Source organism: Mesorhizobium sp. Root102, assembly GCF_001425625.1.
GTDB lineage: Bacteria > Pseudomonadota > Alphaproteobacteria > Rhizobiales > Rhizobiaceae > Mesorhizobium.
Genome location: NZ_LMCP01000007.1, coordinates 57672 through 115342, shown reverse-complemented (window position 1 = coordinate 115342; position 57671 = coordinate 57672). Strand labels below are relative to the sequence as shown.

General features: G+C 59.4%; 51 protein-coding genes (2 of these 51 cut by a window edge). 31 read left to right on the top strand and 20 right to left on the bottom strand.

The features are described from left to right. From ASD12_RS08705 to ASD12_RS08685, 5 genes are all read right to left on the bottom strand, one after another. Window positions 1-161 carry the beginning of a GNAT family N-acetyltransferase gene (locus ASD12_RS08705; RefSeq protein ID WP_056584181.1) on the bottom strand. Its footprint begins 385 nt before the window's first position, so 161 of the gene's 546 nt are visible here — the first part of the coding sequence; its start codon is at window positions 159-161; its stop codon lies off the left edge, out of view. A 54-nt stretch (window positions 162-215) separates the two neighbouring features. Continuing rightward, window positions 216-1388: an MFS transporter gene (locus tag ASD12_RS08700; RefSeq protein WP_348271713.1), complete on the bottom strand. Its 1173-nt coding sequence runs from the start codon at window positions 1386-1388 to the stop codon at window positions 216-218. Between the two features lie 125 nt (window positions 1389-1513). Next, a complete protein-coding gene (locus ASD12_RS08695) occupies window positions 1514-2599 on the bottom strand; it encodes a pyridoxal-phosphate dependent enzyme (RefSeq protein WP_082525323.1) in 1086 nt (361 codons plus the stop codon). Window positions 2600-2625: 26 nt separating this feature from the next. Further along, window positions 2626-3507, bottom strand: a complete 882-nt coding sequence (locus tag ASD12_RS08690) for a GHMP kinase (RefSeq protein ID WP_056584176.1) — start codon at window positions 3505-3507, stop codon at window positions 2626-2628. A 253-nt stretch (window positions 3508-3760) separates the two neighbouring features. Then, window positions 3761-4450, bottom strand: a complete 690-nt coding sequence (locus ASD12_RS08685) for a response regulator transcription factor (RefSeq protein WP_056584172.1) — start codon at window positions 4448-4450, stop codon at window positions 3761-3763. A gap of 662 nt (window positions 4451-5112) precedes the next feature. On the opposite strand from ASD12_RS08685, the gene ASD12_RS08680 reads away from it, so the two are divergent. After that, a complete protein-coding gene (locus ASD12_RS08680) occupies window positions 5113-5706 on the top strand; it encodes an SOS response-associated peptidase (protein ID WP_056584169.1) in 594 nt (197 codons plus the stop codon). A 20-nt stretch (window positions 5707-5726) separates the two neighbouring features. Here the strand turns inward: ASD12_RS08680 and ASD12_RS08675 are convergent, their stop codons facing one another. Beyond that, window positions 5727-5990: a hypothetical protein gene (locus ASD12_RS08675; protein ID WP_056584278.1), complete on the bottom strand. Its 264-nt coding sequence runs from the start codon at window positions 5988-5990 to the stop codon at window positions 5727-5729. A 15-nt stretch (window positions 5991-6005) separates the two neighbouring features. Beyond that, complete coding sequence (locus tag ASD12_RS08670) at window positions 6006-6518, bottom strand: hypothetical protein (RefSeq protein ID WP_156398554.1); 513 nt, start codon at window positions 6516-6518, stop codon at window positions 6006-6008. Between the two features lie 191 nt (window positions 6519-6709). Here ASD12_RS08670 and ASD12_RS08665 point away from each other — a divergent pair, with 191 nt between their 5' ends. Beyond that, complete coding sequence (locus ASD12_RS08665; protein ID WP_056584163.1) at window positions 6710-6919, top strand: hypothetical protein; 210 nt, start codon at window positions 6710-6712, stop codon at window positions 6917-6919. Then, window positions 6920-7381, top strand: coding sequence for a hypothetical protein (locus ASD12_RS08660; RefSeq protein WP_056584160.1), 462 nt, complete (start codon window positions 6920-6922; stop codon window positions 7379-7381). Here the strand turns inward: ASD12_RS08660 and ASD12_RS08655 are convergent. Beyond that, complete coding sequence (locus ASD12_RS08655) at window positions 7360-7938, bottom strand: dihydrofolate reductase family protein (RefSeq protein WP_056584157.1); 579 nt, start codon at window positions 7936-7938, stop codon at window positions 7360-7362. The two genes, ASD12_RS08660 and ASD12_RS08655, sit on opposite strands and share 22 nt — an antisense overlap. A gap of 51 nt (window positions 7939-7989) precedes the next feature. On the opposite strand from ASD12_RS08655, the gene ASD12_RS08650 reads away from it, so the two are divergent. Continuing rightward, window positions 7990-8553, top strand: coding sequence for a lytic transglycosylase domain-containing protein (locus ASD12_RS08650; RefSeq protein WP_056584275.1), 564 nt, complete (start codon window positions 7990-7992; stop codon window positions 8551-8553). A gap of 139 nt (window positions 8554-8692) precedes the next feature. Here ASD12_RS08650 and ASD12_RS08645 read toward each other — a convergent pair whose 3' ends face one another. From ASD12_RS08645 to ASD12_RS08635, 3 genes are all read right to left on the bottom strand, one after another. Beyond that, on the bottom strand, window positions 8693-9283 hold the full coding sequence (locus ASD12_RS08645; protein ID WP_244482795.1) for a hypothetical protein: 591 nt from the start codon (window positions 9281-9283) through the stop codon (window positions 8693-8695). Beyond that, entirely contained in the window at window positions 9280-9834 is a 555-nt protein-coding gene (locus ASD12_RS08640) for an RNA polymerase sigma factor (RefSeq protein WP_244482794.1), read from the bottom strand. Before ASD12_RS08640 ends, ASD12_RS08645 begins: the two co-directional genes overlap by 4 nt. Window positions 9835-10278: 444 nt before the next feature. Further along, complete coding sequence (locus ASD12_RS08635; protein WP_082525322.1) at window positions 10279-10809, bottom strand: MucR family transcriptional regulator; 531 nt, start codon at window positions 10807-10809, stop codon at window positions 10279-10281. 455 nt (window positions 10810-11264) lie between these two features. On the opposite strand from ASD12_RS08635, the gene ASD12_RS35710 reads away from it, so the two are divergent. The 4 genes from ASD12_RS35710 to ASD12_RS08615 all read left to right on the top strand — a co-directional run bounded on the left by ASD12_RS35710 (window position 11265) and on the right by ASD12_RS08615 (window position 19052). Next, window positions 11265-14468, top strand: coding sequence for a TerB N-terminal domain-containing protein (locus ASD12_RS35710; RefSeq protein WP_082525321.1), 3204 nt, complete (start codon window positions 11265-11267; stop codon window positions 14466-14468). Beyond that, window positions 14465-15787 (top strand): ATP-binding protein, encoded by a 1323-nt coding sequence (locus tag ASD12_RS08625; protein WP_056584148.1) that lies wholly within the window; start codon window positions 14465-14467, stop codon window positions 15785-15787. The genes ASD12_RS35710 and ASD12_RS08625 overlap by 4 nt, the downstream gene beginning before the upstream one ends. Continuing rightward, the gene (locus ASD12_RS08620; RefSeq protein WP_244482793.1) at window positions 15717-18026 is read left to right on the top strand and encodes a DEAD/DEAH box helicase; all 2310 of its coding nucleotides are present in this window, start codon (window positions 15717-15719) and stop codon (window positions 18024-18026) included. The genes ASD12_RS08625 and ASD12_RS08620 overlap by 71 nt, the downstream gene beginning before the upstream one ends. 114 nt (window positions 18027-18140) lie before the next feature. Beyond that, a complete protein-coding gene (locus ASD12_RS08615) occupies window positions 18141-19052 on the top strand; it encodes a nucleotidyltransferase and HEPN domain-containing protein (protein ID WP_056584143.1) in 912 nt (303 codons plus the stop codon). A 36-nt stretch (window positions 19053-19088) separates the two neighbouring features. Here the strand turns inward: ASD12_RS08615 and ASD12_RS34020 are convergent, their stop codons facing one another. Both ASD12_RS34020 and ASD12_RS08600 read right to left on the bottom strand, forming a co-directional pair. Next, a complete protein-coding gene (locus ASD12_RS34020) occupies window positions 19089-19928 on the bottom strand; it encodes an HNH endonuclease signature motif containing protein (protein WP_156398553.1) in 840 nt (279 codons plus the stop codon). Between the two features lies 1 nt (window position 19929). Beyond that, window positions 19930-21540: an AAA family ATPase gene (locus tag ASD12_RS08600; protein WP_056584134.1), complete on the bottom strand. Its 1611-nt coding sequence runs from the start codon at window positions 21538-21540 to the stop codon at window positions 19930-19932. Between the two features lie 202 nt (window positions 21541-21742). On the opposite strand from ASD12_RS08600, the gene ASD12_RS08595 reads away from it, so the two are divergent. Further along, window positions 21743-22567 carry a hypothetical protein gene (locus tag ASD12_RS08595; protein WP_156398552.1) on the top strand — a complete coding sequence of 275 codons (825 nt, stop codon included), beginning with the start codon at window positions 21743-21745 and terminating at the stop codon, window positions 22565-22567. A gap of 198 nt (window positions 22568-22765) precedes the next feature. Here ASD12_RS08595 and ASD12_RS08590 read toward each other — a convergent pair whose 3' ends face one another. Further along, the gene (locus tag ASD12_RS08590; RefSeq protein ID WP_200953686.1) at window positions 22766-25588 is read right to left on the bottom strand and encodes a TrlF family AAA-like ATPase; all 2823 of its coding nucleotides are present in this window, start codon (window positions 25586-25588) and stop codon (window positions 22766-22768) included. Between the two features lie 430 nt (window positions 25589-26018). On the opposite strand from ASD12_RS08590, the gene ASD12_RS08585 reads away from it, so the two are divergent. Together ASD12_RS08585 and ASD12_RS08580 are read left to right on the top strand one after the other, a co-directional pair. Next, window positions 26019-27278: a DNA repair exonuclease gene (locus tag ASD12_RS08585; protein ID WP_056584127.1), complete on the top strand. Its 1260-nt coding sequence runs from the start codon at window positions 26019-26021 to the stop codon at window positions 27276-27278. Further along, the gene (locus ASD12_RS08580) at window positions 27275-30745 is read left to right on the top strand and encodes an AAA family ATPase (RefSeq protein ID WP_056584124.1); all 3471 of its coding nucleotides are present in this window, start codon (window positions 27275-27277) and stop codon (window positions 30743-30745) included. Before ASD12_RS08585 ends, ASD12_RS08580 begins: the two co-directional genes overlap by 4 nt. Window positions 30746-30806: 61 nt before the next feature. Here ASD12_RS08580 and ASD12_RS08575 read toward each other — a convergent pair whose 3' ends face one another. After that, entirely contained in the window at window positions 30807-31304 is a 498-nt protein-coding gene (locus tag ASD12_RS08575; RefSeq protein ID WP_244482792.1) for an ABC transporter permease, read from the bottom strand. A gap of 293 nt (window positions 31305-31597) precedes the next feature. Continuing rightward, on the bottom strand, window positions 31598-33130 hold the full coding sequence (locus ASD12_RS08570) for a Fic family protein (protein ID WP_056584121.1): 1533 nt from the start codon (window positions 33128-33130) through the stop codon (window positions 31598-31600). 571 nt (window positions 33131-33701) lie between these two features. Between ASD12_RS08570 and ASD12_RS08565 the strand changes: the two genes are divergently transcribed. Continuing rightward, window positions 33702-33935, top strand: a complete 234-nt coding sequence (locus ASD12_RS08565) for a hypothetical protein (RefSeq protein WP_056584118.1) — start codon at window positions 33702-33704, stop codon at window positions 33933-33935. 80 nt (window positions 33936-34015) lie between these two features. Here the strand turns inward: ASD12_RS08565 and ASD12_RS08560 are convergent, their stop codons facing one another. Further along, entirely contained in the window at window positions 34016-34489 is a 474-nt protein-coding gene (locus ASD12_RS08560; RefSeq protein WP_056584114.1) for an Lrp/AsnC family transcriptional regulator, read from the bottom strand. A gap of 195 nt (window positions 34490-34684) precedes the next feature. On the opposite strand from ASD12_RS08560, the gene ASD12_RS08555 reads away from it, so the two are divergent. Next, entirely contained in the window at window positions 34685-37009 is a 2325-nt protein-coding gene (locus ASD12_RS08555; RefSeq protein WP_082525336.1) for a transketolase, read from the top strand. Window positions 37010-37074: 65 nt separating this feature from the next. On the opposite strand, the gene ASD12_RS08550 is transcribed toward ASD12_RS08555, so the two are convergent. Continuing rightward, window positions 37075-37791, bottom strand: coding sequence for an autoinducer binding domain-containing protein (locus tag ASD12_RS08550; RefSeq protein ID WP_056584109.1), 717 nt, complete (start codon window positions 37789-37791; stop codon window positions 37075-37077). Between the two features lie 211 nt (window positions 37792-38002). On the opposite strand from ASD12_RS08550, the gene ASD12_RS08545 reads away from it, so the two are divergent. The 17 genes from ASD12_RS08545 to ASD12_RS08465 all read left to right on the top strand — a co-directional run bounded on the left by ASD12_RS08545 (window position 38003) and on the right by ASD12_RS08465 (window position 53623). Then, a complete protein-coding gene (locus ASD12_RS08545) occupies window positions 38003-38632 on the top strand; it encodes an acyl-homoserine-lactone synthase (RefSeq protein ID WP_056584106.1) in 630 nt (209 codons plus the stop codon). 39 nt (window positions 38633-38671) lie between these two features. Beyond that, window positions 38672-39646 carry a P-type conjugative transfer ATPase TrbB gene (gene trbB / locus ASD12_RS08540; RefSeq protein ID WP_056584103.1) on the top strand — a complete coding sequence of 325 codons (975 nt, stop codon included), beginning with the start codon at window positions 38672-38674 and terminating at the stop codon, window positions 39644-39646. Further along, window positions 39636-40019 (top strand): TrbC/VirB2 family protein, encoded by a 384-nt coding sequence (locus ASD12_RS08535; RefSeq protein ID WP_056584099.1) that lies wholly within the window; start codon window positions 39636-39638, stop codon window positions 40017-40019. The genes trbB and ASD12_RS08535 overlap by 11 nt, the downstream gene beginning before the upstream one ends. After that, entirely contained in the window at window positions 40012-40311 is a 300-nt protein-coding gene (locus ASD12_RS08530) for a conjugal transfer protein TrbD (RefSeq protein ID WP_056584097.1), read from the top strand. The genes ASD12_RS08535 and ASD12_RS08530 overlap by 8 nt, the downstream gene beginning before the upstream one ends. Before the next feature lie 14 nt (window positions 40312-40325). Further along, window positions 40326-42764, top strand: a complete 2439-nt coding sequence (locus ASD12_RS08525; RefSeq protein WP_056584266.1) for a conjugal transfer protein TrbE — start codon at window positions 40326-40328, stop codon at window positions 42762-42764. 31 nt (window positions 42765-42795) lie between these two features. Continuing rightward, window positions 42796-43575 carry a P-type conjugative transfer protein TrbJ gene (trbJ, locus tag ASD12_RS08520; RefSeq protein WP_244482791.1) on the top strand — a complete coding sequence of 260 codons (780 nt, stop codon included), beginning with the start codon at window positions 42796-42798 and terminating at the stop codon, window positions 43573-43575. 190 nt (window positions 43576-43765) lie between these two features. After that, complete coding sequence (gene trbL, locus ASD12_RS08510) at window positions 43766-44974, top strand: P-type conjugative transfer protein TrbL (RefSeq protein ID WP_056584088.1); 1209 nt, start codon at window positions 43766-43768, stop codon at window positions 44972-44974. A gap of 27 nt (window positions 44975-45001) precedes the next feature. After that, window positions 45002-45664 (top strand): conjugal transfer protein TrbF, encoded by a 663-nt coding sequence (locus ASD12_RS08505; protein ID WP_056584085.1) that lies wholly within the window; start codon window positions 45002-45004, stop codon window positions 45662-45664. Window positions 45665-45722: 58 nt separating this feature from the next. After that, window positions 45723-46517: a P-type conjugative transfer protein TrbG gene (gene trbG, locus ASD12_RS08500; RefSeq protein ID WP_244482802.1), complete on the top strand. Its 795-nt coding sequence runs from the start codon at window positions 45723-45725 to the stop codon at window positions 46515-46517. 17 nt (window positions 46518-46534) lie between these two features. Next, entirely contained in the window at window positions 46535-46993 is a 459-nt protein-coding gene (gene trbH / locus ASD12_RS08495) for a conjugal transfer protein TrbH (protein ID WP_056584080.1), read from the top strand. Between the two features lie 12 nt (window positions 46994-47005). After that, window positions 47006-48322 carry an IncP-type conjugal transfer protein TrbI gene (gene trbI / locus ASD12_RS08490; protein ID WP_056584077.1) on the top strand — a complete coding sequence of 439 codons (1317 nt, stop codon included), beginning with the start codon at window positions 47006-47008 and terminating at the stop codon, window positions 48320-48322. A 66-nt stretch (window positions 48323-48388) separates the two neighbouring features. After that, window positions 48389-48679, top strand: a complete 291-nt coding sequence (locus ASD12_RS34015; protein WP_156398551.1) for a hypothetical protein — start codon at window positions 48389-48391, stop codon at window positions 48677-48679. A 388-nt stretch (window positions 48680-49067) separates the two neighbouring features. Next, window positions 49068-50150 carry an MBL fold metallo-hydrolase gene (locus ASD12_RS08485; protein WP_056584074.1) on the top strand — a complete coding sequence of 361 codons (1083 nt, stop codon included), beginning with the start codon at window positions 49068-49070 and terminating at the stop codon, window positions 50148-50150. A 3-nt stretch (window positions 50151-50153) separates the two neighbouring features. Further along, window positions 50154-50993 (top strand): hypothetical protein, encoded by an 840-nt coding sequence (locus ASD12_RS08480; protein ID WP_156398549.1) that lies wholly within the window; start codon window positions 50154-50156, stop codon window positions 50991-50993. Between the two features lie 3 nt (window positions 50994-50996). Continuing rightward, entirely contained in the window at window positions 50997-51809 is an 813-nt protein-coding gene (locus tag ASD12_RS08475) for a hypothetical protein (protein WP_056584068.1), read from the top strand. Between the two features lie 174 nt (window positions 51810-51983). Further along, a complete protein-coding gene (locus ASD12_RS34575) occupies window positions 51984-52511 on the top strand; it encodes a hypothetical protein (protein ID WP_162252221.1) in 528 nt (175 codons plus the stop codon). Window positions 52512-52627: 116 nt separating this feature from the next. Beyond that, the gene (locus ASD12_RS08465) at window positions 52628-53623 is read left to right on the top strand and encodes a hypothetical protein (RefSeq protein ID WP_156398548.1); all 996 of its coding nucleotides are present in this window, start codon (window positions 52628-52630) and stop codon (window positions 53621-53623) included. A gap of 598 nt (window positions 53624-54221) precedes the next feature. Here the strand turns inward: ASD12_RS08465 and ASD12_RS08460 are convergent. Further along, entirely contained in the window at window positions 54222-55598 is a 1377-nt protein-coding gene (locus ASD12_RS08460) for an ISNCY family transposase (protein ID WP_056584060.1), read from the bottom strand. A 267-nt stretch (window positions 55599-55865) separates the two neighbouring features. Further along, on the bottom strand, window positions 55866-56789 hold the full coding sequence (locus ASD12_RS08455) for a LysR family transcriptional regulator (RefSeq protein WP_056584057.1): 924 nt from the start codon (window positions 56787-56789) through the stop codon (window positions 55866-55868). A gap of 214 nt (window positions 56790-57003) precedes the next feature. Here ASD12_RS08455 and ASD12_RS08450 point away from each other — a divergent pair, with 214 nt between their 5' ends. Further along, on the top strand, window positions 57004-57671 hold the 5' portion of the coding sequence (locus tag ASD12_RS08450) for an MBL fold metallo-hydrolase (RefSeq protein ID WP_056584054.1). 226 nt of this gene lie beyond the right edge of the window; the window shows 668 of its 894 coding nt (coding positions 1-668); the start codon lies at window positions 57004-57006; the stop codon falls past the right edge of the window.

Below are 57671 nucleotides of genomic sequence, written 5' to 3'. Positions count from 1 at the left end.
GCATCCACGAACCCGGCGAACTGCTCCTGTTCGGGGTCGAGCACCAACCGCCTGATAGCGGCCCGATCGGAGATCGATACCGGGCGCAGGTCGATGTCATCCAGGTTGGGCCTGGTGGGAGGTATCCCCAAAATCCTGTTATCCTTCGATCGCGTCTTCATGAATTGATCCCTCCTTCAAATCGACCGGTCGGCGATTGGGCAAATCGCGTCGACCTATTCATGCCGACACGGTGGGGGCATTGCCCTGCTCCATTGCATCCAAAGGATTGCGCAGCTTCCGCCGGCAAACAGGCAAGCGAGACCGACAAAGATGTGCCGTGCAGGAACACCGGGCAGAAGACTTGGCAGGACGTAGATTGCGACCGCGATTACCCCTATCCCGGCATCGACATTGGTCCGGACACGGCCAACCATCTGGCCTGATACGGTCTTCAGGATCGTCACATCGCTCCCGGTTCGAACCATCGTGAAGGACAAACCGATGAGACCTTGCCACAGCAAAGCCTGGACCACGTTTTGAGCAGAGGAAAAGCCGGCCGTCGCGTACGCGAGCAGCACCGTTCCGGCCGCGATCAGGAGCCTCTCGCCTGCCATGCCGGAAAGCCAGGCAAAGGCCACGCTTCCAATCAAGCCACCGCCCGAATACATCGCCGCGAGCCAGCCATATTGGTTGGGCGGCAGCTTCAGCTCGTATCGCGCGAAGCCGGCCAGAAGAGCATTCGACGCGTGCGCCGAGGCATAGGCAATGAGCAAAGCGCAGCCCGCCACTTTGAGACGCGGGTCGGTTACAGTCCGCGCCAGGCCTGCAAGCAGATCCTGCATATGAGGGGCGGATTGCGTTTGGAGAATGCGATCGTCGTTGCCGATAAGGTTCGCGAACACGGCAGCCACGAAGGACGACAGCGCGCAGATGGTCAGGCTGCCGGTCGCGCCCACCGACGCTAGACAGAACCCGCCGATTGCCGCACCGACGATGTTGCCGACCTGGCCGGAAAGAATGCCGAAGGACACGGTCCGCATCAGCGATCGAGCGCCCGCCAGCTGCAGCAGGGCCTGGCTGCTGGGATAGGACAGCAGGGAGCCGACGGAGACGAAGCATGCCGTGGCGTAGAGCACAGCGATCGGGGGCTGGTCTGGAGACCACATCCAGGCGGTGAGGGCCAGAAATCCCACACCTGAGCCGTGAATTGTCTCGCCGATTGCAAACACCGTGCGACGACGGGACCGATCTATCAGCGGTCCTATGAACGGGCCGACGGCGAAAGTCAGCAATTGCCAGCAGATCAGGACCTTGCCAACGGAAGCGATATCACCGGTGATCTGCAGCACAAACCAGGAGACCAGGACGATGTACATGCTTCGCGCGCACTGCATGGAAAACAGCATCGCGTAAACTGGCGGGACTGATTGGCTCTGGCAGCGCTTTCCCAGGTACCGACACATTGGCCACTCAACCCTTCGCAGAATGTCGATCGCGCCGTTCGACGGGGCCTGAAGGGACGCTGCCGCGCCTAGGCGCCCGACCTCGCAGAATCGGCCCTTGGGTCAGCGGCTGTGTCGTGCTGATCGCTGGCATGCGCCAACACGTCATCGAGAGATCTTCGATCCCACGCAAAGCGTGACCATCCCGACATCGGTGCCATTGGCGTGCTGACTGTGAACGGGCTTGCCCTTGGCGGATCGGACCACCCGGCAATTTTCTCAAGCCAGTCTTCGTCGTAGACCGTTTCGGCATATCGGTGCCCCTCATCGGGAAACAGCGCGACCACCGTCTTTCCAGGATTGTTGCGCGACCACCATTTGGCGACCCGGTAGGCGGCACCGCTGGTCGGGCCCATGAAGAGTCCGTGTTGGCGATGAAGATCATGCGTGGCGTGGAATGCCTCTGCCGGAACAAGCCAGTGAACCTCGTCGAACTGACTATGGTCGACATTGCTGGGGAGAATATTTCCACCAAGGCCGCTAAGGTTGAGTTTGCCGCTAGGCTGGCCGAACAGGACACTGTTCGGCGTATCGACGCCGATTGCATAGAGGTCGGGAAACAGAGTGCGCAGATAGCGGGATGTCCCGCTCATGGACCCGCCCGATCCGACCGGACCGATCAGGCAGTCCACCCTGCCAAGTCTGTCGACAAGTTGTTCGGCCACCTTGCCGTAAGACAGCGGATTGTCGGGGTTGTAATATTGTGACGGCCAGTAGCTGCCGGAAACGTCTTGCAGATACCCCTGTAGACGGTCGAGACGCGCTTGCTGAAGACCGCCCGACGGAGCAGGGCGATCGACTATGGTCACTTCGGCGCCGAGCTCGATCAGACGTCGATGAAGATTGCGGTCAAGCGCCCAGTCGCTGACGAGGATCAGCCTGTATCCGTGTTGGACAGCCAGCATCGCCAGGGCAAGGCCGAAGGTTCCCGACGAGGATTCACAGATGGTCGCCCCCGGCCTCAACAGGCCCTGATCAGCAGCTCGCTCAAGCATGAACCGGGCCGGCAGCAGCTTCATCAAAAAGAAGCTGGCGCCGTAGAGATTTCCGCCCAGCGGAACGACGCGAGGAGCTTCGAAATCTTCCAGCTTGCGCATCAAGGCACGCGTCGACATGGGCTTTCTCCTGAGGACCAAAACTGTCAGTGACGAAAGATTGCCGGCTCGAAGCCAGACTGTCTCAACGCAGCCGTTGCGCGCTCGATGTTCACGGGTGCTTTCAGGTCCGACGCATCGAACATCAGCCCGACCACCGTGCCGCTGTGAGCAACCTGGAAGCCGATGGCATCGAAACGGGCACCGATCGTTTCGATCTCAGCCAGCCGTGGTTTTGGCAGAAATCGTTCGTTGATCCGGGCGCTGGCCGTGGCAACCCTGCCCAGCATCCGCGCGTCAGCATTCTTGATGGCTGTTCGCAACAGGCCGCGCAGGGGGCGAAAGGTCTCTATCTCAAGCTGGTCATAACGCGCCGGCTCAAAGTCAAGCGTATCGACCGTTGCGCCAGGCGTTGTATCGATGCTGATAAAGTCGATTGGCGGCAGAGGCCGGCGAAAGGACTCCATGACGACACCGTCACGGTGTGCAAACAGCACCGCCTGCTGTCTGAACAAGGTAGAGTCACAAGCAGTTTCGGCGCTGACCGCAATCTGCATCACATCGTCCGACGCGGCCTCTATACCCAACCAATCCAGGACGGCCAAAATGCTCGCCAGGACGTCCGCGGTCGACGACCCCATGCCGCGGCTTAAGGGGATGTTGCTGTCTATCTGGAGATCGGCACCGATGCCCGAGCGGCCGAATGCGTTGACGGTCAACTCGGCCGCGCGTCGGGCCTTCTCCCGCGAGGCCGGTATGACACGCAGCTGGTCGCTGTTGTTGGCGGTGAACCTGGCTTTGGATCTCAGCTGACGGCAAGGCAGCGAAACCAGAGCACGCCTCATCTGGGCGCCGTCGTCTTCAAAGAGGCCTTGAACCAGTTCGCCGTGGTGGCCGATGGCCTCGGCGTACCCCGCACCAATAGGCATGCCCAAATCCTCCCGCTATATACTTTAGTATTCTCTTGTATAATCCAGACAATACTTTCGCAGGAGGCGATATCTTAAGCAACAATCAAAGTAATAATCTTTTGTCTCACGACAATTACGCAGGCAACACACGCAGCGCATATGCCCTACGCAATCGTCACAAATGTAACGGCTCAAAGGAACAGGTCCAAAAGCAGTCGAACGGCTGATATCGTCAAGACGCCAGGACTGCTCGATCCGTCTGCTGAAACATTCAGCCCGACCTATGTTCCAACGCATACCCCGCGAGCCTGACGGTGCGAATAGCGGCGCTGTGCGAGGATTGCTTGAGCAACTTGCGCAGCTGGCTGATGTGAACATCGACCATGCGCGCAACGACACCGGCGCTGTTTGGCCAGGCCACCTCGATCAGCTCATTGCGGCTGATGACCTTCTCGGGGTTTTCAAGCAAGTGACGCAGCAATTTGAACTCGATTGGTCCCAGCACAATTTCCCTGCCGGCGCAGCGCACACGATGCGTGTCGATCTGCATTTCGACATCGCTGTATGCAAGCGACTTGCCTCGCTGGGATCGCTGTCCTGCGCCGAGCCTGTCGCGCAGATACGCAAGCAACTTGGCCGGCGCAAATGGCCTGACAAAGAGCTCGTCGACGCCAGACCGCAACAGCTGGATGTGCTGGAGCTCCGCGCCGGGCGAAACCAGAGCGACACAGGGAAGGGCGGCTGTGCGGGCATCCTGCTTAAGTCTGGCGCTTCCCTCCGCCAACTGATTGTCCGCCCGACAGTCCAGCACGACGACCTCGACTGCCTTCTTCGCGGCAAGCATCAGCGTCTCGTCGATGGAGCTGGCTAGCGTGCTGGCGAAGCCGTCAACCTCCAGAATGTGACTGAGAAGCAGATAGAACTCCGCATCCTGCGAGCAGATGACGATCAATGGCTTCATATGCGCAGCTTAGGTCTTTCGGCTGCCATCAAGACGGACTGGCGGTAAGTCGAATCCCGCGCCAGCATGCCAGAACAACCCAGCCGTAACAACAAATCCCGGAATCGAGCTCACGTGTTGAGCGCGCCCGGTTCGAACGGCTTTCCGATCGACATGGCAACGAACAAATCACGCGCCGGGCGGCAGCCGGCGTTTCAAGGGATAAAGGGCGTATAAACCGGAATCCCGCGCGCGTCCGCAACGTCGGACAAGCCTCGCGTGCGGGATGGAGGAAATTCGCCCCCGTCGTGGCGGTAAACAGGACAGCCGAAGGAGCGTCAGCATAGCGACGGCCGAAGGCCGGGACGCGGGACCGACTGTCCCCGCCACGGCGGTCCGCATGCTGGATGATGGTCAAGGTGGACGCCCAGGCCACCGACACGATCGCGGTGGCGCGTGTTGCGCAGTCAAGTCTGTTGGCCGCCGTCAGGGCGGAGTAGTCACATGTCGAATTGCGCATTGTGAGACTCGAGTGCTGGAAAGCCAGACAGGATCTGCCCAAGTTGGCTCTCAAAGTGCCGAGATTCGATAGATAGGATGAGCCGACGGTGGGGCGTCTGGGGATTTTCATAGCGCATCCGTTTGCCGTTCTATGAACGGATAGTTGGATCTGGAGTCTCCATGTGTGCAACGACTATGAGCAGCATATCGCCTGGGCTGAATATTGCAGGATGATGGCGTCGCTTGCGCTCAAGATTCCATCGCACCAAACCGAACTCGATTTGCCCCAGGCGGATGACGTCCGTATCAACGACCCGGCGCCAATAATGCGCGCCGCCGGGGATGCGATCGAACTGGCATCGATGACGTTCGGATTTCCGCCGGCCGGACCGAAAGGCGGGCCGGTGTTCAACTTCCGCTCCGAAGGGCGGCAATTCGGCAGCAGCAATCGCTGTCTTATACCGGCGTCCGGGTTCTTCGAATTCACTGGCACGAAATATCCGAAGGCCAAACATCGCTTCACACTCAACGGCGCTTCATTCATGGCCATCGCAGGGCTTTGGCGCGAAGCCGTCGGCAACAAGCCGCCGACCTTCACCATGCTGACGACCGATCCTGGGCCGGATGTCGCGCCGTACCACAATCGGCAGGTCGTGGTGCTTCAGCCGCAGAATTGGGCCGCCTGGATCAACCTGACAAAGCCCGAGGCTGAGCTTTTGCGGCCGCTTCCGGCGGGATCGCTCGCGGTGGAGACGGTGCGTCCGGAAAGCGCGTAGCACGGCATGGAGCCCGACGATTATTCCATGTCGGGTACGTCACCGCTGACAAACAGCGTTGTAGGCGGACCGTAGTCACCAAGCGCCGGATCGGCATCACGGCTCCATGCGATGACGCCGACATGTCTGGAAGCCAACGCCTTGGCTGTACGAACTGCGCGTTCCTCGCTTTGCTGATCCGTCGGGCCGTAGGCGGCAAACAGATCGCCCTCGTCGCCGCGATCAAATGCAACGACGACAATCAGCTTTGGCTTCTTCTGGCCAGGCAGGACATGGTCGGACATCATCTCTCCTGGGCGTCAGTGCGATGTCGGCTTCTCCGTCGCCGCCTCAAGCGCGTTGATCGCGTCGTGCACAGCTTGGCGCTTCGGTTCGATCTGCTCATCGGGATAAAAGTGCGCAAGCTTCAGGGCCGTGAACGCCACCGTAATGCCGGTAACGAGATCACGCATTTCGGGCTTGTTCTCGAGATCGGCTGCAACTCTCCAGGCCAATATGCCGTCCGATCCGTCGAACTCGCGCTGTTTATCGTCCTCGGCACGTTCGCGCAGCATTGCCAATGCCTTGGGACGATCGGCAAGTTGGGTTTCGGGCTCGATCAGCAGCTCCAGGCTGACCGTGGTCGGCCTGCGGTCGTCGGGCCAGCCGGCACAACAGGCTTCCAGTGCCGCGATGTTGGCTTGTTCCCAAGCGTCGGAGGCGACGCAATCCCAGTCGTCCAATGCATCTTCCGGGGCACCATTCATGTCCCAACCTTCGACCGCGAACGCCGCGTCTGCTGCCTGTTCCGCGGTGAAGCCGGCGCGTTCCAATGCCTCTTGCGCCGCAGCGATGCCGCGTGAAATTTCCTCGGGCGACGCGCCCGGAACTGACAATAGCAGATCCATGTCTGTCTCCTGTGTTAGCTACAGTGAACGAAAAGAGAACAAACTGTCAAGAGTGCCCCTTGACGAGACAGGAATATGTTCCTTATTCCTGAATGCCATCTGAGCAGGAAAGGGCTATGGGAAAGCGCCAGAACGCGCCGGCCGGCGAAGCTATGTCGGAATTGGAAAAGGTTGCACATGAGGCCATCGCCGCAGCCGGCGGTGACGCCGTGGTTGCCTTGCTGGATGTCCTTGCCAGGAACATCGACCTTGAACGGGAACTGGCCTTGTCGCGGGCCGCAGTCTCGAACGGCTATTCTCGCGGCTGGCACAAGGCGCGCCTTTAGATGGTGGAGACGGCGGAGGACAATTTCCGGATCGAGGTTTGGGACCGCGAGGAAAAAACGCACCTCGAAACCATATGCCGATCTCCGGATGCGATGGTCAGCCAAGCGGCCTGGCAGGCCGCAATTCGACGCCGGCCGGGAATGCTGCTGATCCACTACAACAGCCGCCACATCATGGAAAAGATCATCACCCCGGGTGAGGTGAAGGTCCCGCCTCAGACGATCATCAACGGCAGCATTCATGCAGGACTGGACGTTTCCCTTGGAGATCTGCGCGAATGGCACACGTTGCGAGCCTGGTGCAAACACTGCTCGCATCATGCCGAGGTGAAACCGGCCGGGCTGATCCGGCGATATGGGAAAGGGGCGCTGTTCAGCTCCGTCGAGAGGGCGCTTTTTTGCACCAGCTGCGATCGAGGCGGGCCGGTAAGGCTGGAGATTCACAAGCTGCCGCGAAACTGAACGGACACGATATCTTCGCTTCGAGAGGAATGGTCGAAAGCGTAATGTAGGCGAACGCAACCTTGATCAAGGCTGCGGGCTTGAAGCAAACGAAGGCTCGTCCGAAAGCCTGCAGGGGGGAAAAGAGGTCTTCCGCCGCCTAGGAGCTCCGGCATCACATAGATCTCAATCTCGTCTAGCGCGCACCGCTCGATGAAGGCCATCTGCAATTTCCCTCCGCCAAGAACCCAGACATCTCCGTCGGAGAGGCCTCGCAACTCCGAAATGAGATCGTCGACGTCGCCGCGCGTCTCCAGGCGCCCCTTTGGTGTCGGAATTGACTTGGAGGTGACGACTAAAACGCGCTGTTCGTCGTAGGCCCAGGGAGAGTCCTCCCTTGCGAGAAAATCATAGGTGCCCCGCCCCATGACAACCGTCCTGATGCGCGTGATGAACTTGCGGTAATCGTGTTCGCCAAGGTCGAGATCGTTGTACTCGAACAACCACTCAAGGTTGTCCTCTTCGGTGGCGATAAAGCCGTCGAGGCTGGTTGCGATGTACCCGAGAATCTTGGCCACTAGCTGCGTCTCCGCTTGTTCATAAACGAATGGTTGTTTATAAATATCGCCATGGGCAGAATCAAGACCATTTCGGATAGCGTTGTGCTTGACAGGCTTTTGGCCGCCCTGGAGACGGCGGGACCGGATGGGCTGAGTTTTTCCAAGGCTTCGAAGGCGGTGGGGCTGTCCGCCGCAACGCTCGTGCAACGTTTTGCCACGCGCGAGGCGATGATCGAGGCCGTCTTGTTGCACGCTTGGGATCGTCTCGACGCGGTTACCGCCGCAGCCGATGCGGAGGCTGCTATCAGTCCGGCAGGTGCCATCTCGATGCTGATGCGGCTCATGCCCGGTCATGGGGCCGAGTACAACCTCACTGACGGACTGCTCCTATTGCGAGAAGATTTGCGAAATCCGACGCTTCGGGCCCGTGGTTCCGCGTGGGGCAAATATCTCGCCAAGTCCTTGGGCAGGCGGTTGACGAACCACACTGCGCTCGCCGAGCGGCTTGGATGGCAGATGGCTAGCGTTTGGCAGGGAGCCTTCATCTGGTGGGCGTTCAAGCCTGACGGTGATCCTGATGCCTCGGTTGCGACTGTACTTGAAGACTGGTGCCGGAGCGTCGGCGCCAAGTGATCGGGCAGCGTGAACCACGCGCTTCTGCGCTCCGCAAGGCGTCAACAAGGATCTCCTGACGACCGCGAACCTATGACTTTCTCGCCAGGACGACTCTCCTTGGACCTACGGCGAGCTGCGCGTGTTGGCCTTTCGCACGCTATTCCACATGTCGGCGCAAATCCCCGATTTCGTGTTCGAGTTTTGCAGCCGCGCGCCGATTGATGATGGCGACGAAGAGCAGGAAGGCGAATGTCAGTCCGCCCGCGGTGAACGCGAAGGACACGTTGCCCGCGAGGAAGATGCCGCCGTAGATAATGACGAAGCCAGGCAGCAGTGGCCCAACATACCAGAGCCAGGCCGACTGGTGCAGGACACGCTCATGCTCCAAGCGTCGCCTCAAATGGTCGACGCCGGTGGCGGCCACGTCGCTGTCGCCCTTGCTGCGACGACTTCGAGTGAAAAGCTGGAGACCTGCCAGCACCATGCCGATCACCAAAGCTGCAAAGCCCGAGGCAATCAGCATGTCGATGGCGGAATCGCCCTTGATGAAGGTAAACACGGCCATGAACAGGAGAAACAGCGCCGCCGTGCCTCCGGCCAGATATTCGAGCGTGTTTCGGCCAGTCGTCGTCCGGGTGAGCTGCCGCTCGCGTTCCCTTATCTCGTCGAGAGTGATGGTTGTCGTAGTCATGGACTGTTCCTTCCAGTGATATCGAGCGTCGCTGCCGGGAGCGGATTTGTCGTTCATCGGGCTGCTCCCATCTTGAAGCGATCAGCTATGAGGCGCTTGACGCGATGAATGCGGGTTGCGACAGCACCGGCCGAAAGCCCCGAGACTTCGGCGATGGTCGCCGCGCTTTCGTCTTCGAGGTAGAGGATCATCACCTGCCGATCGATCGGCCCTAGACGCTGGAGGATCGCATGTACCCGCGAAAGCGCCTGCCGTTCGGCCAGTTCCGTTTCGGGTGATGGCTTCGGATCAACGGGATCGTGATCCTCAAAATCATCGAGACCGACTGTATGAGTCCAGCGCCTGGCCCTCGCAACATGGTCGGCGGCGACATTGTGGGCGACGCGGTAGGCCCATGTTCGGAGCGAGCACCGTCCATCGAACGACGTCAGGCTGCGCCAGAGTTGGAGGTGGATGTTCTGCAGCAAATCCTGCCGTTCGGCACAATCTGCTTCGTAGCCAGCTGCCAGCCGCGCAAGCGCGCCACCGAGAAGTTCGACGGCCTGCATGTATCGCTGGTCGGCATCTTCGGACAGTTCCGGCTCAAGTGTGTTCGTCGGACAAGCCATGGGCATATTCAGATAGTCGCGCTTCCGTGCGATTTCTTACATCCGGCCCAACGGAAGCTTTCTGACCGCCTGAGATTCGAACTGCTCTGGCTACGCCTGCCTGGACACAAGCAGGCCTAGTTGTGAGCTTTCAGAAGGTTGTCGATTCGGACCGGACTGACGCGACTGGAGTGACCAGGCTTTAGCACTCATTGGGGGGCCGAATGAACATCCACAAGATTGCCCCGTCACACGCCGCTGCGTCGAGACGAGATGGCGTTGGCGATGATAGAGGGCGGTTTTCCAAAGCCTATGCGGCGCGGGTGTAAGGCCTGTCGGTCAAGATCGTGACGCGCTGGGTCGAGCGCAACAAGGCCGAGGGCAGTACAACCAAGCCCCGCCGCGCGGCGGGGCCTGGCCAAGTTCAGATCACCACAGCCCTGGCACCTCTGTCAGAGCACCGCGTCAGGCTTTAGCGGTTGTTTTGCGCGCCTTCTTCAGCGGCGACTTGATCGACGGTGCAGGTGTGCTTGCTGCTGCCGCGCGAGCAACTCGTTTTGGTTTTTCTGCTGCGGCGGGTGTGGGCACCGCCGGCTTACGCCCGAGCCCTATCGACTTCGCCAGGGCCGACCGAGTGGCCGCGTAGTTCGGCGCGACCATTGGGTAATCGGCCGGCAGGTTCCACTTCTGCCGATATTCGTCGGGGGTGAGGTTAAAATGCTGAAGATGCCGCTTCAGAGATTTGAATTTCTTTCCGTCTTCCAGGCAGATGATGAAGTCCGGCGTCACCGACTTCCTGATCGATACTGCCGGTTCCTGCTTGACCACAGGTTCGGTCACGGGCGTGCCGATTCCTCGCAGAGCGGCATGGATATCACCAATCAGCTTCGGCAACTCGCCGACCGGCAGTGGATTGTTCGACACATAGGCGGCGACGATGTCAGCCGCTATCGACACGGTATCAAGGTGGCCGTCTTGTTCGGGAGCAGTGGTCATATAGTTTTCCTCTAATAGTATCGGACGAATTGACCGAATTTGATTTCCCCATACCGCCAGCGAGACAAATAGTGCGTTTCTTTCTACAATCCACATCTCTTTCCGACATTACAAAGGCAAATTCGCCTTCATCGTTCTGATCGACTGCGGATAAACCCAGAAGTGCCGTCAATCCCATTTCAGCTCCGGCAGCCCGATCCGGATGCGACCCTCCCTTAGACGACATCACCCCTGGCCTGGACCATCCCCGACGGCGGCGGCGTTGGCGCGGGATCAATCGTCCGCAAAGGTCAGCCCCTGTGGAAGCTCAAGGGGCCACTTCGACGATCAGGCAAGTCGACGGCCACAATGTGCTGTTGAACAGCCGCTTCTGTTCGAAATGGAAATATAGCTGCGCGAGTTCTCAAAAGAACTCATCCCAGCTATGCTCAAAACCGGAGGGCGGGGCAAACGGGATGAGGTTGCCATTCTATTGGACGGTGGCTGTCGCCTTGGCGACAGTGCTAAGTGTTGCGGGCACCGCAACTGCCCAGGATTCCCGATATTCTGCGCGACAGGTTCAACAGGCCCTTGTCGAACATGGGTACGATCTCGGGACCGCGGACGGAATTTGGGGACGTCGGTCCATCAGTGCGCTCAAGGCTTTCCAGAAAGCGAGCAATCTTCCTCAGACCGGCACTTTGGACGAAGTGACGTCAGCCGCACTTTTCCCGCAACCACAGGTGACGCGTGGCCCGTTGACGCCCATAGCCACGGATGCGCACCCGTCGCCTTTGGAGCAGCCTGATGTTCCGACGAAGACAGCTCCACAGACAAGTAACGGGGTAGCCGGGCAAGCTGGTAGCGATGTCGACCAAGCGCCGCCTTTGCCGGCGCACACCGAGGGGGCGTCAGCCAAATCCGATCGTTTGGGTCCGGACCCCAACAAGGCCAGAGAGGTGCCAACCACCCCAACGCCGCGTTTAATCTTTTTGGGCCTGCTAGGGGTCGCAGCCGCGTTTTTCTTCCTGCGGAGACGCCGAAGAAGTTCAGCCGCGGAGTCGGTTCCAACGGCATCCGAAAGCAAGCGCAGCGAACCTGAGCGCACTCTCAACCGGCCGGCCAGAACAGATAGGCATCGTCTCCATGTCCCGACCGATCGCATCGTTCCAGCTGACAGTGCTGTTGGAAGGCAGCCCGTCGACCAAAAGTCGGTCCTTCCGGCGGATATTGCTGCTTCTCTTGCGGTACACAACGCCGCGGTCCACGATTTCATCCGTCATAGAGGAGCGGTCCGACGGCCCAAATCAGGGGCCAATCCTTCAGCCAGGCAGCCGGCCGCGCCCGCAAAAACGGGTTGGCAAAGCATTGAACCCCCCAAGGTCGTTCCGGTAACGACCACAACCGGGGGATCGCACGCATCGCACAATGCTCAGGTTTCGGATTTCATTCGGCAGCGCGGCCCGATTCTTGTTCCCAACACGGCCCAGACGGGCCAGCCGCGGTGGTTCGACCGGCCACCCGCAGTGCAAGCGAGCCCCGGCCCGCGCCAGTCGGCACATTGGATTCCTGCGAATACATCAGCAAAAGTGGGAAGCCATAGCATTCGCGGTGGCATGATCTATGTAGGTGAGCACCTGCCGAGGCAGGGCAGTTCAACCGACCCGGAGAACTGCCTGATCGACCCGAGATTGACCGTCGCCACTCACGGCGATCCGCTGGGTCAGACCATGGGCTACTGGCCGTCCTATTCGAGCATTTCGCCCCCGGCGCGAAAATCCTATCTGGACTGGCTTGCCGGATCGCGATCCGATCCCGATGCCTATATCGGATACGTGTTCCTCTATTTCTACGGTCTCGAACGCCGCCTCATGTTGGAGGAAAGCCCACCCGACGCCGACGGTGTCGTAGCCGAGGTTTGCCGGCTATTGCAGGTGTATGGAGGGAATGGTTCGTTCAAGCGTTATGCTGGTGAGTTGCTTTCGGCATTCCAGCTAAAATCGGCTCAGTTGCCGGAAAAGTTTGATCTGGAGGTCGAGGAAAATAGCTACGAGATCCCGATAATGCTGAAGGTCGCCCTGGGGATGCGGGTGCGCAGCGGAGACGCGATCGAGCCGGACCTTTTGTTGGCCTACGTCCTTGCCGACCCCGAAACGAGGGTGCGAACGCCGGCACGACGGGCACAGAGTCTCTTACGAGAGCTGTTCGCGGAAGCGGTGGAGAAGCAATATCCAAATGGCGTGCGCGTTCCGGCCGCCGGAGTGCGGAAACTGAAGGTCAACTACCGTGCCTGCAGCGCGACGTTCGATCTTGCAATTCGCCCCTTTGGCGGTGACCTGCCGGACATCACAAACCGAAGCGAACCGATAAGCGGTGCACGACGCATCTTCGACGACTGCACGGATCGGCTCGACGACTACAGTCGCATGCTCGGCCGTTCGGAAGGACTGAGGCCTAGCCTTGCCGCTGTGGCTCAGCTGCCCTCGGGTCTGCGTGTGAAGAACGGTGAAGAGCTTCCTGGTCAGCCGTTGAGGCGGCTGCGAGAACTGTCGAATGATGATGGGCTGATATCGATCCAACAGCTCGCCGAGTTGGCCGGGATGGAGCCCAACAAAATTTCCGCACGGGCAAAGCAGAAGGAATTGTCCGCAATTCTGGCAGCCTTTGGCTATGGTCATACCGCCGACCCCTCCTTTTCCCTGAAGTCCGCAAAACCAGACGAACTGGTGATGGTCTTTGGCCTGGAACGTGAAGCTGATCCCGAACCGAGCCAGCATTACCGCCCCATGCAACTGTCAATCATGCTCGGCATGGTGATTGCCTTCGCTGACGGTCTGCTCCACCCCTTGGAAGAACGCAGGCTCTTCGACAAGGTCGACGGAGCACCCGGCCTGTCGAGGGACGAACGCGTACGCCTCAAAGCCGAGATCAAGGTCTGCGCCGCCGATGCCAGCCGCGTAGTGGATTGGACCAAACGCATAGGCGACGTGCCAGCAGACCGGCGGGAAGACCTCGCCGATGAATTGGTGGCAGTGGCTGCGGCAGACGGGACCCTCCACCCACGAGAAGTGTCGCAGCTAGAGAAGCTGTTCAGACAGATGGATCTGGACCAAAACTCGCTATATTCGCGACTGCAGGGGAGTGTCGCGCCGCAGAACAGGTCGCGCGACGGAAGCGACGATATTCCCTTTGTTATCCCCGCCGGGATCCAGCCGCCGGGCATTCCGGTGTCGCCGGCGCCTCCTAAAGCGCCTGCGACGCGTGTCGACATCTCTCGTCTCGAAGCGATCCGACGCGAAACCCGGACAACGTCCAGCGTCCTTGCCGATATCTTCGTGGACGAAGCAGAGCCGCCGATCGAACTTCAGCCCGCGATCGTGGAAATCGAGACGTCCAATGGGGATGCGCGCTTCGACGGGCTGGAGCGACGCTATGCGTGGCTTCTGTCGCAACTGATCGAGCAGGAAACCTGGACGGCTTCGGATTTTGAGCGTTTGGTGCGCGGTGCCGATCTGATGCCCGGCGCGGCGAAGCAAGCGCTAAACGATTGGTCGCTCGACCGCTTCGACGAACTGGTCCTGGATGGCGAGGGCCCCGTCATCGTCAACGCCAGCCTGTTTTCCGAGGCTACCCCACAATCTCCGTCGCTTACCGTCTCTGTCGAAGGAATGTCAGCATGACGACAAAACCTCCACCTATCAAACCGAGAGATCGAGACACCATTATCAGCGCCTTGCGTGCCGGTGTCGTGCCGCGCATCGGTCTCCAGCATATTCAGGTGGGACGCCAGCGCGAGATCGAAGCGCTGATCCAGGACATAGAGCGCATCGGCAACGGCGGGTCGAGCATCCGTCTCGTCATCGGCGCCTATGGTGCCGGCAAGACCTTCTTCCTGTTTCTCATCAGGCAGATCGCACTTCAGCGCAAGCTTGCCGTCTGCCAGGCCGACCTTTCTCCGGATCGCCGCATCCACGCCACCGGCGGGCAGGCGCGTACGCTCTATGCCGAGCTCGCCACCAGTCTTGCGACCCGTACCGCTCCGGACGGAGGCGCGCTCAGAAACATTCTGGAGAGCTACATACAAAAAGCATCCGAACGCGCTTCCTCGAGCGGGACGACCATTGAAATCGCCATCAAGGAAGGCCTTGGCGATCTTCGCGAGATGGTCGGCGGCTATGATTTCGCAACCGTCATCGTTGCCTATGCGCGGGGCTACGAGGAGGGAAACAGCAATTTGCAGGACGCTGCGCTGCGTTGGTTACGCGGCGAATACACGACCAAGACAGAGGCGCGAGGCGATCTGGGCGTGCGTACCATCATCGACGACGCGTCCTTCTATGATGGCCTGAGATTGCTCGCCCGTTTCACAAGGCTCGCTGGTTTTGGCGGCCTGTTGGTCTGCCTCGACGAACTCGTCAATCTCTACAAGCTGCAGAGCGCCCAGGCCCGCAAACAGAATTACGAGCAGATCCTGCGCATCTTCAACGATGTCCTGCAGGGCACAACGCAGGGTATCGGTTTCATTCTGGGCGGCACACCGGAATTCCTGCTCGACACGCGGCGCGGCCTTTACTCTTACGAGGCCTTGCAGTCCCGCCTTGCGGGAAACAGTTTTGCCGGCAATGGCCTGGCCGACTATTCCGGCCCGGTGGTCAATCTGCCGAACCTGACGCCGGAGGAGCTCTACCATCTCCTGGAAAGGCTACGTGACGTCTTCGCGGCGGGCGATCAGGAAAAATGGCTCGTACCAGACGCCGCACTCCACGCCTTCATGGACCATTGCGCCAACCGGATCGGCGAGGCTTACTTTCGGACCCCGCGCAACACGGTGAAAGCCTTCGTCGATCTGCTCGCGATTCTCCAGCAAAACCCCGGCACCGATTGGAAGGACATGCTCGGCGCAGTGGACGTCGCGGAAGATCGAGGCGGTGCAGGCGACCAGCCCATCGACGACGTCGAAGGGGGAGCGGACGACGAGCTTGCAACCCTCCGCATTTGACACGCTTTCCGAGCCGGTCAGGCGCTGGATATGGCAGCGGAAATGGCCGTCGCTACGGGATGTCCAGGAAAAAGCTATCCCCGCCATCCTCGCGGGTGGCGATGTCGTGATCTCCGCACGCACTGCCGCCGGCAAGACCGAAGCCGCCTTCTTGCCGTTGTTGACCCGGTATGCCGAACACGCAGGCAGCGCCGATGGGTTCGCCATCCTCTATGTCAGCCCGTTGAAGGCGCTGATCAACGATCAGCACCGGCGGCTGGAAAGCCTGTGCGAAGGCAGCGGCGTCCTCCTGCACAAATGGCATGGCGACGTCTCGGCGGACGCCAAAACCCGCGCGCGAAAACGACCTTCGGGTATCGTGCTGATCACTCCGGAATCGCTCGAAGCGCTGCTCGTGCGCAGAGGCGGTGAGGTTGCGCAAATGTTTTCGCGCCTCGATGCTGTCGTCATCGATGAGTTGCATGCCTTCATCGGCACCGAGCGAGGCATGCAGCTGCAGTCGATCCTGAACAGGATCGAAGTGGCGACCGCGCGAGACCGCATCGATCGAATTGGGCTTTCAGCAACACTTGGCGACATGAGCCTGGCTGCCGAGGCACTGCGGCCCGGCAAGGGCGCCTGCGTCACGATCGTGGAAGGCGAGGACGAGGGGAACGGGGTCCGCTTGCAGATACGCGGCTATCTGCTGCACGGCACCGCCCCGGGCGATCTCACGGTCACGCCAGACGATGGCGATCCGCCCGAAAAGTCGACCGAACCTTTCGAACAATCGACTGTCCCAGCGGCGCTTGCGTCCGACTTGTTTCGTCTGCTGCGCGGCCAGAGCAATCTGCTGTTTGCCGGATCTCGCGCCAATGTCGAGGTCTATGCCGACATGCTGCGTTCGATGTGCGACGAAGCGAGCTTTCCAAATGAGTTCTTCCCGCATCATGGCAATCTGGCAAGAGCCATGCGCGAGGAGGTCGAAGCGCGGCTTCGAGACGATCCGCGCCCGACCACAGCGGTCGCGACCACCACCCTGGAACTCGGAATCGACATTGGCGAGGTTGAGACAATCGCGCAGATCGGGCCAGGTTTTTCGGTCGCGTCACTGCGCCAGCGCCTCGGCCGATCCGGCCGCAGGGCCGGAAAGCCCGCAACGCTGCGCATGTTCCTCATCGAGCCTCCGATCGGTATGGGACGACACCCAATCGACCGGCTTCGCCTGGATCTGGTTCAGTCGATCGCGATGGTGGAGTGTCTGCGGGCGGGATGGTGCGAGCCGCCATTGCCAGCTGGGCTGCATCTTTCAACGCTCATCCATCAAGTGATGGCATTGATCGTGCAGACCGGGGGCGCAAGCCCGACGGTCGCCTGGAAACTGTTGTGCGAGCGTGGCCCCTTCCGAGCGGTGGACAGAACACTGTTTGCCGAATTGCTTCGGTGCATGGCCACGCCTGAAAACCGCTTGATAGAGCAGTCCCCGGAAGGCTTGCTCATGATCGGAGAGACCGGAGAAAAGATCACGGAATCGTACGAATTCTACGCAGTATTCGCCACTGAACGGGAATATCGGATCATTCACGATGCACGAACGCTCGGCACCTATCCGCTGAGCTCTCCGATTGCACGCGGCGAAACGATCATCTTTGCCGGGAGCCGCTGGCAAGTCATCGAAATTGATGATCGCGCTCGGGTTATCATGGTCAAGCCGACACGGGCGGGAAAGCCGCCGCATTTCAATGGCAAGGGGGCGGCCATCCACGATCACGTAGTGGCAACGATGCGCACGGTTCTCGCATCCGATGAGGCCTACCCCTATCTCGATCCTGCAGCCAACCGCCTGCTGGATGAGGCGCGCGGTTCTTTCCTGGACCTGCAGCTGGATAGCCGTTCAATCATAGCGCATGGGGAGGGGGCCCTGATTTTCCCCTGGGTCGGAACCAGGAAGCTGCAGACCCTAACCCTGGCATTGCTGGCCCGCGAGTTCAAAGCATCGCATTTCGGCCATGCCATTGAGCTCCAGGAATGTGAGACAGAGAAAGCCATCGAAACTCTGCAGGACATAGCTGGTTCGCCGGCGCCAGACGGAGAAGAACTTGCCGCACGACTGGCGCAACCGGCATTGGCAAAGTTCGACACGTTCCTGAGCGATCACCTGATGACATTGGTCACAATGGTGGAGAGAATCAGCGCCAAGGACCTGCCCCTGATCGCCGCCAACGCACTGGAAAATCACACGACGCATAAAGTGACATAAACCAACAGAATCAATTGCTCGCAGCCCGCATCGGCACCCTTTCGCATATGGCCAAGCCTGCTATAACGAGCCCTTCGACGCGCTCCTGCGTTCACCAGATTTGAACCGACCAGGATGAAAACCAGCATCGATCATTTGCCGGAGCACAAGCAGGAGGAACTGGCCCGCGTGGTCGAAATCCTGCATGCCGAATTCGAGGACGCGCTGGCCGAGAGCAGCGCGGACTGGAAGAAGAGCGGCCGCATTCTGAAGATCATCCTGTTCGGCTCCTACGCCCGCGGCGACTGGGTCGACGAGCCACTGACGATGAAGGGCTATCGCAGCGATTTCGATCTGCTGGTGATCGTCAATAACAACAAGCTTTCCGATTTCGCCTATTGGTACAAGGCGAAGGATCGGCTCGACCGCGAGCGCGCCATCAAGACGCCAACGAGCTTCATCGTACACAGCCGCCGGTTCGTGAACACGGCGCTGCGCCAAGGGCAGTACTTTTTCACCGACATCCGCCGCGAGGGCATTGTCCTCTACGAACTCGACGATGAGCCCTTGTCCGAGCCCAAGCCCCAGAGTTCACGGGATGCGCTCAAATTCGCGCTGGCGCATTTTCACAATCGCATGCCCATGTCGACAAACTTCCGTCGGCTGTCAGCCACGGCTCTTTTAGACGGCATGATCCGGGAAAGCGCTTTCCTTCTGCATCAGGCTATCGAGCATACTTACTCCACATTGCTTCTGGTCCTCACCAACTATAGTCCGCCATCCCACAAGCTGAGCTTTTTGAGGTCCTTGGCTGAGGACCAAGACCGCCGGTTGTCGGGGGCTTGGCCGCGTGATCAGCAGCGGTATCGCGCCTGGTTCAACAACCTAAACGAGGCCTATGTCAAAGCTCGGTACTCCGAGCACTACGTGATAACCGAGGAAGCGCTTGTCTGGTTGGGCGAGCGGACGGCGGAGCTTCAGATGTGTGCAGAACAAATCTGTCTGGACCATCTGGAGCGGATGAAGAATGCCGCACGTGAGTTGTAGCAACCTAGCCGGATGCGTCATACGACAATGAGAAACTCACACTCCAATATACAGATCTGGCGCAGTGCAGAATTCCTGGTGTTCGGATAGCGCACGCAACAGAGCAACCCGCCAATCGTTCCGCCCGAATGACCCGGACAGACTATTTGCGCAGCGTCCAAGGTATTGTGCGAACAGTTCGGGACCTATCTCGTTAAACATGCGCATAGCGGTACGCTGCTCTGAGAGGAATTTATTGATCTGGCCGCGGAAACGCTCATTTAGCTTAAGTCGATCAAGTTGAAATTCGAGCTTGGCAGCGAGATCCGCCTCTAAATCCGGGCTGTCGATCCGAAATCGTACTCCTAGCGCACCACCTTCGAAGGTTATCTGCGCCTTGAGAAACTCGATATCGGGCAAATCTTGAAAGTACGCGTGTATCAATCCAGGGCCGTGCGCTGGATCCAAACCAGGAACTACCGTTCTCTTTGCATTGTTGCATGGACTGCAGCTTGGAATCAAATTGCGAGGGTATATCGCGAGTTCACCAAATACGCTGCGAGGTAGGTAATGATCCAGGTCGCGCGGTTCCCCAAAACCGCAATAGGGGCACTGATCCGTCGAAGCCAAGAGTCGCTCACGGAGCGTTGCCAGGCGCCCACCGATTTGGACCTGATCGTATGCCGAGCGCATGTAGGGACGAGCGGTATCGAGCACGTTTGGAGTAAGGTCCAAATGCGGTTGACCGAGGCAAGCGTCGTATAGCTGGTAGACCGTATGTAATGCCGCGCGCTCGGCCGGGGACATCGCGTAGACCGCAGCACCGTTCGCAAGTGTAAGAGCGGCATTTAGCGATGCGTCTAGATCGCCAAGTCCTTGAGGAGTAATGACCCACATACTAGGTCTTCTTGCTCGCAAGCTTCGTCATCACAAAGGCCCGAGCCTGCAGGCTTAAGCCACGCTCAAACATGCCTTCAATGTTTTCGAGGGAAAGTCCAGTGTCCACAAGTTGAGCCAACACGCTATGGAAGTCAGTAGCGTCGGCGTTGAGGCCGAAAATCTCGTTGGTGACTTCGCCGATACTCTCGCCATAGGTTTCAATGCGAGGTGAGAATATCCTTATTTCCGCTCCCGACCGCCGAACGATCGCAATATGGCGAGAGAGCGTTTCTTGCACCACCACAGGCGAGTGTGTTGCGATAACAGCGAACGCATCATTCTGCCGCAGAATGATGCGCACCGCATGCATTAGGGCAGCTAGTAGCGGTGGATGAAGATGGCTCTCGGGTTCATCAATTAGGACGATTGACTTAGGCTCGGTATAGGCGACTAGCGATGCAACGGCATGCATAACTATTTTATGGCCGGTGCTCCAGATACGGAACCACGGAACCGCGTACTCAAAAATTGAGGCAGCAGGATCGGCGCCGAGATCGATGAAAGATGAATCTGAAGCCAGAACGCGACAGACTTCGTTGAAGAGGTTTTCGCGGCCGCTCTCCTTAATGCGAAGAACAATGGCTCCGAACTCGTTCGACAGCTGCTCACTTGTCTTGAGGATAATGCGTTCTTGCCGATCAAGGTCCTGCGCTTTGATGGGCGTGCCATCGATGTCACCTATCCCTTCCGCCTGACGAACTTCCGACGCAATGTCGCGAAGGCCACAATAGTGATAGCGGCCAACGCCACGCTCTAAGTCGTCGACAATCTGTTTCCGCTCACGATAATCAACCCCGGGGAGCTGAAATGCATCGAACGCACTATAGGCGACGTTAACTATTCGCGTGAATCCAATCCCAAGAGGTGAGATCGCACCGAGTGCCTTCAACGGTTCACTCGCGCGTTCGCGCTGGGAAGCGTGGAGCACACGCGCAAGCCGCGAAAGCAGTGTGCTCTTGCCCGACCCGTTACGACCTATCAGCACCGCAATTCTTTCGGGCAGCACACTTGTGTCCCAAAACAAGTGACCATTGGGCGCTTTAAAATCGATCCGAAGCGGATCGACCCAACCTTCAACGTGGAAGGAAACCTCCAGGCCAAGGCGCGCGACCCGATCGTAGTCGCGATCTAGCAGAACCGCAGCGTCTCGGCGGAAGGTGGCCCAGTCAATGTATCGCAGGATCGAGGTGGCCCAGCCCTTTTCCGTAACGAACGTCTCGGCATGCTGAGGAAATGCGAGTGCGTCTCGGAGAAATGCCAGTATTTCCTGACGAAGTGCCTCGGGCAACCCGGCCAGTCTTTCATAATAGTCGAGCTCTTGTCCAAGCGAGACGAAGTCCTCACCGAGTGGCGAGAGTGGCCCCGTTGCAAGTTGCAGATCGTCAGACTCGGTCTGACCACGACGCAATATCTTCACTGCTCCAATCAGGCCGTTGAACTCCGGCACTGAAACCACCAGGTGATATTGCGTCATAAAACTATAGTCGTTCCACCGGTCCTGCAGCAACGCCACTCCTTTGAAGGAGGGCGGATCACCACGTGAAGGAGGAAGGACGGTGAAGTCTGTCATGATCAAGAAGGCTCCGGGGCGAGGGCACTCTTCCGCGCAATAGCCGAGGCACTCTTATCAGGTTCTTTCTACGTCGCCCCCCTTTGCTCAGCAATGGAGAAGATCAACTTGCGAATTGAATGGGGCTGGATCGTGTGACGTCATCAACTCTATATACCGCCTGAGTGGCTCCACCTATGATAAAATCAGCGGGGGAGGCGAAATGATGATAGCGCCCGAACAAGAACTCGTAGCGCGGGGCTGCGGCAAGTGGTCAGATCCAGACGTCCCCAAGAGCGGCTGGTCCTACGCATATGGCCACGACCTGGGTCTCGGCAAAGATCGCCACAAAATCTGTGAAATGTGCGAAGCGATTCATATTCGCTTTGTCCATGTCATGCGCCACCCAACTGGCCTTGAACTTGAAACTGGCTGTATCTGTGCCGGCCATATGGAAGGCAACCTTGCAGTCGCGAGGGCGCGCGACGACGATCGCAAGCGGGCGGCGGAACGTGTTTCACGACGTCAGAAGGCTTTGGCCAAAGCCCGCAGCCAACTCAGTCAGATCGACGTCGAAACGGAAAGCCACGACCATATGTCGTCGTCCGTTATTCCGGCACTGGAACGACTGCGCAAGGTGATGAGCCACCGCGTTGGCGAAGCCGCGAAGGACGCCAAAGATCACGACTATATCTTGGAGCACATCGAACATATCGGCTTTTTGGCCGAGGTCGAGTTGGCCATAAGCAATGCCAAGGACCGACTCCAGACTTTGCTCCTCCGGGCGCGAGCCGAGCAGCTGGCGTTGGAGCTGGAGGATCCTGTTTGGTGGAAGACGCCCAAGGGTCGACGCTTCACGACCTCACATAACGACCGCATCCAAATCTTTCTCCTTCCGGACGGTAGGTGGAGCGGACTATATCAACTGGCTGGCGACACTGACGCGACATGGGCCAAGCGCCGCTACGATGACATGGATTCGGCAGCAAACGCCGCCCTTGCCGCACTGCGGCAGAAGCTTCGCAAGTTGGGCCGACTCGCAATGTGAATGCAGTACCCCGGCATCTCCGAAGCCTAGTCCCGCTACCAGTTGTCGTCATTGTGCTTACTTCAACGCACCGAAAGCGGCCACTGTGAAGGAACTCTTAGCCGCGCGCCGCGTGGGCCAGGTCTTGAAGTATGTCACCGATGGGGAAACAGGTGAGTTCGGATTACATCAGATACACCTGAGCGGCAGCCTCCGAAATCAGTACCCGTATTTGTTTTGGCGGTCTTTAAATGCCTTCTCACCGCCCTCCATGGTGGAGGTAATGACCTTGCAAATCGATGGCGTATCGATTGCACCGGCGCATTCGAACTGGCGTTCGCCTGTATCTTTCACGTCAAGATGACCGACTAACTCTGACGATCCATTGACGACAATGTTTGCATTGTGACTGGCAAAAATGAGCTGCCGGTTTTGCTTTGCAGTGTGCAGTTTGTCAGTAAGCTCTGCAATGATGCGGTTATCGAGATCGCCTTCGGGCTGGTCTATGATCAAGGGCCCCCCAGGTTGCTCGAGAAGCATGAAGAGCAACGCCGCAGCACGCTGGCCCTCCGAAGCCTTTTCGAAGGCAATTTCCTTAGCGCCATCTGAATAGGAGAGGGCAATCATGGGCTTCGGAAGTGCGGCCGCAACCGTTTCTACCCGTGTCGTGTCTAGTTTTTCGCTCAAGGCCGCGCGAATCCGATCTGTGTCACCAAGCACTCCGAACAAGACTGCACTATCGGGTTGCTTCTCACCGCTAGCGGCGCCTATCTGACGCCAGTACAACAGCGAGAGGCTATCGGCGCGCATTTTGTCGAGGAACGCTATGGGCGTGTCTTTGGCAACCGCATCATCCAATTCTTTGAGACGGGTTGCCTCTTGTGATCCGGTTTTGTTGGCAAGAAGATCGACTGCGTCTTTGATCTCGGAAACGTCGCCCGCCGCATCGACGATCGCTTTGATTTTCCCGTTCGACAGACGCTCGATCTCTTTCGCCCATTCCTGCGTCCGTTCCGTACGACGATCATTTAATGCTCTGAGGGCAACGAGCTTTTCATTCAAGGCGGCGGCCGGGTCTCCATTGGCTTTGATTTTCGCGTCCAAATCGCCAATCTGGTTGGTCAGGTCGGTGATCTCTTCGCGAAGCTTGATGATCTGGCTCGTAGCGGTCTTGTGTGCACCCAGCTTTTCGAGAACCTCGTCTCTTGCTGTCCTTGCCACCTTGAAATTTGCGGCCCATTCGGTTTCAGCAGCGGCCAATGTTGAGCGCTTGGCTCTCATATCGGATTTGAACTGTGTCATGCCGGCGCTGAACGTTGAAAACAATTCGCCATAGCCTTTACGGATTGCCGCCGAGTCATCTGTCAAATCAGTCGCTAGATTGCGTTCGTTAACGAGCTCTGTAATCGATTTGTCCAGCTCTTCGACTATCTGGTCCGCATGTTTTGACGCCTGGAGCCGCTTCGATTCAAATTCATTCGCCTTATCGAAATACGCGACAATGGACTGATCTTCTTCGGATAGGGCCGGCAGCGTCTTTTCAAGTGCTTCGACGCGTTGAGTGAGCGATGCCTTGGTCGTGGTGAGCTTGCGCAGTTGAGATTGCAATATCCAGTGCGCAGCAAGGCTTTGTACGCCGCCCTTGACCGTGACCTTGGCAGCTTCAATGTCGAGGGTCAGGCGGTCGTCTTCGCGCTTGTAATCCGGATTTACAAACTGGAGTAAGTCCGAAAGCTGGGTTTTCTTGCCAGCCTGCTTTCCAATCTCTGCAAGCTCGCCTTGGCTATACACTACTGCAGGGAACAGCGCCCGAAGCTCTTTGACCGTTGCTGTCTGCTTCGAGCCGTTGGGATAGGTAATGGTCGGCTGAAATGCGGTGGTAGGGCCTCTAACAATCTCAAAAGCCGCATTGTCCTGTGTGACAGTCAGCCTAACCTTTGCACCTTTTGCAATGAGCGTGTCGTTGATCAGATCACGCATGCGTTGTGTACCCGAGTAATGGTCGCGCTCCACGTCATAGCAGCTGCGGCCTAAGCCAAAGGACACATACTCAAGGAATGAGCTCTTCCCGCTGCCGCGTCCGCCAATGACGGAGTTGAACTCGGGGCTGAAAGGGAATTTTGTTTTCTCCAGAATTGCGGAGCCGTCGATCTCGATCTCAGACACCACGAGGGAAGGGAGTTGGGGTGCCTTGATGGCGATACGGGATTTGTGACCAAGGAATGCCTGGCGGATTGCCTCCGCTGTCGGAGCTGCGAGTTTTATCCAGGTGCTGTTTGACCCAACCATGGAAAAATCGGCCGATCGGCTGTCCGACGTTGGAAGCGGGAAAATCTCCCGCGTGCACCAAGTCTTGTCGAGACCGGAAAGCCGCTTTTGGTTTTTGCTCCCCAGCGAGGAGTGCGTTTGGCCTTGATCAAGATAGCCGCCGACATAAGGCATACGACGGAAATCCGCGTGGCCCCCGTCCGTCAAGACTGTGTGGCTGTTGCCTTGGGACACATTCGGCAGAACTATGTACTTTCCGCGAAGCCCTTCGAGTTTATCCAACTCCGAGCCGATGTCGGCGTAGTGGGAGGCGAGCTGGGTGACCTTTGGACCTTTGGCTTGCTTTTCTTCAAGATCAGCATAGACGATGCCAAGCTTCCCCTGAGCCTGTCTGCGCCAATCCTCCGACATGTCGGCGTCAAAGATGATCAGGCATTGCTTCCCACCAGCCGCCGTGAGCTCCATTCCTGGAAAAAGCCAGAAGTCAAATTGGGCATCGGCTGACTTTCGTTCCGCAATTGCCTGCTGAACGTAAGTGACAAACACCATCTCGTGGTGATCGGTGAGGGCGATGGCATTCAAACCTCCGGCGCAGCATCGATCCAGAAATTCATTCGCCCACTGTTTGCGCGCTATATCAACGTCCTGCGCCGTTGCTGGGGCCCCAGTTCCCTTCATGGGTTCGCCTAGCCCAACAGTCCTTACCCCGATCCAAGCAGGATCGCGGGGCGTATGAATTTGAAAATCACACTTTCTCCATGAGGCGAAGCTCATATTTCCTCCCTAGCCAAGCGTACCAGCGCCAGGACATTTTGCCGTTAAATCAAACAAGCGCAGGCAGATTGCCCGGCGACAGTATTCGCTGCAGGGCTCTTTCAACTAAAGGAGTAGACTTTACTAGTCATCTACAAAATAATCCCCCGAAAAGAGAGAAGTTTGAGATAGTTTATTCGTCGCGCTCCTCCTGGTCAACGGAAACACGAAGAGGACGTCTTGACGTTGGTTGAGCCAGAATAGTGTCCATAGGAAGCGCTCCACTGTACTCCGCTAGCTGTTGCCGGGATGGCGGGTCGGGCTTTGACCACCGCACCCTCTAACATGATAGAGGCGGCAGCGCCCCATTGGTAACCCAACACCGCCTATCATGAAATTCACCTATCGAACCGCGACCGAACACCCCTTATGTTCGGAGCCGGAGCCCCCAATGGCCTTTCGATTCGTACACACCGCCGATATTCATCTCGACTCGCCACTGCGTTCGCTGGCGATGCGAAATCCCGACCTTGCCGAACTTATCGGAGACGCCAGCCGTCAGGCGTTCATCTCCATAGTTGACCTCTGCCTTGCGGAACGTGTCGATGCGCTGGTTATAGCCGGCGATCTTTACGATGGCGATCAGACATCGATGAAAACTGCCCGGTTTCTGGCGTCACAGATGACACGACTTCACCAGGCCGGCATCAGGGTTTTCAAGATTCGCGGCAATCATGACGCAATGTCGCGGATATCGAAACAGCTGGTGTTCCCGGACACGGTAACGATCTTCGGCGGCCGTCCCCAGTCGGTGCTGCAGACAGCCGGCGGGCTCGACGTCATGTTCCATGGCTTGAGCTTTGCCAGCCCCAAGGCGCCGGACAGTCTGCTTCCCAAGTATTCAGCCCCTCGTGAAGGCGCAGTCAATGTCGGCATCATGCATACGAGCCTGGCCGGATCGCCCGGCCACGACGTCTACGCACCCTGCAACGTCGCTGACCTGCACAGCCATGGCTTCGACTATTGGGCGCTTGGGCACATCCATGTCCGCCAAGTCCATCCCGGGGCGCGTACGGTGGTGATGCCGGGAATTCCGCAGGGTAGGGACATCAACGAGGCCGGCGAGAAATCCGTCACCCTGGTGACGGTACGAGACGACCGCACCGTCGAGATCGAGGAAAGGCTAACCAGTATCGCGCAATTCGACCGGGTGAGCGTCGAAGTGACCGGGACGGTGGAATGGTCTGAAGTCGTCGGGCGAGTCCGTTCCGCGCTCGAAGATATACGCGCCTCCGTCAGGTCCCGTCATGCTGTGGTCCGTCTCGGCCTGACCGGGGCGTCACCTCTATCCTGGGCGCTGATCCGTGACCGCGATCTGCTGCTCGCAGAAGCTGAGCAGGTCGCGGAACAGACGGGGGACACCTGGGTGGAGAAGCTCGAGCTTAACGTCTCTCCATCCGCAGCCGAAACGTCCGAGGGCGGAGCTGATCCGATTTTCGAACTCGCTCAATCCATGCGTGCCGATGCCAGCTCGGACGCTTTCCGTGCCGAGGCGAGGGCGTTGGTCCAGAAGATGATCGCGGATCTTCCGCCCGACGGGCGCGATTTCGCCGGCAAGGACGAGGCCGAGTTGGAGCTGTTCATCGACAGAGTGCTTGCCAACGGCGCCGACCTGGTCACCGCCCGCCTCAAGGCCGGTGGATCGCAATGAGGCTCCGGCGACTCGATCTCATTCGCTATGGCAAGTTCACCGACAGGACGATCGACTTCGGGCCGAAACCGGAATCCGGTCCCGACCTGCATATCGTCTTCGGCCTGAACGAAGCCGGCAAGTCGACCGCGCTTTCCGGCTATCTCGACCTGCTGTTCGGCATCGAGGAACGCAGCCGCTACAATTTCCTGCACGAGTACAGCGCCATGCGCATCGGCGGGGTGCTCGAACTCGGCGGCGCGGAGCACACGTTCACACGCACGAAACAGCGCACCAACTCATTGCTGAACGCGACTGGCCAACCGGTCAGCGAAATGGCGATATCGGCACATCTGACCGGGCTGTCTCGCGACGCATACGAGACCATGTTCTCGTTGGACGACGAAACGCTGGAAGCAGGTGGAAAATCAATCCTGGAATCGCGCGGCGACCTGGGCAAGCTGCTGTTCACGGCCAGCGCCGGCCTCGGGCACGCAAGCGATACATTGAGCGTGCTCGAGGCCGAAGCGGACAGGCTCTATCGCAAGCAGGCACACGGAACCGAGCTTGCGCTGCTCAAGAAGCGTCTTGCGGAACTGAAGTCCGGGAGGGAGGCGATCGACACCTTGGCGTCGACGTTCGAAACGCTCGAGACAGAGCGCCTGGACGCTACAGAAAAATACGACCGCAGCATCGCCGAACGGTCGGTGCTGTCGGCTCGGCTCGATACCATCGCGAAGTATCTTCGCGCGATCCCGATCCTTGCCGATATCCGACGTAAGGAAACCCAACTAGCCGAGTTGCCAGAGATCGCTTCACCGTCACGGACCTGGACCGGCAGCGTCGCCGACATGATCGAGACCGACGCCAGTCTGAGAACGCGGCTAACCGCGAGTGTGGACGAGCTCGAGCGGGTGACGACGAAAATCGCCTCGGTCGATGTGGACGCGGTGATCCTCGCGATCTCCGAGCGGGTTCGCGGCCTGGCCGACCGCAAGGTGCGCCACGTCTCGGCCGGCCTCGACCTACCAAGTCGCAGGACGGAGCTGCAGATCCTCGACAATGCCTTGGCGACCTGCCTTGCCGCACTTGGCAGGTCCTCCGAACCACACCCTGCCAACCTGCTCTTGCCTGCCGCAACCATCGGTGCGGTGCGCACCATGGTCGAGCAGCGATCCGGGATCGTTACCAGCGTGCGCGTCGCGCGCGAGGAGGCCGCGGCATCTGCTGATGCGCTCCAGGCGGCACGCGAACGGGTCGGCGAAGAACGGGCCGTGCCCGAGCCTGCCAGGGCAAGGCTGGTTTCGGCTTTGTCTACGGCAAAGGCCAGCGGGTACATGAGGGAGACCAAGGCGGCACGCGAGGCTGCAGATGCGGGTGTAATTCGATGGGAGGCCGCGATCGCGCGCTTGCATCCCTGGTCGGGAGATGCGCAGGCATTGGCCAGGGTCGCCATTCCGAATTCTGGACAGCTTGGCGCATGGAAGGCGCTTGCCGCAGAGCAGGGAAAGAGCAGGGGCATTCTTTCCGAACGTCTTGCCGAACACCAGGGCAATCACGACTTGCTTGCGGCGCGGCTGGAAGCCCTTCGTGCCTCGGTCGATGTCGCCGACGATGATGCGGCGGGCGCCATTCGGCGCGCCCGGGACGAAGCCTGGGCAAGGCATCGCGATGACCTGACTGGCGAGACGGCGGATGATTTCGCGACAGCACTGGCTCGAGACGACAGCGTCGCAGCGGGCCGTCTGGCCAACGCCCGGGAGCTCGTTGAGATTCGTAGCACAAGCCGCAACCTCGCAGAGACCGCGGCCACCATCGCGCATGCGCGCGGCCAACTTGAACACAACAGCTCAAATCGGGAGGCTGTCCTCTCGGAAATTCTTGCAGTCGCAAGAGACCTGCTTGGAGAAATCCCGGAAACATCCCCCGAACAGGTTATCGAGCTGATCGAGGATCGCATTGCTGCCCGGAGCGATGCGCTCGCAACCTGGGAGGAGATAGAACTTTCCCGCAAGAAGACCGAGCGCGCGGTTGATGAGGAAAGCCGAATACGCCTGGAGCTGAGCGGTGCGCTGGCGAGCGTCGGCGTCGGTTCGGATCCTGGTGACAGCCTGGAGACGGTCATGGCCGTGGCAGAGCTGTTCCTTGAGAGGCAATTCAAGGTGGATGCTGAGCGCACCGAGGCACTGAAGACCGTTGGCACAAGACAAGAGGATCTGGCGGCCAGGCGCCGAGCCATCGAAGTCGCTGAGCGGCGTGACGATGAATGGCTAGTTGGCGTTGCCGAGGCGCTTAAGGGCACCTGGCTAGAGAGCGGCATCTCGGCTCCAGGCGTCGGCGGCGTCCTCGATCAATTGGCTGAACTGTCCAAATGTCTTCAAGACCGGGACGCCATGCAACTCCGCATCGAGAAGATGGAGGCCGACAGGGACAATTTCCTGGTCGAGGTTTCCGCCGTTGCAGCAGAAGCGGGCGAGGCGGCCGACGACGACGAACCGGAACAGCTGGCGACTCGGCTAGCCGAACGCCTCGAGCGCGCCGAGCGCACGCGCGAGGCCAAGGCAAGCCTCGTCAATGACCTGCAGCGCTTGCAGGATGCGCGTGAGATCCTCGATGCTGAGATTTCGGCACATGAGCGCCGCAAGAACGAGGTCTTGAGCCTCTTTGGCGTGGCCACGCTCTCCGATGTCGTACAACGCGACGAACTGCTGCGCGACAGGGATCGCCTGCGCACTGCGGTCGCCGAACTTGAGGAGCAGGTAGCGTCCGGGCTCGCGGTGGAAGGGTTCGAGCAGGCGCGTTCGATATTGGATGCTGTCGATCTCGACAGTCTCGCAATCGAGAAGGCCGAAGCCGAGCAACGGCTTCGCGACCTTGACGAGGCGTTACAGCAACAGCTCATCCGGCAGACGCGCGCGACCGACAAGCTTGACGCCATTGGCGGCGACGCCGCTGTTGCCCGCATAGATGCCGAAAGGCGCACCGTCCTTCTGGAAATCGAGGAAAAGGCAGTCCGCTACATCGAGTTAAGACTGGGAATAATGTCGGCCGGGAATGCTCTGCGCGTCTACCGCGAGCGCCACCGCTCCGGGATGATGGCGCGGGCGTCAGACGCGTTCGCCCTGATGACCCGCGGCCGGTACTCCGGCCTGACAACCCAGCCGGTGAAGGGTGGGGAAGTGCTCATAGCAATGCAGCGCGACGGGCAATCCAAGGTCGCCGACGCGCTGTCAAAGGGCGCGCGTTTTCAGCTCTACCTGGCGCTCAGGCTTGCTGGGTACTACGAGTTTGCGCAATTCCGACCGTCGGTTCCATTCATCGCCGACGACATAATGGAAACCTTCGACCATTTCCGATCCGAGGAGGTTTTCCGGCTGTTTGGGGAGATGGCTAGTGCAGGGCAGGTGATCTACCTGACGCATCACCAGCACCTGTGCGAGATCGCCAAGTCCGTTGTTCCCGGTGTGACGATCCACGAGCTCGGATAAGGACGCGCTGAAACCATCAATCACGACACCGAAGGCGGCTCGATGCCGAGACCGAGAAAGCTCAGCGTCGCGATCGAAAAGAATGCGTAGTCAGCCGGGTGACAAGCTCGATCAGGATTGCTTCCCTGACATTGGGCAGGATCTCCAGGAATATGATGGCGAGCGGGCCTTCGCCACCAACCCGAGCGGCGCTGACATAGTCGCGTTCTTGCTGCTCCCGCACGGCGGCGCGAACCGTGCGCGCCACAAGCGGCGCGTAGGCGATGCCGATCACCAGAATGACGGTCAGGTTCGATGGGCCGATCGCCACAAGCGTCATGGTGACGAGGACGATGAACGGAAACGCCATCAGCGTGTCGAGCAGCCGCACCCCGATGGCATCGACCAGGCCTTCGAAATAGCCGAGCACCAGCCCGATGATGCTGCCGGCGGTGACGCCGGCCAGCGTGGCTAACGGCGCAGCCAGCAGGATATCGCGCGATCCGACGACGATGCGCGACAGCACATCGCGGCCGAGCTGGTCGGTGCCGAACCAGTGCACGGCATCGGGTGGCGTCATCAAGATCCTCGGCCGTCCGCTGCGCCGGCCCGCTGGCCTGCGCAGTAGTGAGGTGAGAGCCCGCGTCAGCGACCTTTTAGCCTCTGTTCGTTTTGCCGCCGCCACTTACCATCGCCGCTCCTCGCTGCGCTAAGTTGGAGGCTCTTAGTCTTCTCCAACCTCAGCGTTCAGCGAATGTCGGTATCGGTGGTTGCGTGGCCCACGCAATTTCGTCGCTCACCCATGACGCTTCCTCGAGGCAATCCGAATCAACTGATCGGCTTGAACGCCTGTAGGATGATTCAATATGGCGTTTACTTTGCTTGGCCCGAAGACCATTTTACACGTTGAGCCAAAAAGGCCGCAAAAGGCCTGACGTCCATATTCACGCTCGCATCTTCCAGTCCAGCGAGATAGGCCTTGCGGTCATCGACCCTGACAATTGTCCAGTGGTAGCCGCCTGAGGCGAGCATGGTGTTCATCAGGAATCGTGCCATGCGTCCATTGCCGTCCGGATACGGATGGACATAGCCGACAAGCCAGTGCCCGAGTACGGCGCGGACTGACGGCTCGCTCTCAGCTTGCAGCAGGTCAAACAGCGCGTTCATGCCATCGGCAACCGTTTCTGAACGTGGCGGTACATGCTGGGAGCCGCGCAGATAGACAGGGTGATTGCGATAACCGGCAAGCGCGCTCGCTTTGAGGATGCCGGCCGTGACTGACGGCGCAAACAGCTCCCGGTACCACTCACTGTGCGTATCCCGTGTCAGTGCACCCGCAGGCGCGCCTTCAACGATGGCCGCAACGGAGTCCTTGACCTTCTGGAAGGCAAGGTAGTAGCCCCGCGCGGCGAGCGCATCGCGGTTTTTTCGGTCTTCTTCATTGATCTGCGGATTCCAGTCGCCGCCGCGTACGCGGTCGATAAGTTCGGGCGTGACGCTGTAACCTTCGATGGACAACGAATGATAGGCATCGCTTTCGTAGATATCCTCCACGAACTTCATGTAGGCCTGTTTGTCCGAAGGCAGGCCGGGCGCCTTCGGGAATATCTCGATCACCGCGGCGCGCTGCGATTGCCAGATTGCGCGCAGGCGCGCTACCAGCGGCGGAACGCCTGCCGCGATAGCGGTTACGCCCGTCTGACCGGCGAAGGGGTCAGTTTCGCGCACGTCGTAATTTGCCGACTTGAAGGCTGCAATGATCTCGTCGGCGAAGGCCTCGCGCCCCAGGCGTCGAAAGGCCCCGGCAAGCCGCCCGGCGACGGCGGAATGCCCTCCATCAAGCAGCAGTCCCAATACGCCTGAGACATTCCGCAGTGACGCAATGGCTACCTGAACGTCGATCGGCGCACGCTGGAAGAAGCCTTCCGGCACTCGGATAAGTGCGGCCTCCATGGTGAACACCCGCAGGCCGTTCTTCTTCGTAAGCTCTTCGGGCATCCCTTTAACCTTGAGGTCGTAGAGGGAGGTTGCGAACAGCAGATCGATCTTGTTGTTTGTTCCGTTGGGCGTGTTCACCACCACCTGTGGCAAGATGGCGGTCGCTTCCGCGTGAAGGAGCAAAGATTGCTCGGGTGACAGGAACCAGTCTTTTCCGAACCGATCATTGCAATAGAGGGAGCAGAATTCCCAGAAGCTGGCATACCATGGCGTTGTGTCATGCTCTTGCGCCTGAGGGCTGGTGGACATCACCCAGCCTCTGATTATGTCGCGCAGGAAGCCGTTTTGCAGCAGCCGCTCGCGGTGCACGCGGCGGATTTCATCGGATTTGAATATGCGTCGCCCGCCCTCCTGCAGGTCTTTGAGGATGGCTAAGGATTGCGCGAGTTTTTCATGGGGCTTGGCCATAGCCGTGCCTTTGCAAGTTTTTAGCGCTGTGCAATTACAAGTATATAGTGCTGTGCCATTGCAAGTCAACGATGCCGTTCACTTGCAAGTTTTTAATGTCGTACCATCGCAAGTTTTTAGTGCAAAAACTCCAAAAACTCAATGCCTATCAATATGATACCGTGAGAATTTTGGTCTCTTGGCTTGCCCCGCTCTGACCGTAAGGCACCCGAAAAAGGCGTCCGGGCAACGTGACCCAAGCCATTTGACACTGCAGTGGCTTGCGCGGAACGGATGCATCCCGCCCAACCAAACGACGCCGTGGCAGCCTGGACCAGGACTTCTTTCCAGCGCCCATTTTCCCTGGTCGACACCGGTTGTCTTCAGAACAGCGCTCTGCAATAAATTGCCATGCGCAAGCTTCTTCGGGTGTCTATCACCGCCCTTGCGAAGCTGCCGAAGGCCAGGGACGACACGACGAATATCCTGGGCGTAACGCCCTTGGATCGTGGCTCACTCCGCGTGGGTTCCCAACGTCCGGCCTCGCAGCGCGTCGCTGCCCTCGCCGGACCAACCCGCGGGAGGTTTTGGCTTGCCAAAAATTCATTCAGATCATTTCCGTGCCGGCAGTGCAGGCATTGGCAACTTGACGCTTTGGGAACTGGCGGATCCGGATGCCATGGCTCGGGCAGCCATCGAGCTTTATGGACCGCGCGCGGCGACGGCAGCGGCACATTGCGCACTGACAGCGCATTTCGACGGCCGCACCGGCGACTATCGCTTCTGGTGCTCGGTCTTTTCAGAACTGGGTTGCGGCAGGGGCTGAGCGGATCGGCACGCAAACCGCGGGATCAAATGCGTCGTTGACCATGGCTGAGGCCCAACATTGTCTGCAAGGCCATAGGTTCACGTGTCGATCGGAAGCTGGTTCGACCGCTTGATCTGGGCAAGCGCAAAGCTGGATTCGATCGAGGCAACGCCATCGAGCCGCGTCAGCTTTTCCTTCAGGAAGCGGTCATAGGCATGCAGGTCGCGCACCACCACGCGCAGCAGATAGTCGCGCTGGCCGGTCATCAAATAGCAGTCGACGACCTCCGGCCAGCGCCCGATGGCCGTGTTGAACCGCTCCAGTTCATTCTCGCGCTGGCGCTCTAACTTGATCGAGGCGAACACCGAGATCGGCAGGTCGACGAGATCCTGATCGATGAGGGCGGCGTAACCGGTGATAACGCCCCTATCCTCCATCATGCGTACGCGGCGCGCGCAGGGCGAGGCCGAGAGGCCGACCTGATCGGCAAGTTGCTGCGCCGTCATTCTGCCATCGATCTGAAGCGCGGCGATAATCTTGCGGTCGATATCGTCAAGTCTGGTTTTTGGCACGAACCATTACTCCTTTCGCCCTCATTGGTTAAACTAGCTAAAACAGAGGTCAAATTCAGGCAAGTTTAGCGACAATCGGCTTTTCCTCCGCCCTATGATTTCGAGCGGTTTCACCAGGAGGCTTGGCACTTGGACGGACGGAATTTGGAGGCGCTTTCGGCGCTGGAGAAAAAGGTGCTGTGGCTGTCGGCGTGGATGATCCACAACGCCAATCACCTGCGCGAAAGCACGGACGGACTGAAGGTCGGTGGACACCAGGCGTCGTCGGCTTCACTGGCGACAATCATGACGGCTCTCTATTTTTCCGTCTTGAGACCTGAGGACCGTGTCGCGGTGAAGCCGCATGCCTCGCCGGTGTTCCACGCCATCCAATATCTGCTCGGCAACCAGACTAGGCAGAAGCTCGAAGGGTTCCGGGCTTTCGGTGGTGCGCAGAGCTACCCGTCGCGGACAAAGGATATCGATGATGTCGATTTTTCCACCGGCTCGGTGGGACTGGGCGTCGCGCAGACGCTGTTTGCCTCGTTGGTGCAGGACTATTTGCGCGCCCGCGATGACAGCGTCACGGAGGGCCGCATGGTGGCGCTTATCGGCGACGCCGAGATGGACGAGGGCAACATTTTCGAGGCGCTGCTGGAGGGCTGGAAACATGGCCTGCGCAATTGCTGGTGGATCGTCGACTACAACCGCCAGAGCCTTGATGCCGTCGTGCGCGAGGGCCTTTGGGAGCGCTTCGAAAGCATCTTCCGCAATTTCGGCTGGGACGTCGTCATCCTCAAGCATGGCTCGCTGCAAGAGGCGGCCTTCGCCGAGCCGGGCGGCGAGGCGCTGCGTGCCTGGATCGATGCTTGCCCCAACCAGCTCTATTCGGCGCTGACATTCCAGGGTGGCGTTGCCTGGCGCAAACGCTTGCTCGCCGACATCGGCGATAGTCAGGATTTCGCTTCGCTCCTCGACCGCCGCTCCGATGCCGCCCTCGCAGCGCTAATGGCCAATCTTGGCGGCCACGATCTGCCATCCTTGCTCGACGCGTTCGAGAAGGCACGCAGCAACGACCGGCCGACCTGCTTCATCGCCTATACGATCAAGGGTTTCGGGCTGCCGCTCGCTGGCCACAAGGATAACCATGCCGGCCTGATGACCAAGGATCAGATGGCAATGTTCCGCTCATCGATGTCCGTCGCCGAGGGGCGCGAGTGGGATCATTTCGAAGGGCTTGAGGTCGAGAACCTTGAACTGCGGCGTTTTCTCGACGGGGTTCCGTTCGCGGCCAACGGTCAGCGGCGCCGTCACGCGCAACGCATCCTGGTTCCCGATCATCTTGTCTCGGAAGCCAAGGGCAGCGTCTCCACACAGGTCGGTTTTGGCCGGATCCTGGACGAAATCGCGCGGGCCGGCGGGCCACTCGCCGACGCCATCGTCACCACCTCACCGGATGTGACCGTTTCGACCAACCTCGGCCCATGGGTCAACCGGCGCGGCCTCTTCGCGAGGGAATCGCTGGCCGACACGTTTCGCAACGAACTCATCGCCTCGACGCAGAAATGGGAATTCGGCACGTCCGGCCAGCATATCGAGCTTGGCATCGCCGAGAACAATCTCTTCATCCTGCTGTCGGCGCTGGGTCTGTCGCATTCGATCTTTGGCAAGCGATTGCTGCCGATCGGCACGCTCTACGATCCCTTCATCCAGCGTGGCCTCGATGCGCTCAACTACGCCTGTTACCAGGATGCCCGCTTTCTGTTGGTCGCCACGCCATCGGGGGTCACGCTGGCGCCCGAGGGTGGCGCGCACCAGTCGATCGCCACCCAGTTGATCGGGATGGCGCAGGATGGCCTCGCGGCCTACGAGCCGGCCTTCGTCGATGAACTGAGCGTCATCATGCGCTTTGCGCTGGATTATATGCAGCGAGACGGCGACGCCGTGCAGTCGGAGCGCACGTGGTTGCGCGACGAGACGGGCGGATCAGTCTATCTGCGCCTGTCGACACGACCTGTCGAGCAGATCGCCCGCGCCATGACAGCAGAGCTCGAGCAGGACATTGTCGATGGCGGCTACTGGTTGCGGCACCCTGGCCCGAATGCCGATCTGATCGTCGCCTATACCGGCGCGGTCGCCCCGGAAGCGATTGAGGCGGTCGGTATGATGGCGGAGGACCGTCGCGACGTCGGCCTGCTGGCGGTGACTTCCGCGGATAGGTTGAATGCGGGCTGGACGGCGGCGAGCCGGGCGCGTGAACGCGGTCTCGCCCATGCCAGGAGCCATGTCGAAAGGCTGTTCGCCGAACTCCCGCCACATTGTGCAATCGTCACCGTCACCGACGGGCATCCTGCGGCACTCGGCTGGCTTGGTTCGGTCCGTGGCCACCGAACGCGCAGCCTAGGCGTCGAACACTTTGGCCAGTCCGGGTCGATCGGTGATCTTTACCGGCACTTCGGCATCGACGCCAATTCCATTGCGACAGCTGGTGACCGGATTACGGGTGGTCGGCCGGTGCGCTATTTGCGTGCGCTTGATTGATGCCCTCCGGGTCGCAAGGCTGCCAGAGCGTGATGCAAGACGGCGAGTTGTACCTGTCCGCGCCGTTAGATCCACTTGCGCTTTATGGCGATCCCAAGGGCCTGGTAGGTGGTCACCACGTTGAGCTTTCGACGAATGTTTTGCAGCTGAAACTCGACAGCCCGTCGACTGACGTTGCGAAGTGCCGCGATATCGTCGTTGGTCTTTCCCTGCAGGAGCCATGCAAGGCATTCCAGCTGATAGCTCGTCAGAGGCGAGGGGGCTGCACTCATCAGCCCATCGTCGTTGCGGCTCTGCAGATAGCCATCGACGAACGCACCAAGTGTCAGAACCGAATACGCGTCGGCCAGCATCGTAGTATCGGGTTTCCGCTCACGGGACGAGAAGGTGAAAAGGGCACGCCTGCCGAACCCGTCGAAGATTGGGATGGAAATCCCCGAACGAATGCCAAAATTCCGGGCTTCGCCAAAGAACGTTCGATGAGACTTTCTTGCTTGAACGGGCAGACCGTTCTCTGACCAAGCGTAAGCTCCGCGCATCGGGGATATCGCTTCAACGACTGGGTCCACCTTGGCGAGGCCGCTGTCGAGATAGTGCTTCTGCCACTCCGCCGGGTAGTTCGACATGCCATACACGTCGGCCTCGTGGACCGAGAGATAGGTGAACCATTCAAATCCCTGGGCATTTGCGAACTTGCGCAACGCCTGATCAATGGCGGGCTTGTCTTGCGCTAATTTCAACCAGTCCCGCAGCGTTTCAAACTGTGGCTTCAGAGACTTCATCAACTCTCCTTTTTGCTGCCCCAGCCACAATAAGGTGGTTCTCTTACTCAAGTTCAAGGGGCGAGATCAACCTCCAAAATACAACCACCGCTAGAGGACCGATCAATCACTGTGGATTTTCGCAACCTGGGCGCCCTTCGGAAACCCGTAATGGCCCGCCTGCTCGAACCCTGTTTCTTTCGCGTCGTCGAAGCAGCGCGGAGAAAAAGGCATGCGGCTTGTTGCGGTCCGGAGTGGCGAAAACAGGGTAGGGAACAGGCTCATTGATCAAATGCACACGCTACGGGCGCGCGTGTTCAGTGAACGCCTCGAATGGAATGTAACAGTCAAGTCCGGGCGCGAAACAGATGAGTACGACGCCCTCGATCCGACCTACCTCCTCGCCGTGACGGACGATCTTCGCGATGTCATCGGGTGCGCCCGACTTCTCCCAGGCACCGGGCCGACAATGTTGGGCAGAACGTTTCCGATCCTTCTCGATGGCAATCCCATGCCAAGCCATCCTGGACTGATCGAAAGTTCCCGGTTCTGCGTGGACACGGAGCTTGGGATGAGAAACGCGGCGCGAGGACTCCATAAGGCGACGATGACGCTGTTCGCGGGCATTCTCGAATGGTCGTTGACCAATGGCTATTCCGAAGTCGCGACCGTTACCGACCTTCGCTTCGAAAAGATCCTTCGCAGGGCGGGGCTGCCGTTCAACCGGCTTGGCGCGCAGCACCCGATCGGAAACACCATTGCGATCGCCGGCATCATTCCCGCCACTCTCGAGAACGCCGTTCGCGTTCGGCCGGAGGACTGCGAACCATTCTTCGTAGACCACGCCCCGCTGGCAGCGTGAGGATCGGCCACACACATCGCATCCAGAAAAGATCCCTTCATGACGCCCACGTCGCAATCACACCATCGCCTTGTCCGCAAACTCCGTGAGGCCTTGGGCAGCACGATCTGCAACACGCTTGATGACTCGCTCGTCGTTGAGATCATGCTCAACGCTGACGGTCAGCTCTTCGTCGAGCGGATCGGCGAGCCGATCACTCAGGCAGGCAGGTTGGCGCCGCAGGCGGCCGAGACGATCATTGGTACTGTCGCGCACGCGCTCGGAACCGAAGTGAACCTTAACCGGCCTATCATCTCGGGCGAGTTGCCGATTGGCAGCCATCGTTTTGAGGGTCTGTTGTCGCCGGTGGTCGCTGCGCCAGTGTTTACGATCCGCAAGCGCGCGACGAGGCTGTTCTCGCTCGACAGCTATGTGCGCGACAAGATCATGACCGAATACCAAGCGTCCGTGATCCGCAACGCCGTCGAGAACCGGATGAACATTATCGTTTCCGGCGGCACGGGGACGGGCAAGACCACGCTCACCAACGCGGTGATTGGCGAGATCGTCAGCCTGACGCCGGAACACCGGCTGGTCATTCTTGAGGATACGGCCGAGATCCAATGCGCGGCAGAAAACGCGGTGGCCCTCCATACGACCGAGGCCGTGGATATGAGCCGGCTCCTCAAATCCACGATGCGGCTGAGACCGGATCGGATCATCGTCGGCGAGGTTCGCGATGGGGCAGCTCTCACGCTACTCAAGGCCTGGAATACAGGCCATCCCGGCGGTATCGCCACAATCCACGCGAACAGCGCGCCTTCAGCGTTGACGCGTCTCGAGCAACTGACAGCCGAGGTCAGCTCGAACCCGATGCCAGATATCATAGGCGAGGCGGTTGACCTGGTCATCTCGATCGAACGCACACCGAAGGGCCGGCGTGTTCGAGAACTGCTGGTCATTGAAGGATATCGCAACGGCCAGTACCGCATCGAATCCCACGGCAGCGAAGAGGGGCACCGCCATGTCGCGTAGAGCGATCAAAGTAGCATTTGGATCGACCGGATTTACTACCTTACTCGCCGGACCGGCGTTCGCTGCTGGGGGAGGGGGCGGACTGCCTTGGGAAGGTCCGCTCCAACAGATTCAGCAGTCGATCAACGGACCCGTTGCCGGCACGATCGCACTGGCGGCCGTAGCGATCGCCGGGGCCATGCTGATCTTTGGCGGCGAGTTGAACGATTTCGCGCGGCGGCTGGTTTATGTCGTGCTCGTTGCAGGCATCCTTCTCGGCGCCACGCAGATCGTCGGGCTGTTCGGAGCTGGCGGCGCATCGATCGGCTCGCCTATGGAGACACCCGTCGAGGGACGGGCGCCAGAGCTCTCCAAGGCCGGCACCGATGGCTGAGCGCGTCAGCCACCTCCACCGTGTGAGGATCCATCGCGCACTTTCCCGTCCAAACCTCTTGTTCGGAGCCGACCGGGAGTTGGTGCTCGTGACGGGCTTGGCAAGCGTCATCCTCGTCTTCGTAGTCCTGACCTGGTTCTCCGCGCTGCTTGGCATCGCGATCTGGATCGTCATTGTCGGGATGCTGCGCATGATGGCCAAGGCCGATCCGGTGATGCGGACCGTCTATCTGCGCCACATCCGTTACAGGCCGCACTACCGGCCGACCTCGACGCCCTGGCGACGATACTGAGCGGGATGGAAGTCATGGTTGCGCTCAGAAAATTCCGGTATGCCGGTCCATCGTTTTCGGATCTGCTTCCCTATGCGGGTCTCGTCGACAACGGCATCCTCCTTCTGAAGGACGGATCGCTGCTCGCCGGCTGGTACTTTGCCGGGCCAGATTCCGAAAGCTCGACTGATTTCGAGCGCAACGAGGTCTCGCGCCAGATCAACGCGATCCTCGCTCGCCTCGGCACCGGATGGATGATCCAGGTCGAAGCCGTTCGCGTACCGACCACCGCCTATCCGGCGCGCGAGGACGCCTATTTCCCGGACCCGGTGAGTGCTGCGATCGACGACGAGCGCAGAAAACATTTCGAGGCTGAGAGCGGCCATTTTGAGAGTCGTCACGCGATCCTTCTCACCTATCGTCCGGCGGAGAAGCGCAAGTCAGCTCTGACAAAGTATGTCTATTCAGACGATGCCTCGCGCAACGAGCGCTTTGCCGACATCGTGCTGGGGTATTTCCAAACCGCGGTCCGCGAGTTCGAACAGTACATGGCGAACGTGCTCTCGATCCGGCGCATGGTCACCCAGGAAGCCAGCGAACGCGGCGGAAGCCGGGTCGCGAAGTATGACGAACTCCTGCAGTTCGTCCGCTTCTGCATTGTCGGCGAGAACCATCCAATCCGGTTGCCGGCGATTCCGATGTATCTAGATTTCCTTGTGACGGCTGACTTTCATCATGGTCTGTCGCCCCTGGTCGACAGCCGCTCTCTCACCGTCGTAGCGATCGACGGATTTCCGGCTGAGAGCTGGCCGGGCATCCTCAATTCCCTGGATCTGATGCCGCTGACCTATCGCTGGTCTTCGCGCTTCATGTTTCTCGATGCGATCGAAGCGCGTCAGAAACTCGAACGGACCCGCAAGAAGTGGCAGCAGAAGGTGAAACCCTTCTTCGACCAGCTCTTCCAGACGAACTCCCGGTCCATCGATCAGGATGCCGCCATGATGGTCGCAGAGGCCGAGGATGCGATCGCTGAATCGTCATCGCAGCTTGTCGCTTACGGCTACTACACGCCGGTGATCGTCATATTCGACGAGGACGAGCGCCGGCTTCGCGACAAGGCGGAAGCCGTGCGCCGGCTTGTACAGGCCGAAGGCTTCGGCGCGCGTATCGAGACGCTGAATGCAACGGAAGCGTTTCTCGGAAGCCTGCCGGGGAACTGGTACGCCAACATCCGCGAGCCGCTGATCAATACCCGCAATCTCGCCGACCTCATCCCACTCAACGCAGTGTGGTCGGGAAGTGTTGTTGCTCCCTGCCCGTTCTACCCGGAGAATTCTCAACCGCTCTGCCAGGTCGCGTCCGGGTCAACACCATTCCGGCTCAACCTTCACTCCGGCGACGTCGGTCACACCCTGATCTTCGGCCCAACCGGTTCCGGCAAGTCGACGCTGCTCGGTTTGATCGCAGCACAATTCCGCCGTTACGAGGGCGCGCAGCTCTTCGCCTTCGACAAGGGAAGGTCAATGCTGCCGCTAACGCTGGCTGTCGGTGGCAACCATTACGATGTCGGGGCCGGGGAGGTGCTTTCCTTCTGCCCGCTTTCAGAGCTTGCAACTGATGGCGACCAGGCCTGGGCCGCGGAGTGGATCGAGACGTTGATCGCACTGCAGGGCGTCAAGGTCACGCCCGACCATCGCAATGCGATTTCCCGTCAGTTGGGGCTGATGGCGCAGTCCGAAGGCAAGTCCTTGTCCGACTTCCTGTCCGGCGTGCAATTGCGCGAGATCAAGGACGCTCTTCACCACTACTCGGTCGATGGTCCAATGGGGCACCTGCTCGACGCCGAAGCCGACGGTCTGACACTATCGTCATTCCAGACATTCGAGATCGAGCAGCTCATGAATATGGGGGACAGGACCCTCATTCCGGTTCTGCTCTACCTGTTCCGCCGTATCGAGAAGCGCCTTGCTGGATCGCCCAGTCTTATCATCCTCGACGAGGCCTGGTTGATGCTCGGCCACACCGTGTTCCGCGACAAGATCAGGGAGTGGCTCAAAGTCCTGCGCAAGGCGAACTGCGCGGTAATCCTCGCAACGCAGTCGATCTCCGATGCAGAGCATTCCGGCATCATCGACGTGCTGAAAGAATCCTGTCCGACGAAGATTTGCTTGCCGAACGGGGCTGCGCGGGAGAGCGGCACACGCGAATTCTACGAACGGATCGGCTTCAACGAACGCCAGATCGAGATCGTCGCGACCGCGCTCCCCAAGCGCGAATATTACGTCGTCTCGCCCGAAGGCCGCCGGCTGTTCGACATGGCGCTCGGCCCCATAACACTGTCCTTCGTCGGTGCCGCCGGCAAGGACGATCTCAAGCGCGTCCAGGAATTACGAGACGGTCACGGCCAGCATTGGCCCGCCTTTTGGCTCAAGCAAAGAGGAATCGAGAATGCCGACACAATGCTCAAATCGTAGCGGCGGCACGCGGCGAAGCTCTCTTGCTCCATTGGTCATAATCCTGGCGGGAAGCGTAGCATTAACGTCGGTAGCTCCTATCCGTGCCAATGCCGGCGCCGTGACTGGCAACGCCACGGAATGGACCCAGCTGCTCAACAATTCCGAGCTCATTGGTCTCGTCGGCCAGTCTGCTGAGCAAATCCAGAACCAGGTCACGCAGATCACCCAGCTCGCCGAGCAGATCCAGAACCAGATCCGCATTTACGAAAACATGCTGCAAAATACGGCGAAGCTCCCTACCCAAGTATGGGGGCAGGTCGAGAACGATCTTGGCAAGCTTCAGGGAATCGTGAACCAGGGGCAGGGCATCGCCTTCTCCATGGGCAACGTTGATGATGTCCTGAAGCAGCGGTTCCAGAGTTATGCCGACTTCAAGACCAAACTGCCGGATGGGCAGGACTTTTCCAGCGCGTGGCAAAGCTGGTCGGATACCAACCGCGACACTATCGCCGGCACGCTGAAAGCAGCCAATCTGACCGCCGAGCAATTCTCCACCGAGGAAACAACGATGCGCCAACTCCGTTCGATGTCGGAGTCGTCGGATGGGCAGATGAAGGCATTGCAGGTTGGACATCAGATCGCCGCGCAGCAAGTCGCCCAAACTCAAAAACTGCGTGGGCTCGTTGCCCAGCAGATGACCATGATGGGAACGTGGTACGCCTCTGAACAGGCTGACCTCGATCTGGCGACCGCCACTGAACAGAAATATTTCGGCACACCGTCGGGCGTCACTCCGGGCGGTGGTCAGGACTTCAGGCCGCAGTGGTGACGCCAATGATCACGAAGCTTCAAATCTTTCTCGCCGCTACCCTTGTGATCAGCGTCGTACTTGTTGCCATCGTATTCCTCATCGCTCCCGCAAACGATCTACCGCCTACGCCTGATTCGGCCAAAACATCCGATGTCATTTCACGGCCCAGCGACGTGACACCCGGAAACGGACAGGATTTCAAGCCGAAATGGTAGCGGTATTGAAAGCCCGTATTGCAATTCCATTGGTCGTTCTCGTAGTCCTGTTCGCCACATCCGCGACGGCGCAGGTGCCTGACAGCATCTTGGACACGCTTCAGAACGACATAACGGCGGAGGCCAGAAGCTGGGAGTCAAATCTTCTGGCCTCTGCTCGGACGCTCTTCTTTCTGCTCGCACTCATCGAGGTTGGAATCGCGGCCGCCTGGCTCGCGATCAACACGGCAACGCTTGAGCAGTGGTTTGGAGAACTCGTCCGCCGCATCATGTTCATTGGCTTTTTCCTCTTCATTCTCACGCAGGGTCCTGCACTCGGAAAGGCTATCGTGGATAGCCTTTGGTTGATTGGGAGCGGTAACGGAAAGCTTTCGCCCGCGGACATCTTCGATAGTGGCATAGCCGTCGCTGATCGCCTTGGCGCTGCCGCAGAAGCGCTTCCATGGCGCGCAATCGCGCAAAAGCTTCTGCTTGGTATTTGCGGCATTCTTGTCGTTCTTGGCATGGGCCTACTTGCGGCCATCCTACTTGCCGTCATCGTTGAAATGTATCTCGGCTTGATTGCCGGCATGATTCTGCTCGGATTCGGTGGCTCGTCTTTCACCAAGGACTTTGCAGTCAAATACATGGTCTACGCTTTCTCAGTCGGCATGAAGATCATGGCGCTTGTCATGATCGCCTCGATCGCGGCGAATGTCCTGACAAGTCTGGCGGCCAATCCGGCGCTTCTGGAAGCCTATTCCGGACCGATCGTGCTCGCCGCTCTGGCAATCATCTCTTTCATCCTAGGCATGTACGTGCCGGGCATCATCCAGGGCCTCGTGCAGGGCGTCTCTGTTGGCAGTGGCATGGAAGCCATTCGATCGGCACAAGGAACCGGGTCTTATGCAGCGTCTTCAGGTCGCGTAGCAGCAGGAGGTGTTGCTCTAATAGGCAGCGGAGCTGCTGCCGGAGCATCCACTGCAATTGAATCCTCACGATCCGGGTCCTCGGCAGGTATAGCCGTTGCCAAGGGTATCTTCGCCGGCATTGCTCAAACAGGCGGTGCATTGGCATCCGCCGCGAAGGACCAGGCGATCGGCGCACCCGGGTCCTACGGAACATCGACACTCGGCTTGGCCAACGCCAAGCTCGATGCTGGTCGCTCGGCGCCCAAACCACGTCCCGGTTCCGGTAGCTCCGGCTTGGCCCCTAAGAAATAACCTCCTCTCACAGAATCGAGACCACAGATGGCCAGACGAGACCATCCGGACAACCCGTATCTTGCCGCCCGCCAGGAATGGAACGAGCGCTACGGAAGCTATGTGAAGGCTACGAGCGCCTGGCGCATCGTCGGTATCACCGGCATGACCATGGCGGTGATCGGGTTCTCCTACGCGCTCTATCAGACCACACAGGTGAAGCTGGTGCCCTATATCGTCGAGGTCGACAAATTGGGCGCCGCGGCGGTAGCCGGTTTTCCGCAGCAGATCGAGTACGCCGACCCACGCGTCGTTCGTGCGACCCTTGGCGGCTTCATCACATCCTTCCGGTCGATCACGCCCGATGCGGTCGTCCAGAAACAATATATCGACCGCACCTACGCGCTGCTCCGGACGTCGGATCCCGCTACCGAAAAGATCAACAGCTGGTTTCGAGGCAATTCGCCCTTCGAGAAAGCCAAGACCGCGACAGTGGCGATCGAGGTGAACAACGTCGTCGCTCTGTCCAACCAGAGCTACCAGATCGACTGGACGGAATTTGAGCGAGACCGGAAAGGCAAGGAAACAGCTACCCGCCGTTTTCGAGGCGTTGCTACCGTTACGCTCACCCCGCCGCAGGATGAGGAAATCATCCGTCTGAACCCGATCGGATTGTATCTCCGCGATTTCGATTGGACCGCGCAACTATGACGTCCTTGAGGTTTTCACCATGATCCCATCATCCATGCGTGAGGGAGCCCGCATCGCCATGCTCGCACTATTATCGGCGTCGATCTGTGCCACGTCGGCAGCGGCCCAAGATATGAGCGCCAACGAGACGAAAGGCACCAGCATATCCGGCAAGTGGCGGGGCTCGCGCGGTCTGGTCACCAAAGGTGCCGACGGAAAGGTCATATTCCTTTATGGCGAGGTGCAGCCGTCCGTTGTCTGTTCACCGCTGCAGGTTTGTGACATTGAATTGCAGGCCGGTGAGATCGTTCGCGATGTCCTGGTTGGCGACACCGTGCGTTGGAAGGTTGAACCGGCGACATCGGGCGCGGTCGGCGGCCAGGCGGTCCACTTGATCGTCAAGCCCTCCGAACCCGACCTTGTCTCATCGATGGTCGTGACGACGTCGCGGCGGACCTATCATATCCAGCTCAAATCGCACCAGACGCAGTACATGGCCCGTGTCGGGTTCGAGTATCCGGAGGACGTCGACCAGAAACTCGCCGAGATCAACACGCGGATGGAGGCGAGCACGATTCCGGGCGCCGGCGTCCCGGCTGAGAATCTCAACTTTGGCTATCGGACAAGTGGCCGGGCACGGTGGAAGCCAACCCGTGTCTATTCCGACGGGACGAAAACCTACATCCAGTTCCCGTCTTCCTTTCCCGGCCAGGACGCGCCTGTGCTCTTCGTCGTCTCAGGCGGCGAGAACCGGATCGTCAACTACAGGCTGAAAGGCACGGTGATGATCGTCGACTACATGGTCGACCGCGCGGTTCTCGTCTCCGGCGTCGGCTGGAAACAGGAGAAGATCACCATCAAGAGGGGAGGGTAATCATAGCGTATCTTCGAATGACCGGACCGTTCACATCGCTCACCCGGATTGCGACAGTAGCCGTGTTTTGCGCTGGTATCAGCGCATGCCAGATCAGGGGTGAGCGGGGTCTCACCGCAAGCGCCGACAAAGCCCAGCTTTCTTCCACAGCCGCCAATGCAATAGCCGGCGACATGGTGAGCAAGCTCGCCGAGGTCGTTGGGCCCGGCACGGGCACCATTGTCCTCAAATCCGATGGTACGCCCTTCGACGAGGCCATGAAATCGTCATTGAGGGGCTGGGGCTACGCCGTGGCTACGCCCGATCAGAAAACCGACGGCAGCAAGCTCATCCAGCTCGCCTATGTCGTCGACAGTTTCGAGGGCAGCGTGCTCGCCCGTCTGTCGACGTCGACTGTGGATATAGGCCGAGCTTACACGGTGACAAGCACGGGCGCTGCCCCCTCGAGCCCGCTTTCCATCATGCGGCGCGGCTAGGGGAGGGCACTGATGTCTTCACTCGACATATCGCCGAAGCCGCTCGGCGCCAACGATGGCGCTCCCCGCATTCGCCGCCTCAACCGGTTGCCGGTGATCGCAGCGATCATGCTCGCCATCCTGTTCTTCGGCGTGATCATCTACGGGCTGTCGCAGCGCGGTCTGTATTTTCGCGGAGATGACGGCATCGGCTCGGCCTCGAACTCTCCGCCCGCGCGAGACTTCGCCGACCAGCTCAAGCGGGGAGTGTCCGATGGCGTCATAGACGCGCCCGTCGAGCCTTCGCTCTTCCGACCGTCACCTGCACCGACGGCCACCACGCCGCCTCCAGCCAATCCGTTCAAGCCGGCACCCGTGACAAGTGAATCCACCGCCGTGGCGGAACCAGCAATCGAGCCGGAACGCATCTGGCGCGCGCGCCTCCAGCGTGAACAGGACGAACAATATCTACGCGAGCGGCATCGCCAGCGCATGGCCCGGCTTCAGGCGAATGACGCAGCTTACGATTCGCCAATCGCCGTCGGTATCGGTGACGAAGGCCAACGGGATGCAGGCAACGGGGCTACTCCCGATGCCGCCGGCGCCAATACGTCTCGAGCCGGCGCCGCCGACCTCTATGCGGCCGCAATGCGAGCGGGTCTTTCCGGCCAGAGCGACGCGAACGGGCAGGGCGACAAGACCGGCTTCTTCAATCAGGATATCAAGGATCTCGGCTACCTGCCCAACCAGGTCGTTCCCCAATTGTCGCCATATGAACTCAAACGGGGTTCGGTCATCCCGGCCACCCTCATCACCGGCGTCAACTCGGACCTTCCGGGCCGAATTACCGCTCAGGTCTCCCAGAACGTCTATGATAGCGCCACCGGACATCGCTTGCTCCTACCCCAAGGCGCGAAACTCTTCGGCAGGTACGATTCGAGCGTCACTTTCGGCCAGCGCCGCGTCCTAGTCGTTTGGACCGACATCATCTTCCCGAACGGCGCCACGCTGCAGATCGGCGGCATGGCCGGCACGGATGTGCAAGGCTATGGCGGCTTCAACGACAGAGTGAACAATCACTATTTCAGGATTTTCGGTTCGGCCATCCTGATCGCGGCGATCGGCGCCGGCGTCGACATGGCTATCCCCGAAGATCGCAACGCGCTCGGCTCCGAAAACAGTGCGGAAAATTCGGCCAGGCGGTCCTTCGCGGAGACCTTCGGCCGTGTGGCCGAGCGCACAATCTCGAAGAACATCGATGTCCAGCCGACGCTCGAAATCCGGCCCGGCTACAAGTTCAACATCCTTGTCGATCAGGACATCGTGTTTCCGGGAGCCTACAAATCGTGAATTGTGCGTGCGGATCGACCTGATCGGGGTGAAGCTACTCAGCTGCTCACTGTTGTCGGCGAGCGCATGATCCGTTGGGTTGAACAGCATCGCCTATACGGCGCTGGAAACCCTGACAATCGGTCGGAAGGGCATCGCCGTGACCCGAAGCTTAGGCCGGCCGGTGGCCTCACTCGTCGAGATGCAGCAGGCGATGGCGGCCTTGCTACTCGCGCGGTGGAAAAGCTGCGGCGACATCGACTGGCGGGGGTGCAGGGTTTGGTATTCCTGCACAGCACCGCCTTCACCGGCGACAAGCGGAGCCATACGGGCAAGGCCATCGATTTCCTCGGGCCAGCCGACGACACCCAAGACTAGTCGTCGCCGCGACCAAGGCGGCAGAGGCTGCTTGGTGGGACGGCCACCGGTGCGCGAAGTCCGTCCTCCTGCTAACCAAGCTGGCGCCGATTACCATGTGTAAGCGTACTTGCTCGCAACGATCGATAGGCGCAGAGCGGCGCCGAATGGGCGAGGTGATCGCCCTACCTTGCCTGCCGTCACGGGTTGCTGGCTGGTCGACGAAGTTTCAGCGGAAGTCGCCATATTACACAACCCGATGGAGCGATTGCCCAGTGTGGTTTCTACTTCGTAAATTTTATCTATAAGCGCCCTTGCAAGTAAGCGTTCGAAGTCACACTTGTCGGCAACACTTTGTGATGGAAGGCATTGGCAATATTTTTTAGGGTCGATTGGGGAGGGTAACCATATGGCAGATTATTTTGAAATCGACTTTCTTGGTGTCGAAACCAAGAAGAGCGGCGACGCCATTACGCTACGCTACGAGAAAGATGGCGCGACTTACATCCATGTCGTCGACGGCGGCTATGCGACGACCGGCGAGGCGCTACGCGATCATATTGTTGCGCATTACGGCAATCCACAATTTATCGACCACGTTGTCGCCACGCATAATGACGGCGACCACGCGCGCGGCCTCATCGCTATCCTCGAGCATTTTGAGGTCGGCTCCCTGTGGATGCTTCGCCCATGGCTGTATGCCGAAGAAATTATTGGGAGATTCGAGACCTACACGAGCGTCGATCGCCTCCGGTCCGCCCTGCGGTCGGCCTATGCCAACCTCACCGCCCTTGAGGATATTGCGATCAGAAAAGGAATTCAGATCCGTGAGCCCTTCCAAGGCGCGGCCATCGGCGCTTTCCGCGTCATGGCCCCGACGCGCGCTCGCTTCCTCGATCTCGTCGTCACATCCAACAAGACGCCGGAGGCCAAGGTTGAAGAGGTTGCGAGCGGCGGTATTTTCACGACTCTGCTCGAGAAGGCTATCACGGCCGTGGCTCTCATCAGAGCGGCGTGGGGCGCCGAGGCATTCCCGGCCGAGGACACCAGCAACGAAAATGAGATGAGTGTGGTGCAGTTTGCCGAGATGTGCGGCGAAAAGATCCTGTTGACAGCGGATACCGGCCGGGACGGATTGGCGGAAGTCATTGATTACGCGCCTATGGCAGGGCTTACGCTTCCAGGGATCAATCGTTTCCAAGTTCCGCACCACGGCGGCCGGCGTAACCTGACATCCGATTTGCTGGACTCCATTCTTGGTCCGCGCCTCGAGAACCCGCCTGTTCAGGGCCACTTTACGGCGATCATCAGTTCAGCCAAAGAAGATGAAGATCATCCGCGAAAGGTGGTCATGCGCTCGGTGATCCATCGCGGCGCAAACCTGCACATGACCGAGGGCAGAGATATCCGGTCGTCATCCGCCGACGCACCTGCCAGAAACGGATGGAGTGCCCTCACACCGGCAACCTATCCAGATGAGTACGAGGAATAGCTTGTGGCAATTCCTCTTACCACCGACTTTGCGCAGATGTTTGATGGCTATGGCCGCCAGGCCAGGCTGTTTCCGGGGCTGCTGACTATTTTTCCGCCTTTGCTGGCCGTCATGGCATGGTTCCCATGGCTGATCGTATCGAGCGTCGCAGCCACGCTTCTGACGATCGCCACCTCATGTGGTCTGCTTTATGCCCTCGGATCCTGGGCACGCACCAAGGGGCGACGCATCGAGCCCGGTCTGCGCAAGCGATGGGGCGGCTGGCCGACGACGATCCTTCTGCGGCACACCAGCGAGCTCGACGTGCACACCCGCCGCCGCTACCACGCATTCTTGGGCGCAGCCGTCCCGGACCTACCGGCTTTTCCGACCGCTGAGCAGGAAGCTGCGGACCTTGCTGCCGCCAATGCCGTCTACGATTCGGCCGTTGTCTGGCTCAAGGAGCGGGCGAGGGGCAAGGAGTTCGCAATGGTGAACCGCGAGAACGCCCAGTATGGCTTTCGCCGGAACCTGCGCGGTCTCAAGCCGATCGGCATCACCGCCTGCATCATCACCCTGCTGGCTTCCGTAAGCGCCATCATTTACAGCAATCCCGGCTTCATCGACCTCGTGCAGACGCACGAGTGGCGGGCCGCGATCGCGGTTCTGACCCCGCTGGGTCCAGCGGTGTTGTCCTCCATGGTAGTGAACGCGTTTTCGATACTCATCTGGATCTGTGTGGTGACGAACCGGTGGGTGTGGGAAGCCGGAATCCAGTATGCCACTGCCTTGCTCGCGACCTGTGACAAGGCCCAGCCGCAGCAAACGCCTGCGGTACGCAATGCCGCGAGCACCGGCACCTGACCCATGGACCTAAGGATTTTCGACGTCGAGCACGGGCAGTGCTCGCACATTGTGACCAGCACCAGCAGACACATCCTGATTGACGCCGGCCATAACTCGAGCACCAACTGGAGGCCGTCGACCTATTTGCCAAGCTGGGGCGTTACCCATCTCGACAAGCTCATCATTTCGAATTTCGACGAGGACCACGCTAGTGACTTGCACAACCTGATCGATACCGTCAGCATCGGCGCCCTGGTGAAAAACCCCACGGTGTCGCCGGCGAACTTGCGATACTTGAAGGAAATCGGAGGCATCGGCAGGGGCATTGATGCGCTCGCGGATATGATGGCGAGATATACCGCACCCATGAGCACCAACATCGACTATGGCGATTTCACAGTCCGCTGCTTCTGGAACCGCTATCCGGCCGAGTTTGAGGACGAGAATAACCTCAGCTTGGTCTCGATTATTGAAAGCCACGGCATCAGAATCTGCTTTCCCGGCGACATGGAAGTTGCCGGGTGGGAGCGACTGTTGCGGCGCGAGAGTTTCCGGGCCGCCATGAGGGAGGTCGACATCCTGATCGCCTCGCACCACGGCAGGCGTAACGGGTGCAGCGAGCGTCTTTTCGACGAGACTGGCCTCTCCCCGTACTTTGTCGTCATCTCCGACTCCGGCAGGGAATACGCATCGCAGGACACCGTGCGCTGGTACAGGCATCGTTGCCGCGGATTCGAGCTGAACGGGGAGCGACGGCGTGTCCTAACCACGCGAAGGGATGGTCGGGTCCGAATACAAACAAGCCCGCAAGGGGCAGTGGTCGACGTGTTCTGACCTTTGGCAGTTCCAGGCGGGCGCGTCGCCGTGCGCACCGTGCGCGGCGCGACCTCGAAACCGCGGATTTGCTCGCCGAATTGCCCGAGCTGGTACCTCTTCCTGAAGCCATGCTGTGGCGAAACGCGATCCACGAGGCAGGTCACGTGGTCGTCGGCCTGACGCTGGGCGTCGGTGATTTCAGGAGCGTGGAGATCATCGACGCTTTCGACGCGTCAGGCGAGTCCACGCAACGGGGAGGAGGGGCGCTTTTCCGACGAGCAGGTTTTTCCAGAGCGGACCAAGGCCGGCTTCCTCGACCGGATCGCCGTCGCGCTTGCAGGACTAGCAGCCGAGGAGAGGTTGGGTTCGGTTCGAGGTCTGCTGGAGGAGGGGGAAGGAAAGGTTCCGACCTTCACATCGCCACGGCGATCGCCCTGCAGGTGGAAGCTGCTTATGGGCTGGGGTGCAGGATTCACAGTCCTGTCGGGGGCAAGCGAGGAGGAACTGCTCGTGACGCTGCACATGAACGGCGGCCTGCAGGCCCAGGTGGAAAACGTCCTTGCCGCGGAATTCCGTCGCGCGAAGAAGCTCGCTGAGGAGAAGCGAACCGAGCTCGAAAGGATCGCCGAATCCTTGCTCCGGAAGAAAACGCTTTCGGCGGAGGACGTGTTATATCTGATCAGCCTGCAGCCGCGGTTTTGCCTGGACCCGCCCCATTAAGCTGACCGCTGGCAGCGGAACCGTCCTTCCAGTTCTGGTCGACCTGCGTTGAATGTTGCAGAATTGGCGGTCTCCTGGAGTTCCTGTTCACGGAATACCCAAAAGGATCATGAGCCATGAATGATACGCCGCCGCCTGCAGCGGCCACTGACCCTCTGGCAAAAAACCGCATTCGGATGTCCGAATGGCGTCGCCTGGGAATGGATCTCAACGTAGCTGCAAAGCAATTCAGAATATCCGCGACTAACTTCGGCTTGAATCTGAGGTCGGGGCTCGACAGGCTGGCTGAGGTAAGCAAGCCGATTATTGCTGACCTGAAGCTGTCATTTTCGAAGATCCAGGCGGCAGCCATCGCAGCATCGGAAGCTCGGGCGAATGCGGTGGAAGTCCAAAGTCGGTTTCTTCGGGCTGGGTACATCCCGAGTATTCCCTTGATGGAATGGCGTGATGCTCCATCTGAAATCCGGGTCGAGCATGCGGCGTCCGCATACGAGCGTGGTCTCAGAAAAGCAGGCTTTGCGGACATTGCCGACTTGATGGGGGAAGTGCCGGCGCTATCAAGCCGGAGTCCTGTGCACGCCTTGCGCGTTATCTTTCCCGACATTGAGCGGATGGTTAGGGAGGAGGTTTACGAAGCGGGTGCGGTTGACCGGATCGCCAACCTGCGGAGTCTTCGGATCGCGGCCAACATGCTGCTGTACAATATTCCGGCAGGCAAACTGCCTGACATGCTACGAGATTCCGACTATTTCATTACCACTAGCCTCGGAGCTCTGGATTACTCCTACGCTTCCGACGACAGGTTCCGCACTCACATGTGCGTTTTCAAGAAAGTGCCAATGCGCAATCTTGTGGTACACGGCGCGGCCTTCGCTTATGACGATGTCCATGTCGTGAACGCAATGACGCTCCTGTTCATAATGTCCCGCTTCACTGCGATATTGCGGGATAAGGGAATACGCATCCCAGTCGATCATAAGCAGTTCCCCGTCTCGATCGAGGAGTGGAAGACCCAGCGCAGGGAAGGAAACAACGTCCTGCGGCGTCTCTTCAAGAGACAGGTCGCCGCTGAGCGAACTTCCGAGAGTCCGACAAACGATTCCTCGCTGTGACCTGGCAACCCTGTACACTTTCCCCTCGACTGTAATTGGGGTGGCAAGCGGACCGCCTGATGCCATTGCATCCGGCCGTGTAATGAATCCTCGGGTCTCTCGCTGGGCAGTCGCACCCAAGGATTCCTCCTTCGAGGCAACGAACCTTCCACAAAAGATGGATTCCTGCGACCTGGCGGCACAAGATTGCTGCCGAAGCCAGGCGCGTGGCTCCTGCGCGCGCAGAACGCTTCCTTCTGCGGATGACCATCTTGGTCGACCGCTGTCGACAAAGCCGCTGCGCGAGGCCCCTGAAGGTCGGCAGGGAAGCGAGCCAACTTATGGGTTAAAACCGCAACTTATGAGTCAAAGGGCATAAAGGGCATGTAGCCTTGGCTACACGCAATGTGGCGGCGATGTAGAAATGTCGCCGGTTCTGCAAAGTAGAAATGTCGCATCCTACGTTTGCGAGGGCAGGGTCCAGCAAGTTAGAAATGCGACAGCGGCGCACTTCCTGGCGCCGACATGAGTGCCCGATCGGGCGTCAGCTGGTCGGGGTTGCGCAGCCCGATCGGGCGCGTTCCAGCTTGGCTCCCTGGCTTTAGCTTTGAAAGCCGCCTCACTCGGCAGCGGCCACCCTTGTCAGTGCCTGTTCTCGCCGCGCGATGACGGCAGGGTCGTTGATGAAATCTGTCCTGCGGCCCGGCTTCGACCCGCGCTTCTTGTAAGCGATCTGTTCGCTGTTGGTCTTGATCTTCGGCGGAGGCCGCGCCTCGTCCTGCTGAGCCTTGATCCAGGTCAGCACTTCGCCGAGCCGCTTGTTCTCGGTGACCGCCGCGTGCGTGATGCGCTGCTCCTTGTCGAAGACGGTGTAGGGCAAGGAACACGCTCTCCATCGAACGTCCAGCCGACCGTCGGCGAACTCGTAGATATCGACGTATTTGCCGACCAGCCCGCACGAAAGCTCGTTCTTCTCAAGCATGATTTGCCTGCGTTCGTAGGAGAACGACAATTGCTGGCCGACATAACGCTGCTCCCGCTTGCACAGCACGTCACGCAGCCGATCCGGCGCAACATTCAATGCGCGGTGCAGATTGTCCGGTCGGGTAGGGACCTTGGCGAACCTCTCGTTGAAGTCGGCAACGAACCCCGGCAGGAAGGCGTTGGCCGCCTCGATGTTCGATATGCCGGCGAGGCGCAGTTCCTTCACAAGACGGTCCTGCAGCGTCCGATTGACCCTTTCGACCCGGCCTTTGGCCTGGCTCGAATTGGCGCACAGGATCTCAATGTTGAGTTCTGACAAGGCGCGGCCGAACTGGGTCATGCCGCGGCCTGCCTTGGCATCCTTCTTGGCGACACGAAACACCGTGTGCTTATCGGAGTAGAATGCGACTGGGCAGCCGTGTGCCTTCAGATAGAGTTCCAGCGTCTCGAAGTAGCTGAAGGTGCTCTCCGACTTCACAAAGCGAAGCTGCTGGAGCTTGCTCGTGGCGTCGTCGATGAAGACGAGCAGGGTGCATGGATCGCCCCGCTCCTCGAACCAACGGTGATCACTACCGTCGATCTGCACCAGCTCGCCATAAGATTCCCGACGCAAACGAGGCTGATGGAACGTCCTGCGCTGCTTCCGCGACAACCAGATTCCGGCTTCCGCCATCCATTTGCGCAACGTCTCTCGCGACACGATCAGGCCGTGGTTCGCCGCCAACTTCTCGGCCGCCAAGGTCGGCCCGAAGTCGAGATAGTGTTCCCGAACCAACTGAACCGCCAGTTCACCGATGCCGGCGACATATCGATGGTTCGACGGTCGTCCTCGAGCCTTGTGCCGAAGTGCTGCGGCGCCTTCGGCTCTGAACGCCTTCAGCAGACGCTGGACCTGACGCGTCGTCATATCCAGCACATGCGCCGCCGAGACAACCGTCATGCGCCGCTCCAAAACCTTCGACAGCACCTCGATGCGTTGCAGCTCGCGCTCGCTCATTAAGATCAGTCCCAACCCGCCATCTCCCTCGCTCATAGACGAGCAGGGCGACATTCCTACTTTGCGGAATCAAGACATTTCTATTTTGCGGCAATACGCAAAAGTTGCATAACATACATTATGGAACTGTCATTTCTGTAATGATCTCAGATACTTATGATCCTGTAACATCAACCGCTAGATGGATATGGGCCGCCAGCCCGTTCAAGACGTTGCCTTCACCGATCCGTCGTGCTGTGTCTACCGCGCACAACTAAGCCGCTGCACTCCCGCGCCAGTGGGCTAGCCGCTCCCGAAGTGCTGAGGCATTCCCTGGGATGCCGTTTTCAGCGCATTGACGAAGATTCGCACCTTTGATGGTCGGTATCGGCTCGGAGGAAAGACAGCGTGGATTTCGCCTGTTGGCAGCGTCCATTCCGGCAGCACGCGCATCAGCCTGCCTGCGGCAATATCTTCTCTGACCGCGTAGTCGGGAAGGATGACGAGGCCCCCCGCACTCAGCGCCGCAATTTTGAGAACGCTGGTGGTCGTCGCCGTCAGACGCGTCTCGAACTTGACATGTCGATCTTCGCCCGTCGGTGAACTGAAGACCCAGTTCGTGGGATTAGGAAGGGCTGAGAGCGCAAGCAATTTCCGTTGCTGCAATTCTTCCGGAGAGGTGACGGACGAGGCCCAGGCAGCTTCAGCGACCGAGATGAGTACCCACTGTTGGAAAGACCCGATACGAACCGATTGCTGGCTGCTTTCGCGCAACCATCCCGTGCGTATCGCGACGTCGATGTTCTCAGCCGAGATGTCGATGATGCCGTCTGATATTATGAGGTCTATCTTGAGCGCTGGATGTTGCTTGACCATCTCGGTCGCGATTGGCGCGACGACCATGGCCCCGAATTCCTCCGAACTCGTGATGCGAAGGGTTCCCCTGACATTCGTTGTCCCCTGGTCGATTTCAGAAAGCGCGTTCTCGATGTCGTGAAGGATAGGCCGACAGGCCTCGAAGAAGCTGTGGCCGGCCTCCGTCAACCTGAGCTGCCGAGTTGTCCGGATGAGTAGCGCCGCCCCCACTTCGCGCTCGAGCTTCTGCACGTGGGTGCTCACCGCGGTCTTGACCAGGCCAAGACGACGCGCGGCCGCAGTTATCGAGCCGGTTTCAGCGACGGCGACAAAGATTTTCAGTCGATTGAGGTTCAGAGTCTGACCCGCCATTGTCCATCCTCGGTGGACACTAATTCCATGTACAACGCACTAGTGCTCTGAAATGTCGCTGTCTAGAACCAATTGAGACGGCGCGGATCTGATCGGATCGTTCGCTCTGTTTCAATCGGCGGGACGGCTGCACCCAGCCAGGCTCTGCAAGCCATCCCTGTCGTCCACCTCCATGCCATTTGGCCGCTCGCCTACCAGTGAAAGGGATGCCCTGATGTTTAACAGACGCGACGCTCTCAAACTCGCCGCAGTGCTCGGTGCGGCAGCTATCCTGCCGGCCGCGGCCAAGGCTGCCGGAGCCAAGCTCTCCTGGCAGTTTTTCCAGGCCGACGAGACCGGCTTCCGCCGCACTCCCGTCCTCCTTTCGGGTCAGACGGAGGCGATCCTACTGGACGGTGGCTTCACGCTTTCGCACGGCCGCAAGATTGCCGAGGCGATCAAGGCGAGCGGCAAGACGCTCACCACCATCTATGTCAGTTGCAACGATCCGGACTACTATTTCGGGCTGCGCCCGATCGTCGAGGCCTTTGCCGCCGCTAAGGTCATCGCCAAGCCCGTCACGGTCGACGCGATCAAGGGGAATGTCCAGGCCAAACTCGACACCTGGGGTCCTCAACTCAAGGACAATGGTCCGCAAAAGCTTGCCGATGTCGTGATCCCGACGGCATCCGATGCATCCTCGCTCGATCTCGAAGGCCAGCGCATCGATATCGTAGAAGTTCCCGACATGCATGACCGCCGCTATCTCTGGGCCCCCAGCCTGAAAGCAGTGTTCGGTGGCGTGCTAATCGATTCCGGCATTCATGTCTGGGTGGCGGATACGGCCACACCTCAGTCGCGCGCCGCGTGGGTGAAGGCACTTGACACGATCCTCGCGCGCAA

Excerpts from the sequence above, each read along its gene's own strand:
- ASD12_RS08700 (WP_348271713.1), bottom strand. The coding sequence starts at position 1,388 with ATGCTGTTTTCCATGCAGTGCGCGCGAAGCATGTACATCGTCCTGGTC.
- ASD12_RS08695 (WP_082525323.1), bottom strand. The coding sequence starts at position 2,599 with ATGTCGACGCGTGCCTTGATGCGCAAGCTGGAAGATTTCGAAGCTCCT.
- ASD12_RS08690 (WP_056584176.1), bottom strand. The coding sequence starts at position 3,507 with ATGCCTATTGGTGCGGGGTACGCCGAGGCCATCGGCCACCACGGCGAA.
- ASD12_RS08685 (WP_056584172.1), bottom strand. The coding sequence starts at position 4,450 with ATGAAGCCATTGATCGTCATCTGCTCGCAGGATGCGGAGTTCTATCTG.
- ASD12_RS08675 (WP_056584278.1), bottom strand. The coding sequence starts at position 5,990 with ATGTCCGACCATGTCCTGCCTGGCCAGAAGAAGCCAAAGCTGATTGTC.
- ASD12_RS08665 (WP_056584163.1), top strand. The coding sequence starts at position 6,710 with ATGGGAAAGCGCCAGAACGCGCCGGCCGGCGAAGCTATGTCGGAATTG.
- ASD12_RS08660 (WP_056584160.1), top strand. The coding sequence starts at position 6,920 with ATGGTGGAGACGGCGGAGGACAATTTCCGGATCGAGGTTTGGGACCGC.
- ASD12_RS08650 (WP_056584275.1), top strand. The coding sequence starts at position 7,990 with ATGGGCAGAATCAAGACCATTTCGGATAGCGTTGTGCTTGACAGGCTT.
- ASD12_RS08645 (WP_244482795.1), bottom strand. The coding sequence starts at position 9,283 with ATGAACGACAAATCCGCTCCCGGCAGCGACGCTCGATATCACTGGAAG.
- ASD12_RS08640 (WP_244482794.1), bottom strand. The coding sequence starts at position 9,834 with ATGGCTTGTCCGACGAACACACTTGAGCCGGAACTGTCCGAAGATGCC.
- ASD12_RS08635 (WP_082525322.1), bottom strand. The coding sequence starts at position 10,809 with ATGACCACTGCTCCCGAACAAGACGGCCACCTTGATACCGTGTCGATA.
- ASD12_RS35710 (WP_082525321.1), top strand. The coding sequence starts at position 11,265 with ATGAGGTTGCCATTCTATTGGACGGTGGCTGTCGCCTTGGCGACAGTG.
- ASD12_RS08625 (WP_056584148.1), top strand. The coding sequence starts at position 14,465 with ATGACGACAAAACCTCCACCTATCAAACCGAGAGATCGAGACACCATT.
- ASD12_RS08615 (WP_056584143.1), top strand. The coding sequence starts at position 18,141 with ATGAAAACCAGCATCGATCATTTGCCGGAGCACAAGCAGGAGGAACTG.
- ASD12_RS34020 (WP_156398553.1), bottom strand. The coding sequence starts at position 19,928 with ATGTGGGTCATTACTCCTCAAGGACTTGGCGATCTAGACGCATCGCTA.
- ASD12_RS08600 (WP_056584134.1), bottom strand. The coding sequence starts at position 21,540 with ATGACAGACTTCACCGTCCTTCCTCCTTCACGTGGTGATCCGCCCTCC.
- ASD12_RS08595 (WP_156398552.1), top strand. The coding sequence starts at position 21,743 with ATGATGATAGCGCCCGAACAAGAACTCGTAGCGCGGGGCTGCGGCAAG.
- ASD12_RS08590 (WP_200953686.1), bottom strand. The coding sequence starts at position 25,588 with ATGAGCTTCGCCTCATGGAGAAAGTGTGATTTTCAAATTCATACGCCC.
- ASD12_RS08585 (WP_056584127.1), top strand. The coding sequence starts at position 26,019 with ATGGCCTTTCGATTCGTACACACCGCCGATATTCATCTCGACTCGCCA.
- ASD12_RS08580 (WP_056584124.1), top strand. The coding sequence starts at position 27,275 with ATGAGGCTCCGGCGACTCGATCTCATTCGCTATGGCAAGTTCACCGAC.
- ASD12_RS08575 (WP_244482792.1), bottom strand. The coding sequence starts at position 31,304 with ATGACGCCACCCGATGCCGTGCACTGGTTCGGCACCGACCAGCTCGGC.
- ASD12_RS08570 (WP_056584121.1), bottom strand. The coding sequence starts at position 33,130 with ATGGCCAAGCCCCATGAAAAACTCGCGCAATCCTTAGCCATCCTCAAA.
- ASD12_RS08555 (WP_082525336.1), top strand. The coding sequence starts at position 34,685 with ATGATCCACAACGCCAATCACCTGCGCGAAAGCACGGACGGACTGAAG.
- ASD12_RS08550 (WP_056584109.1), bottom strand. The coding sequence starts at position 37,791 with ATGAAGTCTCTGAAGCCACAGTTTGAAACGCTGCGGGACTGGTTGAAA.
- ASD12_RS08545 (WP_056584106.1), top strand. The coding sequence starts at position 38,003 with ATGCGGCTTGTTGCGGTCCGGAGTGGCGAAAACAGGGTAGGGAACAGG.
- trbB (WP_056584103.1), top strand. The coding sequence starts at position 38,672 with ATGACGCCCACGTCGCAATCACACCATCGCCTTGTCCGCAAACTCCGT.
- ASD12_RS08535 (WP_056584099.1), top strand. The coding sequence starts at position 39,636 with ATGTCGCGTAGAGCGATCAAAGTAGCATTTGGATCGACCGGATTTACT.
- ASD12_RS08530 (WP_056584097.1), top strand. The coding sequence starts at position 40,012 with ATGGCTGAGCGCGTCAGCCACCTCCACCGTGTGAGGATCCATCGCGCA.
- ASD12_RS08525 (WP_056584266.1), top strand. The coding sequence starts at position 40,326 with ATGGTTGCGCTCAGAAAATTCCGGTATGCCGGTCCATCGTTTTCGGAT.
- trbL (WP_056584088.1), top strand. The coding sequence starts at position 43,766 with ATGGTAGCGGTATTGAAAGCCCGTATTGCAATTCCATTGGTCGTTCTC.
- ASD12_RS08505 (WP_056584085.1), top strand. The coding sequence starts at position 45,002 with ATGGCCAGACGAGACCATCCGGACAACCCGTATCTTGCCGCCCGCCAG.
- trbG (WP_244482802.1), top strand. The coding sequence starts at position 45,723 with ATGCTCGCACTATTATCGGCGTCGATCTGTGCCACGTCGGCAGCGGCC.
- trbH (WP_056584080.1), top strand. The coding sequence starts at position 46,535 with ATGACCGGACCGTTCACATCGCTCACCCGGATTGCGACAGTAGCCGTG.
- trbI (WP_056584077.1), top strand. The coding sequence starts at position 47,006 with ATGTCTTCACTCGACATATCGCCGAAGCCGCTCGGCGCCAACGATGGC.
- ASD12_RS34015 (WP_156398551.1), top strand. The coding sequence starts at position 48,389 with ATGATCCGTTGGGTTGAACAGCATCGCCTATACGGCGCTGGAAACCCT.
- ASD12_RS08485 (WP_056584074.1), top strand. The coding sequence starts at position 49,068 with ATGGCAGATTATTTTGAAATCGACTTTCTTGGTGTCGAAACCAAGAAG.
- ASD12_RS08475 (WP_056584068.1), top strand. The coding sequence starts at position 50,997 with ATGGACCTAAGGATTTTCGACGTCGAGCACGGGCAGTGCTCGCACATT.
- ASD12_RS08465 (WP_156398548.1), top strand. The coding sequence starts at position 52,628 with ATGAATGATACGCCGCCGCCTGCAGCGGCCACTGACCCTCTGGCAAAA.
- ASD12_RS08455 (WP_056584057.1), bottom strand. The coding sequence starts at position 56,789 with ATGGCGGGTCAGACTCTGAACCTCAATCGACTGAAAATCTTTGTCGCC.